Here is a 57671-nt window from a genome sequence, read left to right as displayed (position 1 = left end):
CCGTCACGCGACCGATATCGCGACGATCGCCAGCGCCTGGGTTCTGCGCCAGCCCCATGTAGCCGCCGTCATCGTCGGTGCGCGCAATCGCGCCCATGCCGAAGCCAATGCCAGAATCATGGAGATCGCGCTGTCTAAGGCCGACATGGCCGAGATCGAGGCGGTGATCGCGCAATCCGCCGGGCTCGAGGGCGATGTCTACACGCTGGAGCGCGACCGCAGCGGCCGGCACGGCAATATCATGCATTACAATCTGAATGACGGGCGCGTCTGACGCGCCTCGCCCGCGACACCGGCGGCCGGCACCTGGACGCCGCCGGGAGACTGAAATCAGGCCTGCAATCGAAAAGTCCATTCCAAAAAGGGGAACGTCAATGAACAGGACACTTGCATTGCTCACCACCGCGCTCGGCCTCGTCATGGCCGCCGGCGCCGCCAACGCCGCCGACTGCAAGATTACCGTCGGCATGGTCATGGAACTGACCGGCCCGGCCGGCGAATACGGCCAGGCCGGTGCGAAATCGGTCGAGATGGCCTTCCATGACATCAACGAGGCCGGCGGCGTACGCGGCTGCGACCTCGTCACCGATACCCGTGACAGCCAGAGCCAGGGCAATGTCGCCGTGGATGCCGCGACCCAGCTCGTGCAGGTTAAGAAGGTGCCTGTGATCATCGGCGGCATCATCTCCTCCGTCACCATCCCGATCCTGACCTCGGTCACGGCGCCCGCAAAAGTCGTCCAGGTGTCGCCTGCCTCCTCCTCGCCGACGCTGACGGCGCTTGGCCGCGACGGCAAGACCAACGGCATCTTCTTCCGCACCATCACGTCTGATGCGCTGCAGGGTGTCGCTGCGGCCAAATACGCCATCGACCAGGGTTTCAAGAAGCTGTCGATCATCCATGTCAACAACGACTTCGGCGTCAACATGGTCCAGGAATTTTCCCGCGCCTACAAGGCGCTCGGCGGCGAGATCGTCTCCGACACGCCCTATAACGAGAAGCAGTCGAGCTACCAGTCAGAAGTCACGGCCGCCATGGGCGGTGAGCCGGACGGCCTCTATCTCGTCAGCTATCCGGTCGATGGCGCCACCATCGCGCGCGCCTGGATCTCGCAGGGCGGCCCGCAGAAATTCCTGCTGAACGACGGGATGAACAGCCCGGATTTCATCGAGTCGGTCGGCGCCGACTATCTGAACGACGCCTACGGCACCTCGTCCGGCACCAGCCCGACCAAGTCGACCGAATATTTCAACGCCAACTACAAGACCTTCTCCGGCGGCATCGAGCCGTCCAACCCGGCGGCCGACCGCTCCTATGACGCCGGCGCCATTGTCGGTCTTGCGATTGCGGCCGCAGGCTCCGACAAGCCCGAGGACATCCGTGACGCCATCTTCAAGGTCACCGACCCCAAGGGCGAGCCGATCTATGCCGGCAAGGAGGAATTTGAAAAGGCGCTCGGCCTGATCAAGGACGGCAAGCCGATCCGCTACGAAGGCGTCATCGGCCCGGTCACCTTCGACAAGCTCGGCGACATCACCGGCCCCTTCCGCCTGTGGAAGATCGCCGACGGCAAGGTCGAGACCACCGGCGAAATGACCACCGACGACGTCACCGCCCTGCAGGACAAGATCCAGTAAGGGTCCGTAGATTGCATTTGCGAATTGGGAGAAGGCGTCGGGAAACCGGCGCCTTCTCGTTATCCGGACGTGTCAGCAGCTCCCCACCCGGTGCTACGGCCATTTGATCACCTCATTGCGAGCGCCTAAGCTGATGCACCAATGTAGGGAGGATCAGCATGGAAGAGCGACATGTGGGCGGTTGCCTTTGTGGCAGCGTGCGTTTTGAGGCGAGCGGCAAGCCCTATCGCGTCGGGCTCTGCCATTGCCTCGATTGCCGCAAGCATCATGGCGCGCCGTTTCATGCCTCCGCGATCTTTCCCGAGACCGCCGTATCCGTCGAGGGCGAGACACAAGCCTACAAGGGGCGCCACTTCTGTCCGCGCTGCGGCTCGTCGGTGTTCAGCCGGACCGGTGACGAGGTAGAAGTCAATCTCGGCGCGCTCGATACTTCGGGCCAGTTCACACCGACCTATGAACTCTGGACCGTCCGCCGAGAGAGCTGGCTCCCGCCAGTTCCCGGCGTCCATGGCTACGAGCGCGACCGGGACGAGACAAAGCGGACGGAATAGGCCCGCCGCTTTTCAGCCGCCCGGAGACCGTCGCGATCTCTGCACACGCGGCTAAACTGACCAATCCTCGACACGCAAACCGGGCACACGATCAAACTCGCGCCGGTTATTTGTCACCAAGACCAGCCCGCGGGAGCGCGCATGCCCTGCGATCAGCTGATCATAGGGTCCGATGGGCGTACCGCTCCGGGCAAGCTCTGCCCGCAGCTGACCTGTATGGCTTGCGGCAAAGTCGTCATAGGGCAAGACCTCAAGGCGTGCCGCAAAGCCTTCTACGACAGCCAAATTGCGTTCTGGACTGGCCGATTTTTCTGCCCCGTATATCAACTCCATCAGGCTGACGGAGCTGATGCAAAGCTGATCCTGGTGGCGATTGAAGGCCTCGCGCACCTTTTGCGGCCGGTTCTTGATCGTGAAAATGCAGATATTGGTGTCCAGCATGTATTTCAGCATCAGAACGCTTCGCGCTCCTGCAAGGCAGGCTGATCCCGTTCATCCATGAAATCGGGTGTCGCCTCCGCCCCCTCGAACCAACTGTCCCAGATTTCACCGGCGGGTGCTATCACCCGGGTACGCCCGACCGCGACGATATCCACACGCGTGACATCATCGGGCATGGCAACCGCTTTTGGCAGCCGGATGGCCTGGCTGCGATTGCTTCGAAAAACTGCACCACGCTCCATGAAAGCCCCCTTCCGCGATCCCTTAAGGCACATCCAAAAAATGGGCTTGGGATCGGGATATGTCAATGGGATATACCTGCGTTCCTTTCAGGACACGCAGAGTGACCGCTGGTGAGCGCAATTTCGGACACACCAAGCACCAGAAATTGCCGCGCGAGATAGTTGAACTCTCAAATATCTTGTGATCAAATCATCAAAACTTGACGAAATCACATGCCCCGCATGGCTACGGTCAGCGGCAAAGACCTACAGGATCCGACATGAACCTCCAGACGTCGCCGCAGCACCAGACCCTTCGCAACAGCTTTCCCGTCGATGAAATCCGCGCCCTGTTTCCGGCCATTGAAAAGGCCGGCGATTTCATCTTCCTGGAGAATGCCGGCGGGGCGCAGGTGCCCCAGACGGTGGTCGATGCCGTGACCAACCACCTGATCGACGCCAATGTGCAGCGCATGGCCCGCTACGAGCACAGCCAGAAGGTGGATGCGAATCTGGACGCCGCGCGCGAGAGCGTGGCCACCCTCGTCAATGCCTATCGCCCCGACGAAATCTCCTTCGGCCTCAACGCCACCTCCTTCATCCGGCTCGTCAGCCTCGGCATTTCGAAAATGCTGTCGACCCGTAACGAGATCGTCGTCACCGACATGGACCATGACGCGAATATCGCCACCTGGACCGCGCTGGAGGCGGACGGCGCAAAGATTGTCTGGTGGCACATGCGCGAGGATGGCACGCTCGACCCGGAAGACCTCAAACCCCTGGTCAATGAAAAGACGCGGCTGGTCGCCTGCACGGTCACCGCCCACTCGATCGGCACCATGGTCGATGTCGCAGCGGTCGGCCGCATCGCCCATGCAGCGGGCGCCGAGGTCTTCCTCGACAGCGTGCATTACGGTCCGCACGGCCTGATCGACGTCCAGGCCTGGGACTGCGATTATCTGGTCTGCTCCGGCTACAAGAACTTCTCGCCGCATATGGGCTTCCTCTGGGGCCGCTACGACGCGCTCTGCCGCCTGCCGACCTTCAAGGAAGATTTCATTCCCGACGTTCCCCCCTACAAGATCGAGGTCGGCACCTTCCCTTACGAGAATGTCGCCGGCATGGATGCCGCCGTCCGCTACCTGGAAAGTGTCGGCGAACGCTTCCTGCCGGCCGGAGAGCATAGCCGTCGCGAGGCGCTGACGGCCGCCATGGCCGCCATCCGCGCATACGAGCTGACGCTTGCCGCAGAAATGATCGCGGTGCTGAAGCGCCACGATGCGACGATCTACGGCATCTCGGACGAGGCGAGGTTGTCCCAGCGCGTGCCGACCATCTGTTTCAACATCCCCGGCGTGAGCCCGCAGCTTCTTTCCGCCGAGCTCGGCAAGCGCCGCATCGGCGTGCGCGACGGCCACATGTTCGCACCCCGCCTGATGAAGCGGCTTGGTCTTTCCATGGAAAGCGGCGCTGTGCGTGTCTCGCTCGTCCATTATAACAAGGTCGAGGAGATCGCCCGCTTCGAGGCGGCGCTGGCCGAGATCATCGCCGCGCGCAAGGGCTGAGCGGATCGCTATTGCGCCCGGACCATCACGCTTGAGATGGTCTCCCGGGCGTCACGGAAATGACGGCGGCAAGATCGCCGGCAGACTCCATGTCGAACCCGGCATGGGGGACCAACCAGAGGGAGACCAACAATAATGCTGACCCGCCGCAATACCCTGATCATGGCAACCATGCTTGGCCTTGCCGCCGGCGCCTTTTCCGCAAAGGCCGCCGATAGCCTGCAGATCGGTGCCTATCCCAGCAATCCGCCGTTTGAGTTCAAGAACGAGAGCGGCACCTTCGAAGGTTTCGAGGTCGACATCGCGACCGAGGCCGCCAAGCGCGCCGGCCTGACGCCGGAGATCGCCGATTACGGCTTCCAGGCGCTGTTTGCCGCCACCAGTTCCAAGCGCATCGATGTCGCGATCTCCTCGATCACCATCACCAAGGAACGGCTGCAGTCGCAGTCCTTCACCCAGCCCTATTACGATTCCGACATGGGCGTCGCCACCAAGGACGGCAGCGATATTGCAAGCGTCGACGCGCTCAAGGGCAAGGTCGTCGGCGTCCTCTCCGGCTCGACCGGCGAGAAATGGGTCAAGGACAACCAGGCCGACAAGGGCATTTCCGACGTGAAGGGCTATAACGCCCAGCAGGACATGTTCCTCGACCTGGGAGCCGGCCGCGTCGACGCTGTCGTATCCGACATTCCCGGCATGGAATACCTGTTCACCAAGATGAAGGGATTCAGCGTTGCCGCCCGGATCAAGACCGGCGAGCAGTATGGCCTGATGATGGCCAAGGATCACCCGCTGCTGGGCAAGCTGAACGACGCGATCACCGCGATGAAGAAGGACGGCACGATGGTCAAGATCCACGAGAAGTGGTTCGGCTCCGCGCCGGCTGAGGGCTCGTCGACGGTCACCGAACAGCCGATCCCCAAGGCGTGAACCCGGCGCCGATCCGGTAAGGATTGCCCGCCCGTTATGGAGCGCATCCCATGATGCGCTCCACCCCCTCCTGTCGCTCGAAAGTCGGCGCCCATGACCCTGACGGAAACCTTCTTCAACACCGATGTGCTCTGGGCAAGCCTGCCTATCCTGATGCGCGGTCTGGTCAACACGCTGGTGCTCGGCCTGCTCGCCATCCTGTTCGGGGTCTCCTGCGGCCTCCTCATCAGCGTCGTCAGGCTCTACGCGCCAAAGCCGCTGCGGCTGCTGACCGTCGCCTATATCGACGTCTTCCGCGCCATGCCGGTCCTGGTGGTGCTGATCCTCGTCTACTATGCGCTCCCCTTTGTCGGGATCCGGTTTTCCGCCTGGACCTCGGCGGTGCTCTCGTTTTCGCTGGTGATGGCGGCCTATTCGGCGGAAGTCTTCCGTTCCGGCATCGAAAGCGTCCCGGCCGGCCAGTTCGAGGCGGCGGCAGCGCTTGGCGTGCCCTTTCCGGTGGCGCTGTGGAAGGTCGTGCTGCCGCAGGCGATCCGCATCGTCATACCGCCGACCACCAGCAATTGCGTCTCGATGTTCAAGGACACGGCCCTTGCCTCCACCGTCGCCCTGCCCGAACTCCTGAAGGAAGCGCAGGACGCCCAGGCACTGCACGCCAATCCGACACCCCTGATCGGGGCGGCGATCATCTATCTGGTGTTTCTCCTGCCGCTGGTCCGTCTCGTCGGCATTCTGGAGGTCAGGTTCCGCAAGGAGAAGACCCGTTGATCCCCTGCACTCGGCTTGACTCGCCCCTTTGAAGACCACAAGACAAGGTGAGCTCCCCTATACTTTGGCACGCAAAGCTTATTGCAGCGAAACCTGAAACGAGATGGGAAAGATGCACAACACAGGACTGTCGAAAGTCTCTTCCAGGGTCACGGTTCAGGACGGCGTCTACGAACAGCTGCGCCATGCGCTGATGTGGGGCCAGTTCGAACCGGACCAGGTGACGACGATCGCATCGCTGGCCGCGGAATTCGGCACCAGCCACATGCCGGTGCGCGAGGCGCTGCGGCGGCTGGCGGCCGAAAAGGGCCTGGAGATCGGCCGCAGCGGTTCGGCCCGGGTGCCCGCCGTCTCCCGCGAGCGTCTCGACGATCTCTGCCGCGCGCGAAAGGCGCTGGAAGGGCTGGCGACCGAACTGGCGGCAGAGAGGCTTTCTGACGAAGAGATCGAGCACTGCCTGAAACTGGCCCGCGAACACCAGGCGCTGGGCATCGACGGTCAGGTCTACGAGATGCTGCGCAAGAACCAGGAATTCCACTTCGCCATCTATGAGAAATCCGGCTCGGAAGTCTTGCCGCAGATGATCGAGACACTCTGGCTGCGCTTCGGCCCTTATATGCGCATGCTCTCCGATCTGGTGAAGCAGCAGATCGACGCCGGAACCATCCATCCCTATTCCACCTATCACTACGAGATGATCGACAGCTTCCGCAAGGGCGACGGCAAGACGGCGGCCGCCCTGATGGTCAAGGACATCGAGGCCACCCAGGCGCTTCTGCAGGACATGTGCCCGGCGTGACGCCACCCTCGGCCCGCCTTTCTCTTTTTCATAACGCTTTCCGGACCTTACGCGCATGGCCTACTTCCTCTATCACTCGATCGGCACCTTTCCCGGCAAGGCGGAGACGATGGGCGCGGCACTCGCCCGGTTTTCCACGATCTGGTCGGCCGAAGACGACGGGCAGTGGCCCGAGGCGCTCACCTTGCGCGCGCGCTTCATTCGGGGATGGGAGACGCTGATCGGCGCGCCCGCCGGATCGATGACCACGGTCGAGAACGTGACGCTCGCGCTCTACAGCCTGATCGGCGCTCTGCCGGAGGAACGGCTGAAGGGCAAGCGTGTGCTTGCGGCGGCCGACTGTTTTCCAAGCCTGCATTTCCTGCTTGCCGGTCTGCAGGACCGCTTCGGTTTCACGCTCGACACCGTGCCGATGCGCCAGGGCGAGAGCTATGTCCGTGACGAGGATTTCCTGCAGCACTGGGGCGAGGATGTCGGACTGGCCCTGGTCACCTGGGTGTCCTCGACCACCTCTAAGCGGGCCGATCTTGAAACGCTTTCCGCACACGGCAGCCGCATGGGCTCGATTGTCGTTGCCGATATCACCCAGGGCGTCGGCATTCGCCCCTTCGAGGTCGCCGATCTCGATGTGGTCGTCGGATCCTCGCTCAAATGGCTCTGCGGCGCGTCGGGCGCCGGCGCGCTCTATGTGCGGCCCGATCTTCTGGCGCGGTGCAGGCCGGAACTGCGCGGCTGGTTCAGCCAGCCCAATCCGTTTTCCTGGGATCTCGATGCTTTTTCCTATGCCGATGACGGCAGGCGCTTCGATCATGGCACGCCGGCCGTGCTGGCGGCCATCGCCTCACTGCCGGGCCTCGATTTTGTCCATCAGACAGGTGTCGAAGCCCTTGCGGCCCATAATCTTATGCTGACCGAAATGATTGTCGAGGCCGCGCGTGCAAGCGGACTGGCGCTTTCGTCTCCGACCGATCCCGAAAGCCGGGGCGGCAGCGTGATGATCCGCGTTACGGATGCCGCGCAGGCGACGGGCATGCAGGCAGGATTGCGTAAAAACGGCATCTATTGCGATTGCCGAGGCGCCACATTGCGGTTTTCGCCCGGCAATGTGACGACGCGTGACCAGACGACAGAGCTCTGCGATCAGCTGGCGCGTTTATCTGGCCACCGCTGATGCTCAGCCGTGCCACCAGTCCGAAAGTCTGGCCTGGGCAAGGCCTGCAGAGGCCGCAAGCGGCGTCAGCCGGTGGAAGGGCAGGTTTCGCGGGCTCAGAAGTGGCACCGGAAGGCTGGCGGCACGCTCTCCGAGGGCGGCGCGCGCCAGAACCCGGCCGAGTTGCCCCGTCATCGCGATCCCCCGGCCATTGCAGCCGATCCCGCCGATAAATCCCGGACCATATTCGTGGATGCGCGGCAGGAAATCGGGGGTCATCGCCGCAACGCCGCTCCAGACGATCTCGATCTCGGGACGGGCCTCCAGCCTCAGCTCGTGCACCAGCCGATCGATGACCGCCTTGCCGACGCGTTCCGGGGCGCCGCGCGGATTGATCGCCATGCCGCCGCTGATCAGCCTATTGTCGCGGTCCAGCCGGTAGGTGAAGAGATTGAGCCGTGTGTCTCCGACCGGCCGACGCCTCGGCGCAATCCGCTCGACGACCGTATCGGAAAGCGGCCGGGTTGCGACCTGGTAGACCCGCAGGGGCACCACGGTCCGCCCGAGGCTCGCTGCAATGCCGTCGGTAAAGGCATTGGTCGCCAGAAGCACGACATCGGCTGCGATTTCGCCACCGGCGTAACCGACCTGCCACCCCTTGCCGGTCTTTTGCACCGCCTGCACCGCGGCCTGTTCGCGGATCAGGCCGCCGCACCGGGTTACCGCCTTTGCCAGCCCGAAGAGGTAGTTCAGCGGATGGATCGTGCCGCCGCTCTCGTCCAGCAGACCGCCCTGATAGATCGCCATGCCGGTTTCAGCTTCGATTTCGTCCGCCGAGAGAAAGCGCACCGGGCGTCCAAGCCTCTGCCAGGTTTCGGCCCGGCGCCGCAGCATGTCGGCCGCCTTTGTTCCGTAAGCCGGCTGCAACCAGCCGACCTGCCGACCGTCGCAGGCGATCTGTTCCTGGCGTATCGTCGCAAAGACCGCGTCGCCGCCTTCGGCTACCAGTTGCAACAGTGCTTCGGCCTTAGCTCCGGGCAATTTGCGGCGCACGGCATCCGGATCGGCCTTGGCAAAATTCGGCACGACGAAGCCGGCATTCATGCCGCTTGCGCCTTCACCGATCAGCGACTGCTCCAGCACGACGACGCGTTTTCCGGCTCTTGCCAGTTCCAAAGCCGCCGTCATTCCGGTAAAACCGCCGCCAATGACGACAATGTCGGCCGTCTCGGGCAGTCCCGTCGTGGAATAGTCCGAGGCAGCATTCGCCGTCATCGTCCAGAGCGTTTCCTGCCGCCACTCTCGCATGCTCATTTCCGGTTCGTCCGCATTGCCATCGACCCCTTGACATAGCCCGCGCTGATCACGTGATCAAACGCCAAGCGCCACGCCTATGCGCTTGTTCACAGGCAAGCATCGGTGTCATTCGGTTCGGCGTTCCAGCGCCTGCAGCATCGGAAAGATGGAGAACTGCCCGGCTTGCGCCTTGCGGGTCAGATCCCGCAGATAACCGCCCGGCGAACGGATGATATCGGCCCGTTCGAGCAGCGCCGCCATGACCACGGCTGCCGCCTGCTCGCCCATCGCCGCGCGCGCCTTGCCCCAGGCATCCGGCGAGACACCGAGCATCGAACGCACGAGATCGGCGGTTTTCACCAGATCGGCCCAGTTGCGGATCCCGCCCTGTGCATAATCGGCAATCTGCGGGCAACTTGCCATCACCCGCTTGAGGCTTACCGCCAGACGCTCCGGCTTCGGCGGTTCATCGGGAATGACGCCTTCGCCACCTTTTGACTCATAGCCTTTTGTTTCAAGATGTAGGTCTGCATTTGAATTCTGATAATGGCGCTCAGTTTGATCGTCATTGGCGCTCAATTCCTGTTCACTGAGGGAATTCAGGTAGGCAGTCTCCACCTCGCCACGCAGCGTCACCAGGGTGTCGCGGGTGCCGTTCAGCGTCTCGAGCGACGCGTGGCGAACGCCCGCCAGGTGCGCAGCCCCCAGCCGTTCGAGATAGGCGACCCAATCGCCCTTGCGACCCTCTTCCAGGGCGATCTCGATGATCTTTGCCATGTCGCGGCGATGGAGCGTGATTTCAGCCTTCACGGTGCGGATCGCACGGGCCAGCAACCGTGCCTCCTCGGCGTGCCGGTAAATCTCGCCGGCCTTCAGGGCCAGCGGCGCCAGATCGAAGCCGAAGGCATCCTCAACCAGCCCCTTGTCGTCGCGCCGGCAGAAGCGCTTGCCATTGGCGCTGTCACGGCGAAAGATCAGCCCGGCGTCGACCAGAGCCGCCAGGTGCCGGCGGATGGTGGCAGGCGCCATGCCGCGGGCCCGCAGCGCCAGCTCACGGTTCGACGGAAAGACGATGATCGGTGCACGGCCATCCAGCAACCGTTCGGTGGTGAAGGAGACCAGCGCTTCGAGCAGCATGATGGTCCGGTCGCCCAGACCGTAGACCTGGCGCGCCTCGGTCAGCGCGCGCAGCAGCTGCCATTTGTCGGCCTCCCCGCTGTCATTGCCGCCCTGCCCTTCGGCCAACGCTTTCTGGCGGTCTTCAACCGCCTTTTGTCTGCTGAAATGGCGCGCAGTCATGCGCCCGCCGCCAAACGGCGTCGTTGCAAGTCTCTCGATCATCGTCAGGTCCCCTTCATCGAGGAGACAAGGCGGACCTTCAGCGCAGACACCACCGACAACCGGAACCATGCGGACCGGAGGCAAAGACTCGGACACGTTGAAATTGACGCAATAAATCAGGCCCGGCGCGGCGCAAACCGACGTCGACTCTTGACTTTGCCCGTTGGAAGTGATTCTCTCAAATTGCTACATCGAAGAGGGGACTTCCGAAATGGTGACGTTTTGGGGTCCTTTTTTCTTGTCTGCTCGCCCTTCCTCTCTCAGGTGATACGGATAAAGCGGCGCAGGGTTTTCCTGCACCGCCAGCGAAATCCTATTGGCCCTTCGCCTTGGCGAAGCGCGCATGTTCCTCGACAATCAGTTTCGAGATTGCCTCAATAAATTCGGGATCGGTATCGGCGACGAATTCGATCTTCGCTGCCTTGCCCTTGCGGTTGATCCGCGCCAGCAGCATGCCGTCCGCGCCGAGGATGGTTTCATCCGCCGGCTTAGGCCTAACCCATCGACGGTTCAGGCGATCAAACAGCATCTTGAAGCGCTGGTCGGTATCGGCCTTCAGGAACGGGGCGGAGTCCGTCTCCTGGTAAGCCTTGGCCAGAGCACCCTCGCCGCCTTTGGTAAAGACCTCGCCGAGCGCCATCCAGCGCTCGCGGCCGGTCTTCGGCGCCGGGCCGATCGCCCGGGCAAAGTGATGCGGCACACTGTCGGCCACCTGCAACAGACGCGACAACTCGCTCTTCTGCACGGCAAGCGCCTCACCGATCAGCTTGCGGTCGAAGCCGCGCTCGACAAGGGCCGCCGCAAACAGCGCCCGCTCGATGAAGGACAGATTGCGGCGCTCGGCATTCTCCTTGCCCTGCGCCAGCACCAGATCGTCATCGCTGAGCGCCCGCACGATCGCCTTGACCGGCTGGCCGAGCCGCACTGACGCCTGCAGCCGTCGATGGCCATAGGCGACCTGGAAGCGGCCGGTCTTTTCGGGATGCGGGCGCACGAGGATCGGCACCTGCTGGCCGCTCTCGCGGATGCTTTCGACCAGCGTCTCGAAATCCGGGTCGTCGGTAGCCCCCTTGCTCAGGCGATCGGACACGAAGGAGCCGTCGATCCGGTCTGTTTCGAGCGAGACGATGCGCTCACCCTCTTCCAGAGCCTGGCGCAGCGCACGCGCCTCCTCGGCCTCGCGGGTAATCGAGCCGAGCGACAGGCCCATGGCCTTGACTGCGCCCGAGGCCGCGCGAGGCGCCGCCGGCGGAGCGGGCCTCGCAGCGGCTTCGGGTGCCGGGACGGGAGGAGGAGACGAGGCAGCGTCTCCATCCCCCTCCCCGGACTTCGAAACGATAGGGTCCGGTACGGACTTGATTTCCGGCGCCGGCGGCATCGGTTCGCCGAACAGCGCTTTCAACGAGTTCTTGCGATCGCGACCTGCCATGATCAGCGCCCCCATGCAGAATGTATCAAAGCCTCGATCTCGCCGTTGACGGCATCGAGCGCCTCTATCGCCCGGTCATAGGTGCCGCGCGAGAAATTTTCCCGACCAACCTCGTAAAGGGTCTGCTTGGTCAGGCCCGCATCCGAGATCGCGGTGGATTTCAACATCGGCGATGTCAGCACGCGTTCACCGAACAGCGAGCGCAGGAAGCCGACGATCTGCGTCTGCGGCCCGTCATGCGGCTCGAAACGGGTGACGAGATAGCGCAGGAAATCGAAATTGAGCGTGCCGCCAGCCTCGCGCACGACATTCAGCAGATCCGCCGTCATGAACAGGAACTGGCTCATCGAGGCGACGTCGAGCATTTGCGGATGCACGGTGACGACCACCGAGGTCGAAGCGCAGAGCGCCGACAGGGTCAGATAGCCGAGCTGCGGCGGGCAGTCGAGCACGACCACGTCGTAGTCGTCGGCGACGCTTTCGAGCGCCGATTGCAGACGGGTGAAGAACAGGCCGCTCTGGTCGCCGGGCTTGCGCGTCGACAGCGCGCGCGGCGTGGCATGCTCGAATTCCTGGAGCTCCAGGTTGCCGGGCACCAGATCGATATTGTGGAAATACGTCTTGCGGATGATGTCCTTCAGCGGACGGACATCGTCGTCATAGCGGATCGCGCCATAGACCGTGTCGTTGCCGACGAGGTCGAGTTCGGGCTGATAGCCGAACAGTGCCGAAAGCGAGGCCTGCGGGTCGAGATCGACGGCAAGCACCCGGTGACCGGCCATGGCCAGATATTGCGCCAGATGCACCGAGGACGTGGTCTTGCCCGAGCCGCCCTTGAAATTGGTGACCGAGATGACCTGCAGATGTTCGCCCCGGGCGGGATCGCGCCATTTTACATAGCCGCGCGCCTTGACCGCGTTGCCCTTGGAAAGCGCCTGATCGGCAAGGAAGCGACGGAGTGCGTCAATGTCCTCAAGCGAATAGGAGCGCCGTCCACCCGCGCCGACATCCGGCTGCGGGCCGTCGCCGGCAAGCGACAGCTGCCGCAGATAGCCGTCGGAGACGCCGACCAGCCTTGCGGCCTCGCCGGACGTGAAGCGGCGCAAGGTCTTTTGCGACGCGGGCGCATAGAGCCGCTCGCGCATCGCCTGCAACTGCGCCGACAGCGCCTCGGCGTCGGCCGCAATGGTTTCATCGGCCGGCCGCGCCGTCCCTGCCTGTTGATCTGTCATGCCGGACGGATCGACCATCCAATATCTCCATTCTCGCCTCTTGCCGTCGCCGGCCAGTCACCCCCATGATGACCGCGCGCCGGAGCCACGAGGAAAATTTTTATCAGCAATACCGGCCAGCCACGCCACATACAGAGTGGGCAAGAACTAACAGGCGACCGCCTCAGTTACGGCCAGTGAATTCATATTCACCATTCTCCGTTAGCGACGGTGGTATAAACCCCGAGTCGCGTCAAGAGCTTTTTGGTTAACAAGAGGTTAATGGAATTTTGATGAAAACGCCGCGGAATCCAGCATCTGCGGCGGTAATTTTGCGCGCTCCTGGCCTGATGCGGGCGCCAAGCTCGCGCAGACGACACGGTGGATGACCTCCAAACCGTGTCTCCGGCGCATCACTTTCAGAGCCAGGCGTGGACGTGAGGCTCGACGTCCGCGTCCGATTCGCAAGATTTACCGGCCCGAATTTTCCCTCAAGCCGCGACTCAGGAGGCCACGCTGCGCTCCCGGCCGTCAGTCCGTGCCCAGTGCGGCAACCAGTCGTGATGGGCGGCCAGCAGATCGTCGGTCAGCGACCAGATCTGCTCGAGATCGAGTTCGGCGGCCGTATGCGGGTCCATCATCGCCGCGTGATAGATATGCTCGCGGTTTTCGGTCATCAGCGCCTGCACGGTGAGCTCCTGGACATTGATATTGGTCCGGATCAGCGCCGTCAGCTGTGGCGGGAGCGCGCCGATAAAGGTCGGCTGTATCCCGTTGTCGTCGACCAGGCACGGCACTTCGGCGGCACAATTGTCCGGCAGCGAGGTGATGCAGCCATTGTTGCGGACATTGCCGTAGATCACCGAGGGTTCGCCGGTCCAGACCGAGTTGACGATCGACGAGGCATATTCATGGCTCGGCTTCACGTCGATGGTCTCGGCATCCTTGAAGACCTGGGCCTGCGACTTCCAGCGTTCGATCTGCTCGACGCAGCGCTTGGGATATTCGTCCAGCGGTATGCCGTATTTCTCGATCAGGTCGTCACGGCCATCCTTGATGAAATAAGGGGTGTATTCGGCAAAATGTTCGGAGCTCTCGGTGACGAAATAGCCTAGCCGCGTCAGCATCTCGTAGCGCACCTTGTTCGGGCAACGCGGGTTCCAGTGGCTGGGTTTGGGAAAGCGGCCCTCCCGGTAGCCACGCAGCAGGGCCGGATAGAGATCCGCATAGCTGCCGTCGGCCTGGCGGTGCTCGAATTTCAGATAGAAGGCCATGTGGTTGATGCCGGCCGCACGGTAGCGGATCTCGTCGACGGGAATATCCAGATCGCGGGCCAGTTCGAAGGCCGTGCCCTGCACCGAATGGCAAAGGCCGACCTGCTTGATGGCAGGGTATTTTTCCGCGATCGCCCAGGTGTTGATCGCCATCGGATTTACATATTGCAGCATGATCGCGTCGGGGCAGACATCCAGCATGTCTTCGCAGATGCTCCAGAGATGCGGCACGGTGCGCAACCCCCGCATGATACCGCCGACGCCCAGCGTGTCGGCGATCGTCTGGCGCAGACCATAGACCTTGGGCACCTCGAAATCGGTGACCGTGCAGGGCTCGAAGCCGCCGATCTGGAAGGCGACGACGACGAAATCGGCTCCCTCCAGCGCCCGGCGCTGGTCTGTATAGGTCTCGACCTTTGCGCGTGTCTGCAACGATCGGGCAATCTTGCCCGCCACGATCTCGCTCTCGGCAAGCCGCTCGGTATTGATGTCCATCAGCGCGATGGTCGCCGCCTGCAGCGCCGGGCGATGCAGCAGATCGCCGACGATGTTCTTCATGAACACCGTCGAGCCGGCGCCGATAAAGGTGATCTTGGGTTGTCTTGCCATGGAGTTCTCCTGCCGAGGTCAGGCCTATTTGCAACGCCTCGCTTGCCTGCGGTTGAATATGCAAGGATTCGTTGAGAATAAAAGTGCCGCCTTCGGCCAACGAGGGTGGAGGGGACATGCCGGCGGGGCCCTTTTCTCCGGGGCCTTGCGCGCGCCCGCGACATCGGTCCTTCGTCAATTCGCATCGACGACAAATACCCGTAGCAGCCAAATACCGCCGTCCTATTCCGCCAGATGGCCGGCAAAGGTCCGGCCTGCATAGACCTTGCGGAACAGCCCGGCATCGGCAAGTTTCGGCAGCAACCGCTCCAGCACCAGCCGCATGGAGGACACCGATCCGCCGGGCACGGCGACGAAGCCGTCGACCGCCCCGGCCGCCGTCCAGTCGCGCACCGCCTCGAAGGCGTCCTCGACCGTGCCGATCACCTGCCAGTGGGCGGACCCCATGACTTCGGGCCGCCACAGCAGCTCGCCGACCGTCAGGGCTTCGCGCGCGATCAACCTTTGCAACAATTGCGCATGGGTGCGGCTGCGCGGCGTTTCGGGCGGCAGCGGAAGATCGCCGACCGTCACCTTGCGGTCCTGCGGCCAGTCGGAGAGATCCAGTCCGGTCATCTCCCGGATGGTTGCCAGGCTGCGTGCGCGGTCGGCCCGCGCATGGGTCTCCTTAAAAAGTTCCATCGCCTCGGCCTTGCTGCCGGCGAGATAGAGGCTGAGGCCCGGCATCAGATTGATTGCATCCGGCGAACGGCCATGGGCGGCAGCACGCATGCGCAGGTCTGCCCGAAGATCGACTGCGGCCTGCCGGTCCGGCGTCGAGGCGAACACCGCGTCGGCCACGGAGGCTGCAAAATTGCGTCCCGCCGTCGAGGCCCCCGCCTGGATCAACGGCATTCTGGTCGGGCCCTGCGCCGGCAGGTTGAGCGGCCCCCTGACGCTGAAATGCGGCCCTTGGTGCTCTATCGGCCGGACGCGGGCGGCATCGGCGAAGCGTCCGCTCCCGCGGTCCATCTTCAGCGCATCCTGGGGATAGCTCGCCCAGAGCTTCATCACGACATCGGTAAATTCGGCAGCGCGCTGATAGCGCTCCTCGGCAGAGGGCATCTCCCCCAGGCCGAAATTCTCGTGGCCGTCCAGCGCCGTGACGATGTTCCAGCCGGCCCGTCCGCCGCTCAGCCAGTGCAGCGACTGCAATTGTCGCGCCGCCATATAAGGCGGCAGGAAGGTGGTCGATACGGTCGACAGCAGGCCCACATGGCTGGTTTCCCGCGCGATCGTCGCCAGAAGCACGGTCGGGTCGAGGCTGGAAAAGCCCGGCCCGTTTTCCAGCGCCGCTGTCGGCAGGAAGAGCGTATCCGGACGGAAGACGAAATCGACATGGGCGGCTTCGGCGCGCCGGGCGATATCGACGTAATAATCGGCCGAGAAGATACCCTCCACATCGCTGTCGGGCCGCCGCCAACCCTCGCCGCTCAGCCAGGTCGGGGCCAGCGACATGCCGATGTGAAGCTTGCCGCCAACGCTCATGTCCTGATCCTCATTCGCCACCCTCCACGCAGAAATCCACGGCCTTACAAAGCCAATTTCGAATTGTGGAGTCTTTTACTATAGTTTAGTGTCGCGACAAGAGTGATTACAGGAGTTGCAATTCCGGTGCTGGAAGCCGTCGATCTCGCCGCCGCCTATGGCAAAACCCCGGTTCTGCATGGACTGAACGCCCGCTTCGCCGGTGGCCGGCTCACCGCGCTCGTCGGCCCGAACGGCTGTGGCAAGTCGACGCTGCTGAAGGCGATCATGGGCTTCCTGCCCGCCTCGTCCGGCGAGATCCGCTTCGACGGGCAGCCGATCGCCGGCATCGGCCGGCGCGCGCTTGCCCGGCGCGTCGCCTATCTGCCGCAGGAATGCCAGTGCCCCGACTATATGACGCTTGGGGAATTGATAGAGCTTGCGGGTTATGCGCGCTATTCGCTGTCAGGCGGCCCGAGCGACAAGGATCGCCGGCTGTTTGCCGAGGCGCTGGAGATTGTCGGTCTGGCCGACAAGGCCCGTTGCCAGGTCAACGCCCTGTCCGGCGGACAGCGCCAGCGCGCCTGGATTGCCATGGTGCTGGCGCAGGATACCGACGTGATCCTGATGGACGAGCCGGTCAATCACCTCGACATGAAATATCAATACGCCGTGCTCGGCCTCGTGCGCGATCTCTGCGAACGGCATGGCAAGACGGTGATCATCGTCCTGCATGACCTTAACCTGACGCTCGCCTTTGCCGACGATATCGTGATGTTGCGGGACGGGCGGGTCGCAGCCGCCGGCCCGGTCGCCACCACCGTCACGCCGGTCAGCGTCGAGCGTGTCTTCGGCCTCGACACCGAGATATTCACCCGTCAGGGACGCCTTGTCTGCGTGCCGCGGATCGAGCCTCGATACGCTTCAGGCGTCCGGCCCGGGGTCGTCGCGGTATCGGCATGACTATCCGACCTTTCGTCATTCCAGGCGCAGCGTTGCTGCTTGCGGTCACGGCCTGTGTCCACCTGACCTACGGCATCGGCGCCCTCAGCTATCGCGAGATGGCGGGAACCTTGATGCATGGCAATGTCGAGACCTATGAGCAATCGGTTCTGCTTTACCAGCGGCTGCCGCGCGCGCTGATCGCGCTCTATGTCGGGGCGACCACAGCTGTTTCCGGGATGGTGTTTCAAGGACTGGTGCGCAACCCGCTCGCCTCACCATCGACACTCGGCGTCAATTCCGGCGCCACCCTGTTCGTTATCGCGGGCGCCTTCGTCTTCGATCTCGGCACCGCCGCGCAAGGCATGGCCGCCCTTGCCGGTGCCGTTTTCGGTTTTGCCACCTGCCTTGGCATTGCCCGTATGGCCGGGCGCACGCGCGATCCGCGCGGACTGTCGCTGATCCTCTCCGGCGCGCTCACCTCGATGCTGCTGGTCGGCATGACCAATGCGCTGCTGCTGTCGGATCCAACCCGTCGCGCCGAGTTTCTGGGCTGGGTCGCGGGCAACATCAATCACGTCTATATCGACCGGCTTGCCGATTTCTGGTGGATCGGTGCCGGCGCCATCGCCCTGCTTTTTGCCCTTGCCCGGCCGATGACCCTGATTTTGCTTGGCGAGGAGAAGGCGGCATCGGCCGGCGTCGATGTGGCCAGGGTCTCGTGGGCCGGCCTCATTGCCGCCATGCTGGCAGCCGGTTCGGCGGTCGCCATCTGCGGCCCGATCGGCTTCATCGGCCTGGTGGTCCCCCATATCGTGCGTCCGCTGGTCGGCGCGAATTTTTCCAGCGCGCTGCCGACGGCCGCCTTTGCCGGGGCCACCCTCTGCCTGGTCGCCGACCTGCTGGCCCAGACGCTGTTTACCCCTTACGTGCCGCATACCGGTCTCCTTATGGACCTCCTTGGCGGGCTGGTTTTCATCGTCATCGTCAAGCGCTTCTATCTGTCGCCGGCAGGTGCCACGTGATGAAGCTCGACCGCGCGACGGATGGGAAGGCGATCGTCCGGCTGACCGGCGGCCTGCAGCTCGGCCTCGGCAATCTGTTGGCCGCTCTCGCACTGATCGGCGTCATCGTTTATCTGGCCGCGCTGTCGACCGGCCTTGGCAATACCGACACCGGTCTGCTCGATCTGGTCCAGTGGCTCTTCGGCGAACCCCTCGGCGACGAGCAGCTCTACGCGCTCTGGACCGTCCGGCTTCCCCGCATCGTGCTGGGTTTCCTGGCCGGGTGGAGCGTGGCACTGGCCGGTGCCATGCTGCAGTCGCTGGCCCGCAATCCGCTTGCCGATCCCGGGCTTTTCGGCCTCAGCCAGGGCTCGATGACGACCATCATGCTGCTTTTGGTACTGGTGCCCGGCGCGCCGAAGGTGCTGATCGCGCTGGCCGCGGTGGGTGGCGGGCTCGGTGTCGGCCTGGCCCTCATCCTGCTGGTCGGCGGGGAGCGCTCCAGCGGTCTGGCGATCCTGCTGATGGGCATCGCCATCGAGACGGTGCTTTCGTCGATCGCCGCCATGCTGCTGCTTTATACCCCGACACAGACCTCGGTTGCGCTTGCCGACTGGATGGCCGGCTCGCTGTTTCAGGCGAGCTGGCCGACGATCGCCAATTTTCTGCCGCTGTTTCTGGCAAGCCTTGCCGGCATCTTTCTCGTCGGGCGGGCCCTCGGCGTCTACGATCTCGGCCACCAGATGGCGATGTCGCTCGGCGTGTCGGTCGGATGGTCGCGACCGCTGATCCTGATCTTTGCCGTGGTGCTGAGTTCGGCCTCGGTCACGGCCGTCGGTCCTTTGACCTTTCTGGGTGTGCTCGCCCCTCAGATCGCAGCCTTCGTGTCGCCCGCCACCGGTCGCGCCCGGCTTTATCTCTCCGGCCTGACGGGCGGCATCCTCGTGATCGCGGCCGATGCTCTTGCCCGTGGACCCTTGCGCGACATGCCGATGCCGATCGGGCTGGCGCTGACCCTGATCGGGGTACCGCTTTTCATCATCGCGCTTCGCCTTCAGGCGCTTCGCAGACTTCAGCTCCATTAGTCCATTGCACGAAAAAGGTTCGCCATCATGCGTTTGACAATCATGCTCGCGGCAATTCTGGCCGCTGGAACGGTCTCGGCCACCGACCGCGCCGTGACCGACAGCACCGGACGCGCGGTCACCATTCCAGACAATCCCCATCGGATCGTCGTCATGCATGAGCCCTTGATCGGCATTCCCCTGATGGATCTCGGCACCGATGTCGTCGGCGCCTATGGCCGCGACGACAACGGCAAATTCGTCACCGCGGTCGATTTCATCGACACCGTATTCGGGCCCGGTCACGACAAGCCGAAAGGCTTCGGCGCGGTCGGACAGATCGATCTGGAGAAACTGCGCGCGCTCGACCCCGACCTGATCATCGGCACCGATCTGGATGCCGCAAAGGCCGACCAGCTGTCGACGGTGGCGCCGGTCTACCTGCAGAAGGCCGGCGCCGGCAAGGCCTACGGCTTCAGCGTCGAGGCCGATCTGGCAGAGCTTGTCGGCAAGTCGGACGTCTTTGCCAGGCGCCGGCAAACCTATGAAACGCATCTGGCCGCGGTGCGCCAGCAATTGCCAGCCGATCCCAAAGGCAAGACCTATCTGGCAATCTTCCTCACAGACCAGATCAATGCCGTCGGTGACATGTCGGGCGCCGTGCAGGCCATGGAGGATCTCGGCTACACCCGACTGAGGCTCGATGACGGCAGCGGCAAAGGCGGGCTCGGCTCGACCCTGATGGTGCCGCTGAGCGCAGAGGTGTTCGGCCGGCTCGACCCGGACCTGCTGCTGGTGATGAACACCTATACCGGCCCTGCCCGCGACGAGGCTGCCACCCGCGCCAAGCTCGACCGGATCATTCCCGGCTGGGACCACTTCGTCAAGCCGGCGAAGGAAGACCGCATGATCTTCCTCGATTCCGTCGCGGTGACCACACCCTCCGTCGCCAGCGCCATCCACACGCTGGATGCCGTTAAAGCCTGGGCGAAGCACTGACGCCATCTGCGAGAACCAGAAAGGGCTGCGAACCAGAGGGATCGCAGCCCTTTTTCATGTTTGTCGGTTGAAATCAGAACGTGCCGCGGATGCCGATGCCGAAGGTGCGCGGTGCGGTGATGCTGCCGTCGGTCTGGCCCGGCACGGAACGGCTGGCCTTCAGATAGGTCGCGGAGCGCTCGTCGAAGATGTTCTTCACATAGCCATAGACCTGCATGCTGTCGTTGAAGGCATAGCTGGTGCTGACATTGGCGATCGTATAGGCGTCGGTCGCATAGACGGCGCTGTTGCTATCGTCGGAATAGTAGCCGTCGAGATGCCGGATATCGGCCGCAAGGTTCCACTTTTCGGTGATGTCCCAGCTGGCGCCGAACGAGAGCATATAGCCCGGAGATTGCTGGAACTCGTTGCCTTCATAGGCCGGCAGTTCCGACATTTCGTCGATCTCGGTGCGCAGGACGCCGGCGGACCCGGTCAATGTCAGATTGTCGAGGACCTCGAAGCTGCCGCCGAGCTCCAGGCCATAGGCATGGGCCTTTTCGGCATTGAGCGCATAGGCTTCGAACGTCGCTGGAGCCGTCTGCACCGAGTACCAGCGCTGGGCATTCTTGATATCCATGTAGAACACGTTGGCCGTCAGCTGCAGGCGGTCGTCAAGCAGGCTGGCGCGGGTGAAAAGCTCGTAATTCCAGAGCGTTTCCTTGTCGTAGTCGAGCCATTCACCAGTGAACGTGTTGATCGACACACCGCCCGGATTGTAGCCGCGATTGACCAGAGCGCCGACGGTGAAGTCCGGCGTCACCGCATAGGCGAGCGACAGCTTCGGCAAAACCTCCTGAAACGTTTCGTCATAGTCGAGATCCGTGGAAGCGAAGACCGAATTGCCCGAGCGCTGAACCTGATCCCGCTGGTAGCGCAGCCCGCCGGTCAGGGTCCACTGGTCGGTCAGCCTGTAGCTGAGCTCGCTATAGAGCCCGAAATTGTCCTTGGTGTCGTCGAAGGACGACAGACCGTTGAAGGACACGAGCGCCTCGTCCGCCGTAGTGTGCGCATAATAGGCGCCGACGACGCCGCTCAGCACGTCCTCCTCGCTGCCGAACGTCACCCGGTTTTCGTTGGAGAAATTCTTCTGGTAGATATCGGCAGCGCTATATCTCGCGCTGTCATCCCGCCTATGGACATCGGACAGCGAATATTGCGTCTGATTATAGAGCGTCACACCGTTTTCGAAGGCGTAGCTCAGGTCGAAGATCCCGGTATCGGTCTTCTGGTCCCAGGTCGGCAGCGAGCTTGCGGTGTTCTCCAGTTCGTCATAGGGCGCGAAGGCCGCTTCCTGGGTCGGACGATTGGTGTCGTTGTGGGAATAGGTGAACTTGGCGCTCAGCCCGGGAATTTCCGGCGGCTCCCACAGCAGTTTCGCCCGCGCATTGAAAGAGCTGAAATCGGTGTCGGTCGTGTCCTCGACAAAGGCGGAGTTGATATAGTCGATAAAGGTGCCGCGGCCCCAGTAGTCAATGGCAAGACGCCCGGCAAGCTGATCTTCGTAAAGCGGACCGGAAAGCGCCACCGATGCGCGCTTCTGGCCATAACTGCCGATTTCCGCCTGATAGGCCGCCTCGGGGGCAAAGGTCGGGTCCTTGGTGTTGACGACAATCGCGCCGGCAATCGCATTGGCGCCCTGCGAGGTCGTCTGCGGCCCGCGGAACACCTCGATGCTGTCGACATCCCAGATCGAGGTGCCGGCAAAGACATATTCGAAATAGTTCTGGTAGTGGCCATCGACATTGATGGTCGCACGCGGCACCGTTCCGGAGAGGAAGGCGATCGAGCCGGTATTCGGTCCCTGCGTGTCCTGGCCGCGGATGACCGGCGCCCCGACATTGTCGGTGAGGACGACGTTCGGCACGTCGCTGACCGCCTCGGCAACGCTGGACGCGCCTTGCTTGCTCTTCCGGGCCAGATCCTTGTCTGTCACCACCGAGACCGAGGAAGCCGTGTTCTGGATACTGCGTGCGACCTTCTCGCCCTTGATGACGATCATGTCGAGTTCGGTCGTTTCCCCGCCAGTGGCAGCCGCACCCTGCGCCACGGCGCTCGTCTGCGACAGTCCCGTCAGCGCGGCCGCACTGACGCCGAGCATCAAATATCTGTTCAATCGAAATGTCATGAAGTCCCCCTTGCTGAAACAGATGACCGCGACACGGGATGACGCGAGTCAAACTTGAGTGAGGGAATCAACATTTATTTGGCGCTGTCAACCACAGGGCACGACTATCGCCTTGGTTGCACGCGAAGCGTAGCTTTTCTGCCACAGAATAATCACGAAGGCCATGTGTCAGCCCGTTCAGGTGCGCCATTAAAAGCGTCTTCCATCTCGCAGAGGTGAGCCATTAGATATACTTAACAGATAGATAGCTTGCCCCGACGTCCCGCGACATCAAGAGGCGCAGGGCAAAACGGCCTCGGCCGGGCGTCCGCAAAGCACAATACCGGCCACACAACCCGAAATAGCATCACGCACATCGCGCAGCCGCATACCGCATCCGACACCATCGAACTTTGGCATGATCTTTTTCGCGCGTCAACAAACTTGATTATTTCAGACAAGTTATATTGCGACGTCGGAAAACGCTTGCTATGGTTTGCGCGATTGCACGCCGAGGCAAATGCAACCGGGCGCGGTTGCGCCGTTCCAGCCGTTGCCCCAAAAGACCTGGCGCCGCGACGGCTCCATGAGACCAAGGACCAGACGAGTTTCCTGATGACAATCCAGCAGACCATCGCAACCACCCTGCCCCCTGAGCGCATGCCCACACGCCACCGCCATCCCGTGCGCCTGCGGCAACTGACCGTCGCACGCGTCGAGACGCTCAGCCGATCCATGCTGCGCATCGTGCTGACCGGCGAAGAGCTGGAGGGTTTTGCAAGCCTCGGCTTCGACGACCACGTCAAGATGTTCTTCCCCGCCGAGGGCGAGGGGGAAATACATCTTCCGATCGTCGGCCCCAATGGCCTGGAATTTCCAGAGGACGGACCACGCCCGACCGCCAGAGACTTCACCCCGCGCAACCACGACCCGGAGGCCGGCGAACTGGCAATCGATTTCGCCATCACGCACCAGGGCCCGGCCAGCAACTGGGCCCGCGCGGCAAGGCCCGGCGACAGCGCCTGGATCGCCGGACCGCGCGGCTCCTTCGTCGTGCCCCTCGCCTTCGACTGGCATCTGCTGATCGCCGACGAAACCGGTCTTCCGGCCCTGGCGCGGCGGCTGGAGGAACTGCCCGAGGGGACCAGGGCCGTCGCCTTGATCGAGATCGATGGACAGGACGACCGGATCGCCATCGAGACCAGGGCCGATGCTGCCATTCACTGGGTCGAGCGCGCGCCGGCCAGTGCCGCCGGCGGTCAGAGGCTGGCTGCCTATCTTGCCGCACTCGAACTGCCTGCCGGCGATTTCTTCACCTGGATCGGCTGCGAATCCCAGGCCGCCAAGGACTTGCGCAGCCTGCTGATTGCCGAGAGGCAGGCCAATCCGAAATGGATGCGCGCCTCCGGCTACTGGCGGGAAGGCGCAAAGGGCGTGCATGACCATTTCGAGGACTGAGATGGACAGCAGCGGCATTGCGCAAAGCGCCGACGACCTGACGGACAGCCTCCGGCGGGAACTCGCCCGCGTGCTCGACGAAAACAGCGCCGCAGAAGATCTCTCAGAGCATGCCAACCTCATGGAGGCGGGGCTTCATTCGCTGGCGATCCTGCGCCTGATCGAGCCGCTGTCGAAGCTTGCCGGCATCCGGCTCGACTATGCCGATCTGGCCCGCCGCCCCTCGCTTGCCGCCTGGCGGACGGTGCTCGATCAGGCGCGAGCCCGGCCCGACTGACCCGCGGGCGCATCAAGCGCCACTGGCTCAGACAAGATGAATTTGCAAGGAGTGCAACATGCCCCTGAACGCCACGCGCAGTGCTGCGCAGGACGACCGATTGCCTGGTGCCGAGCCGGGTAGCGGCCAGCGCCCGAGCGAATATGAGGAGCACATCTGGCTTTCCCAGCTGCAGCAGCCCGAGACGATCTTCAGGCGCCTGCTGTCCTATCAACTGAGCGGGCTCTGCGACATCGCCCGGCTGTCGGCGGCCATCACCCGCCTCACAGACAGCTGGCCGGCCCTCACTGTCCGTTTCCGCTTCAGCGAGGACGGCGACCTGATCCGACAGCCGGCAGAGCCCGATACGCCCGTCGTCGAGATCCTGCGGGCGCAGTCCCGGGCGGACGCCACCGCCCTTCTCCTCGATCGCCAGTCCCGTCCCTTCGATGCGGAGCAGGATCCGCCCTTCGAGGCCTTGCTGATCCTCAGCGAGGGCGAGACCGTGATGGCGCTGCTGATCCACCGCCTGCTCGACGAAAGCTGCCCGGTCGAAGCCATACTTGCCGGGATCGCCGATGCCTATGCCGCCCGGCCAATCGCCCCGCCGGACCGCAGGATCCTGTCGATCCCTGCCGCATCCGCCCCGCCGTCTTCGCTTGCCTGGTTGCAGCGTCCGACAGCCGTCGGCCCCGTCCTGCCGCTCGACGAGGGCATCGATCCGACAAGACCACCGGCCCATCCCCAGGCCCATCGCTTCAGCGCAACCCTGCCTGCACGGCTGCTGACCGCGACGGACCAGCCACCCGCTCCGGGCGATCTTCTGGCCAGGCTCGCCGCCCGCTTCGGGCTGTTTCTCGCAGGTCTTGGCGACGGCCAGCCGGTGACGATCGCCCTCCCGCGCCACCCCACCCGCCATCTCGGCGAGCCGGGCGTCATGTCAGCTGCCGACGAGACCGTGCATGTCACTCTGTCTTCGGATCTGGCCATCGACGCTGCAGAGGCCGAGATCATCGCGCGCCGGGATGGCAAGCTCACCGCACCAGCGGCCCCGCCCGTCGCCACCGTTACCTTTCTTTCCGACCCCACGGACTTTTTCCAGCTGCCGGACATGCATCTGAGAAGGCTTGCGCTGCCGATACGTGATCCCTTGGCCGGCCTCACCCTCGGTGCCGGCATGACGCCGCAGGGAGATATCGCGCTGGAGCTGACCCTGGAGCATGTCTTGTCGCGGCATGCGGGCGGCATGCTTCTGGAACGCTTTCTCGCCTTCCTCGCCGGCGTGACGGATATCCCGACGATTGCCCGGCGCGCGGGCCTGCGCCCCGTCGAGGTCTCGCCCACCACCCCGGCGGCGGCTGCACCGGTCCGTGATGGAAGCACCGACGACGCAACCACGATCGCCGCGCTCATCCTGGCCGAATTCCGCGAAGCGCTTGCCTCGCCCGACATGACCGCAACGGACGACTTCTTCGATCACGGTGGCCACTCGCTAATCGCCACCCGGATCATCGGCCGGCTGCTTGGTCATCACGGCATCGAGATCCATTTCAACGACCTGTTCAGCTATCCGACTGCAGGTGAACTGGCCCGGCATGCCACGCGTGTCACGCCGGAAACGGACAATGCCTTCAAGACGTCAGCCGCTTCCGATGACAGCCCTTCGACGGCGCCGCTGTCGCTGGCGCAGATGTCGCTCTGGAAGGCCTATCGCGCCTTCGGCTTCAACGAGATCTTCAACATTCCCTTCGCCCTCGAATTCCTCGATCCGGTGGACGAGCACGCCTTCGAATGCGCCTTCCTCGATCTCATCGAGCGGCATCCGGGCCTGCGCACCTGTTTTGCAGCGCATGGGGATAGCGTGATGCAGAGCGTCGTGCCGATGCACGACCTGTCCCGCTACACATGGTTCTGGGGCAGCGCGGACAGTATTGGCGTCACCCGTCAGTCGGAAGCCGGTTACCGGTTCGATCTGGCAACGGAACTGCCGATCCGCCTGCGCTTCCTGAAAGACGCGGAAACCGGCCGGCAGACCCTGTCCTTCCTGTTCCACCACATCGTGCTCGACGAATGGTCGGTGAACCTGATGATGGACGAGCTTGCCGAAGCCTATCGTGCCCGCATTCGTGGCCAGGCCCCGCAATGGAGCAGCAGCCCGGCACCCTTCCACGAATTTGCCCGTACCCAGGCCGCAGCCGGCGTCGATCCGGCGCATCTCTCCTATTGGACCGCGATGCTGGTCGATGCGCCACGCACGCTCGGCATTGCCGCACCCGAAATCTCGCCAGCGCCGGCCGAAACCGACACGTCGCCCGCCGGCGGCTGGGTCGAGTTCAAGCTGGAACCATCGGTGTCCGATGGCCTTTACAGGCTGGCTCGGCAAAACAGCGCCTCGCTGTTCAACATCGTCTATGCCGCGATCGCCGCCTCGCTGCGGTCGGTCGGCGATATTGACGATCTCGTGGTCGGCACCTCTGCCTCCGGCCGCACCGACCCCGCCTATTTCGACACGATCGGCTATTTCACCACCGTTGTCGCCCATCGCCTGCGGATGAACGGGACGATGACCGTCGGCGCGCTGGTCACCTCGGTGAAGGACACCATCAACGGCTCGATGCCGCATAGCGACATCCCGATCGATCTGGTCGAGGAAGCGCTCGGCTTGACGCCCGGCCGCGATCATCTGTTCGAACTGTTCATCCAGATCCATGCGAAGAACAAGCTGAACGGCGCCCTGCCCGGCCCCGACGGCCAACCGATCGAATTCCGCCAGGTCGACCCGGACAAGCACGAATCCCTGCTCGGCCTGCAATTCGAGGTGATGGAGGAAATGATCGCCGGCGAGCGCGCGATCCGCGTGCTGATGAGCTATCGCACCGAACATTACGGGCCGGACCAGGTGGAGCGCATCCGGGCGGTCACCAGCGCAACCTTCGCCCGCTTCGCCGAACCGGATGCTTCTAACCGGCCATTGCGCGAACTCGTCTGACATGTTCGGCCGCGAACGGACAGACAGGAAGCCCGGCATAGCGACAATGCGGGGCTTCCTCCTGCAGATGGCCGACCGGACGCAGAAGATCGTCAGCCGCCGACGATCTTCTCCACCACTCCTGCGACCGGCAATTCCTGCGCCGACGGCGCCAGCACGGCCTGGATGAACTCCGGCAGTGCCTGCCTGTGCCGCTCGAAATCCCCCGCCGCCATCAGCGCCGTATCACCGTCCAGATGCAAAGTGAGGTTGCGACCGTCATCTTCGCCGCGGAAGGTCAGGTTGAAGCCGTCGCCCGGGCCGTTGGCCAGGATGTGACGCCGCGCCGTCAGACCGGCGAATTCCGGCGCGCTGAACGGCAGGACATTGATCAGCGGCGCAAAGAAGAAGCGACTGCCCACCGGCACCTTGCGATCGGCGGCGATCTGTTCGATCCGGTAGCGGCCATGCAATCGCTGCCGGCGTAGCGCCGCCGCCGAACGCTTCAGGAAACCACCGACCGTCTCGCCGGCCTCGACGCCCAGATGGAAGGGCAGGATATTGACCAGCATCGCCGGCATATGGGCGCCGACACTGCCCCAGCGGCTCATGAACGGCAGCCAGAGGCTGACGACCTCGCGGCCATTCCCGGTCGTCTGGCGCGGCATATGGTGGAAGAGATAAAGACCGCTGACCAGCACCAGCAAATCCGGCCAGCCGATGCCGAGCCTCTTCGATGTGGCCTGCAGCCCCTCGGCAAGTGTTGCGGGCAGCGTCGCATCGCCATGCAATCCGCCACCGCCATAGTCCTCGCAATCCTTGGCAAGCACCGGCAGATCCGCGGTCATATCGAGATAATCCCGCCAGAAAGCCTGATCGGCGTCGAAACGGGCGCTGTGGCGGTAGGCCTCTTCCTCGGCAAGGAAGCGGGCGAACGGGTGGAAGGCATGCCCCGCCTCACCCTTGCCGCGATAATGGCTGTAGAGCTGGCCGCAGCGCTGTTCGATCAGCGCCAGCCCATAACCATCAACGATGATGTGATGGGCGCGGATATACCAGAGATAGCGGCCATCGGAGAGCCGATAGAGCGCCTGCGCCGACAGGCGGTCCTGCCTGAGGTCGAGGGGCCGTGCCACATCGGCCTCCATCCGCCGCTGCGCCTCGGCCATCGGGTCAGGCTCGGCCCGCAGATCGAAAACCTCCGCGGTGGGCGCATGGTCGGGGTCGCAGATCTGCAACGGGGCCTCACCGGCCCCGCCCGCGCGAAAGCGGACCGACAGCACTTCCGCCTCGCGAATGGTCCGCGCAACTGCTGCGACGAGGGCTTCCTCGTCGATCTCGCCGTGCAGATCGATGAAATGGGCGACCGTCGAGACGGGCTCCTCGGGATGGAAGGTGAACTCCTCCCAGAAATCGAGCTGCGGCAGGGTGAGCGGCATCCAGCCGGCGATCGGATCCATGTGCGCCATGGCGTGTCTCCTCGGTCTTCGTTCTTGTCTGTCGGGGCCGCCTTCGGCAGGGCCGGTTGCTGTCGTCAGCCGAGGCGTGGTCAGCCGGGCGCGGCCGGCAGCAGCGCTTGCACCTCTGCAACATTGCGGCACCGCAGCAGCTGTTGCGGCGAAAGCGCCAGTCCGAGCTCCTCATGCAGCCGGGTCGATATACGTTTCAGGTGCGACGGCAAAAGCCCGAGCGACAGGAAATCCGCGCCGTCGTCGCAACCGGCGTCCTGCTTGCCGAGCACACCAAGATAGATATCGAGCACCTGCCGCGCGCCCGTCTGCTCCGGCCTGACGGCGTGCGTCACCGGCCTTGCGGCCGCTTCGTCGCGCGCCTGCGTCAACAAGGACCGGGCGCGCTTGCGGTCCGGCTTGCCATTGGCCGACAGCGGCAGGTCGTCGACGGCCAGAAAGCGACCGGGCACATGGGATTCCGGCAGGTGCCGCCGGGCAAAGCCGCGCAGATCCGCAGTGGAAAGGCCGACATCCGATCGTGCCACGTAAAGCACCCCGATCGCGGCCTCGCCATGCTGTTCGACGCCGTAATCGACCACCAGCACCCGGCTGATCGCAGGATGTTTCGCGAATTCGTTTTCGATATCCGGCAGCGATACCCGCACGCCCCGCACCTTGACATAGCCGTTGACGCGGCTTGCAAAGACGATCTTCCCGTCCGCGCGATAGAAGCCGCGATCGCCGGTGCGAAAGGCGCGCACATCCTGGCCGTCAGGATCGCGGACCATGACGAAATCGGTCTGCGTCACCGCACCGTCTTCCAGATAGCCGATCGCGACATTGACGCCCTCGGTGTGAATGCGCCCCGTCACGCCGGTCGGGCAATGGCAGCCTTTCTCGTCGAGAATGAAATAGCGGTTTGCCGGCAAGGGGTGGCCATAGGGGATTGCCGCGCCATCGGCGTCGCCGATCTCGTGCCAGATGCTCCAGATCGTCGTTTCCGTCGGTCCGCCAAGCGATATCAGCCGCAGACCGGAATCGCTCTGCCGCAGTGTCTCGATCACGCCCGGCTTGATGTAATCGCCCCCTTGCGCAACGAGGCGCAGCGTTTTCAACGTATCGCCCTGCCGGCAGGCAAGCAGCATCTCCAGGATGGCCGGCACCGAGCACCAGATCGTCACCCCGTGCTCCGCCACAAGCCGGTTCCAGCGGATCGCATCCTTTTCCTCGCCCGCCTCCGGCAGGACCAGCGTCGCCCCGGCCGTCAGGCAACCGAAGACGTCGAACACCGACATGTCGTGATGCAGCGGCGTCACAGAGATGAACACGTCATCGGGCGTCACCGCCCATTCGCCAAGCGTGCTCTGGATGACATTGGCCGTCGCCCTATTGGAAACGACCACGCATTTCGGCTTGCCGGTGGTGCCGGAGGTATAGAGATAATAGGCGGGTTTATCGCTCGCCGACAGATCGTCAAGGCTTGCCGTAAGCGCCCGTGGATCGGCGGGTGCGTCGGTTGCCAGCAATCGTGCGGGCTCGACCGTCTCGAAGCCGGTGACCCCACCTGCCGCAACGATCAGGTCCGGCTGGCAATTTCGCAGGAGATAATCGAGCCGGTCGGGCGGTGAACCGGCATCGATCGGCACCCAGATGCCACCGATCAGCGCGGTCGCCAGCGTCACAGCCGTATGTTCCGGCCCGCGCGGCAGGCAGACTGCCACCACCTTGCCGGTACCGATCCCCAAAGCCGTCAACCCGGCCATGGCCCGGCCGACCGATTGCCCGAGTTCGGCGTAGGACATCCGCCGCGCACCCGTGATCAGCGCCGTGCCTTGCCGGGTTCCGTCGAAAAGATTACCGGCAATCCTTGCCAGAAACGGATCGCACGTGAAATCGGTGGGCGCGCCGTTCAGCCGGTAATGGTCGAGATCGACCACCTCTAGCGGGCTGACTTCAAGCCTGTCGGTCTCGACAATGAGCGCGATGCTGCGGTCGATGGTCGCCAGCAGGTCGCCGACGATATCGGCCCCGATCGCGGCGCGCGCATAATCGACGTCGAACACCAGATTGCCATGCGGATCGTGGCCGAAGCGAATGTCGATTGCCACTTGCGGCGTCTGGGTCTGACCGCGGACAGGCTGCATGGCGGCATCGGCGGCCGCCACTGGCCAGTTCAGGCCGTTGGTGATCACCACCGGCAGCGCCAGAGCGCCGGGATGGGCGCTCAACAACAGACGCGCAATGTCGACGCCGGAAAAATCGAGATGGCCGAGACCGTCAAGCACGTCACTCTGCAGCCGCGCGGCGCGCATGGCAAAGTCGCCGACCTGCCGGTCCCAGGCAACGGCGATGAAACTGGAACGATTGGCAAGCGCCCCATTGGCCGGCGGTGCCACCGGCAGGCCGACGCACAGCCCGCCTTCATTCAGCCAGAGCGACAACACTTCAAGGGTGACAGCTGTCAACACGGAGTTCTTGAACAGGCCCTGCCTTGCGCCGATGCGGGCCAGGCTGGTAAACCGCGCCTTCTCGATCGTCAGGCTCTGCCGGGCATAGCGGGATGTGCCGATGGTCGAAAGCGGCTTCGAAAAGGGCAGTTGCGGTGGACCATCGACGTCCTGCAGCTTCTTTGCCCAATAGGCGGCATCCTCGGCGCGCTTGGCCGCCGGCGCATCGCTGACTGCCGCGACGGCCGATGCGGCAGGCTCTGGCGGCGGCTCCCCGCCAAACAGTTCGACCGCCAGCGCCGCGATCGCCCGCCCGTCGAGGATCAGGGCGTCGAAGCGCAGGAAGACAACCGCATTGTCTTCGTCATTGTCAGCGCTGCTGCTCCCATGTCCGTGCGGCAGTCGGAAGGCCGTGACCTGCCAGGGAGAGCGCTCGAGATCGGAGAGTTCATGGGCAAAATCGTGCGCCAGGTTATCGACATGGTGGTGCGCGGCGTCCTCCGTCCGGTCGGAGAGATCGATCACCTGGTAATTGATAGCGGGCTCAGGAGAAATCCACTGGACCAGCCTCACCGCGTCGACATGGGTACGCAGGCTCTCATGGCGCACGACCATATCTGCAAGCCTTGCTTCCAGCCGACCAAGGTCGATTGTGCCGCGATAGGCGCGAAACTCCTGCATGGCGACACCGCCGAGCGGCAGATGTCCGGCCCGGCCGAGCAGATAGGCCTTCTGCAGGGGTGTCAGCGGCGTTTCCCGAACCGGCAAAGCCGCGGCGCTGGCAGGCGCGAAAGCCCCGAGCGACAGGCGCCCGCAATCCGGCGTCCCGGCGACCTGCTTCACGAGATGCAGATAATCGTCGAACATCGCGCCGATCCAGTCTTCCGGCAAGACATCCAGCCGGATGTCCCAGTTGATCAGGAGCCCGCTGTCGAGGCGCACGAGCTGCGCGTCCAGCACCACGCCCGGTCCTTGTGAAATCGCATGGACCATCGGCCCGAACACCCGGCCGACCCGCTGCGAAAACAGCGATCCCCCGGCCATGTCAAAGCCGGCGGTGAAGACGAACGGCGACGTCTCCACGCCGCCGCGCGCCCGGGACAAGTCGCGCATGATGCTGACGCCGGGATAGGCCTGGTGCGACTGGAGGTCACTCATCTGGCCGAAGAGGCCCGTGGCAAACTGCGCAAGGCTCTCGGCACGGTCGATCGCCACGCCCAGAACCAGCACATTGGAGAACTCGCCGACGATCGCATCGACCTTGTCGACCAGCGGCCGGCGCCAGAAGGTCGGCACAGCCAGGCGAAACTCCTGCGCCCCGGTGGCGCGATGAACGGCAAGGGCAAAAAGCGCGAGCATCAGTGTCGACGTGGTGACCCGAAGGCCGCGGGCCCTCTCTTCCAGCGCGTCGCATGCCGAGGCCGGAAGGGTGGCGGCAAGCCGGCTACTCCGCACGACTGCAGACTGGTTTTTCCCGGGGGCAGGCAGGGGTGGCGCCGGTGGAATCTCGGCAAGGCGGTTCCGCCACCATTCACGATCCCGCTCCCGCAGACGCCGAACCTCCGCATCACCGTTCAGCCGGTCGAGCCAGTCGAAAAAGGTCGGGCCATCGGCCTCGTCCACGCTCGTCCCCGCCCCGTAGAGACGAGCGAGGTCGTCCATGACGATACGCATGCTGGCCGGGTCGATCGCCAGCATGTCGGTATCGACATGGACACGGCACACCCCGTCCGGCAGCAGGCTGACAGAGAAGGCGGCGGGTCTGCCCGCTGCAAGATCCGGGCGCCTGTGGCCCCATGCCCTTCGCTTTTGCGCAAGTCGCCGCGCCCGCTCGTCTGCGTCGAGGGCCCTCAGATCCTCGACCTCAAGTGGGATCGGGGCTGCGACCGGATCGATCCACTGGCGCCCGTCCATCCCGACCTTGAGCCGGAGCATCGGATGACGATCACCAAGCGCCACCAGTGCTTTGGCCAGAGACTGCGGATCGAGGTCCCGCCCCTCGAATTCGGCGTAAAGGTGCGGAGCAACCCTTCCGAGTGGTTCCTGCGAAGCGCGACCGACCCAATAGGCGGCCTGCATAGCTGTCAAATCTCGCATGCGATCTCTTGGCTGTTGACAAAACATGATTATCATACTCAAGTATAAATCGACGTCAACCACCCGCATAGGAGGTGTCCCATGCAAACGGGAGCACTCAGGGCCACGCACGAACAGCCTGCCCACTCGATTGATTCCAATCGTTCTTTTCTATTCACCTCGGGCGAAAGGGAACTTCGGGCTACCGGTATTCGCGAGGCCATCGCACTGCCCGCGACCGGGGGAGAGAATCAGCATGGGGCTTTTCAGGCGGCGATCGCCGCGGCGTTTGCCAGAGCCCGCCAGGCTGGTGACGCCAATCCCGTGCTGATCGGCGCAATCCCCTTCGACGTCAGCGAGCCGTCCTGCCTTTACGTGCCGGACAACCATGAGTGGCATACCCGCCCCTTGAGGCCGGTGGTCGCGGATGCCGCCATGCCCGCCCTGATAGCGCAGAAAAGCCTGCCCGACGAGACCGGGTTCAAGCGCGCAGTGGAGCATGCCATCGTCAATTTCCGGCATTCCGATGTGCGCAAGGTCGTGCTCTCGGTGATGCGCGAGCTGACCTTTGCCGGCGACATCGATGTCGATCGCCTGCTGGCCAATCTCGGTGAACAGAACCGCAAGGGGTTTCAGTTCCGTATTCCGCTGCCCGATGGCGGCGATCTGATCGGCGTCAGCCCGGAACTGCTGATGCGCAAGGAGGGCGACCGGATCCTCTCCAATCCGCTGGCCGGATCGGCCAGGCGGATGGCTGATCCGCAGGCCGATCAGGCCCATGCCGAGGCACTCGCCGCCTCGACCAAGGACCAGTACGAGCACAGCCTCGTCATCCACGACATTCGCCAACGCCTTGCCCCGCTTTGCGCCGCGCTCGACGTGCCCGATCGGCCGTCGCTGATCAACACGGCGGCCCTCTGGCACCTGTCGACCCGCATCGAGGGCACGGTCGCCGACCCCACCCTGAGTGCCCTGCAGCTTGCCTGCCGGCTTCACCCGACGCCGGCGGTGTGCGGCTTCCCGACCGAGCGGGCGCATCGGCTGATCCGCTTCGTCGAGCCGTTCGAGCGCGGCCTGTTTACCGGCATGGTCGGCTGGTGCGACGCCGAGGGCAATGGCGAATGGGTGGTGACGATCCGTTGCGGCATGGTTCGGCGCAACACGGTCACGCTGTTTGCCGGCGCCGGCATCGTCGAGGCCTCCGAGCCCAAGTCGGAATGGGCGGAGGTGCAGACGAAGCTGAAAACCATGCTGAACGCCTGCGGGCTCGACGCCTGACGACGAAGACAACAAAAATCTAGGGACGGACCATGACAATCGAATTTCAACGCTGGCCGGATGCGCTCGCACGTCGCTACCGCGACCGCGGCCACTGGATCGACCGGCCGCTGACCGGCATCCTGACGGAGCAGGCCGGATGGCGGCCCGACGCCACCGCGATCATCTGCGGTGACCGCAAGATCTCCTATGACAGCTTCGACAGGCTGTCCTTCAACCTCGCAAGCCGGCTGGCGAGCGAGGGCATCCGCCAGGGCGACACCGCCCTGGTCCAGCTTCCCAACGTGGCGGAATTCTACCTCGTCTTCTTCGCCCTGCTGAAGATCGGCGCGGCCCCGATCAATGCACTCTACAGCCATCGGCGTCTTGAGCTGACCTCCTATGCCGAGCAGATCCAGCCAAAACTCTTCATCGGTGCCCGCGCCCATGAACTTTTCGGTGGCGACGACTTCCTGAACGAGTTGCAGACCGTCTCGCCCGACCTGTCGCTTTGCCTTCTGCTCGGCGACGGGGATCCGGCGCGCGACCTCACCCACTGGCTTGAAACCCCGCCATCCTACGCGCCCGCCTTCGGTCCCTCGGCAGCGGACGAGGTCGCCTTCTTCCAGCTGTCGGGCGGTAGCACCGGCACGCCAAAGCTGATCCCGCGCACCCATAACGACTACGACTACAGTGTGCGGGCCAGTGCCGAGATCTGCGGGCTCACACCCGAGACGCGCCTGCTCTGCGCGCTGCCGGCCGCGCATAATTACCCGATGAGTTCGCCGGGCGCGCTCGGCGTATTCCACGCCGGCGGAACGGTGGTGATGGCGCCCAATCCCGAACCGCTCACCTGCTTCGACCTGATCGAGAAGCACGCCGTCGACATCGTGCCGCTGGTGCCGCCGGCCGTGGCCCTGTGGCTGCAGGCAGCGCCCGCCCACCGCGACCGCCTGCGCTCGCTGAGACTGGTGCAGGTCGGCGGCGCAAGCTTTGCCGAAGCGCTGGCGCGCAAGGTGCCCGAGGTGCTCGGTTGCGCGCTGCAGCAGGTGTTCGGCATGGCCGAGGGGCTGGTCAACTATACCCGGCTCGGCGATCCGGATCACCTGGTGTTCACCACCCAGGGACGGCCGATCAGCGAGGACGACGAAATCAGGATCGTCGACGAGGACGGGCATCCGGTGCCCGAAGGCGAACCCGGCATGCTTGCCACCCGTGGCCCCTACACCTTCCGCGGCTACTACCGGGCACCGGAGCACAATGCCCGCGTCTTCGATGCCGAAGGCTTCTACTATTCCGGCGATGTCGTGCAACGCACGCCGCAAGGCTATCTGAAGGTCGTCGGACGGGTGAAGGACCAGATCAACCGCGGCGGCGAGAAGGTGGCATCCGAGGAGATCGAGAACCTGATCGTGCGCCATCCCGACGTCACCCACGCAGCCCTCGTCGCCATGGAGGACGCCCTGCTCGGCGAAAAGAGTTGCGCCTTCGTCGTCAGCAGCGATCCCGCGCTGAAAGCACCGGCCCTTCGCCGGCATCTGCTGATGCTCGGGGTCGCCGAATACAAGCTGCCGGACCGCGTGCGCTTCATCGAGACGATGCCGCTGACGGCCGTCGGCAAGATCGACAAGAAACGGCTGCGCGAGATGCTCGCCCAGTCCGCAGCCGCTGCCTGACCCCATCTTACCCGAGGACACCATGACCATTCCCGCGATCGCCGATTACCCGATGCCCAAAGCCGAGGCGCTGCCGACCAACAAGACCGACTGGAAGCCGGACCCCGGACGGGCCGTGCTGCTGATCCACGACATGCAGCGCTATTTTCTGCGCTTCTACGACGGGGATGGCCCGCTGATGAGCGACCTGATCGACAATCTGGCGCGGCTGAAGGCCTGGGCCCGCGAGCATGGCGTACCCGTCGTCTATACCGCCCAGCCGCACGACCAGCCCGCCGGGGACCGCGCACTGCTGAACGACATGTGGGGCCCCGGCCTGACGGTCGCCGATCCGGCCCTGCAGAAAGTGGTCGACCGTCTTGCACCCGATCCGGCAGACACGGTGCTGACCAAATGGCGCTATAGCGCCTTTGAACGCTCCGACCTGCAGCAGCGGATGACCGACTGGGGCCGCGACCAGCTGGTGATCGGCGGCGTCTACGCCCATATCGGCTGCATGGTCACCGCGATCGAGGCCTTCATGAAGGACATCCAGCCGTTCATGGTCGCCGACGCGGTTGCAGATTTCTCCGAAGCCGAACATCACATGGCGCTGCGCTATGTTGCCACCCGATGCGGCGTGGTGACGACGACGGCGGCCCTTGCCGGCATCGCCCGTCCGGCAGGCGGCGCGACCCGCGACTGGCTGCAGGGCCGCGTGCTGCAACTGGTCGAGGACGAGACCGATCTCGATCCGGACGAGAACCTGATCTTCTACGGCCTCGATTCCCTGCAGGTGATGATGCTCGCCGCAGAACTCAAGGAGCGCGGGGTGGTGGTTGGCTTCGACGAACTGGCGCGGGTGCCGACGCTGAACGCCTGGTGGGACCTGATCGAGCAGAAGCGGCTCGCCGCCTGATCGGAGACCGGACATGACAGTACCAAGATTCGACCGCCGGCGCGTGCTGGTCACCGGCGCGGCGCAAGGCATAGGCCGGCGCATCGCCGAGCGGTTTTCCGCCGAAGGGGCCGAGGTCATCGGCCTCGATCTGCAGCCGGCAAAGGGCGATCCACCGTTTCGTCTGTTGCCGCTCGACCTTGCCGATCCCGCCGCCATCGCCACGACATGCGAGGCGTTGCGGCGGGAATGGGACCGGCTGGACGTGCTGGTCAATGCCGCCGGCATCCTGCGCATCGGCGACAGTCAAAGCCTGACGCCGGCGGACTGGGCGGCCTGCATGGATGTCAACGCGACGGGCCCCTTCCATCTGCTGCGCCAATGGACCGGCCTGTTCATGCAGCAACGCCACGGTGCGGTCGTCAACATCGCGTCCAATGCCGCCAACCTGCCGCGCGCCGGCATGCTCGCCTATTGCGCGTCGAAGGCGGCGATGGTGGCGCTCAGCCATTGCGTCGGCCTGGAACTTGCCCCTTATGGCGTGCGCTGCAATGTCGTCTCGCCGGGCTCGACCGACACGCCGATGCTGGCCGGCATGCTCGCGGACGAGAGCCGGAAGCAGGCGCTGATCACGGGCATTCCGGACCAGTTCAAGCTCGGCATTCCGCTCGGCAAGATCGCCACGCCGGATGACATCGCCGACACGGTGCTGTTCCTGGCGTCCGATCAGGCCGGCCACATCACGATGCAGCAGATCATCGTCGACGGCGGCGCGACGCCCGGCACATGAGCCGAGCGCCTGCCGCGTGAAAGAAACGGGACCGGTCGAACCATGGCGACGCAAGCGGGTGAGGTTGCAGACAGGTCAGAGGAGGGCCTCGCCTTCGGCCGGCTGGAGACCGTCTGGCCCTGGGGCGACCCGGACTGTGGCTGTCATTGCGTCGCGACAAGCTTTGGCAGGACCGGCGATGTGGGCGAGCCGCACGACATTCCCCTGCCGCCGGCACTCCTCGGGGCCGTGCCCAGACGACGTGCCGAATATATTGCCGGCCGGCGCTGCGCCCGCGCCGCGCTGCGGCGCTCCACGGGCATAGACAGCATTCCCGGCATGGGCCGCGACCGGGCACCGCTCTGGCCCCGCGGCATTGTCGGCTCGATCTCCCACAGCGGCGACCGGGCGATCGCCATCACCGGCAGGGCGCAACAGTTTGCAGGCCTCGGCATCGATCTCGAAAAACTCCTCGATATCGAGACGGCCGGCGAAATCGCCGGTCACGTCCTGACTGCGGATGAACGCAAACGGTCAGGCCCGGCGCCGGATCCGTTCGCCGTGACACTTGCGTTTTCGGCCAAGGAAAGCCTGTTCAAGGCGCTCTATCCGCAGATCGGCTGCATGTTCTACTGCGACGCCGCCGAGCTTGTCGCCTGGGACAGCGGCGGCCACGGCCTTCTGGCCCTCACGACGGACCTGTCGCCCGGATGGCGGCAGGGCGCGCGGATCTCTTTCCGCTTCTGCCATTATGGTGGCCAGGTTCTGACCCGGGTTTCGATCCCGAGCCGGGCTGCGGATCAGACCGGCAGGCCGGGTGCCTCGTGGCCGGTGCGCTCGACATATTCGCTGTAGCCGCCGCCATATTGGTGAATGCCGTCGGGCGTCAGTTCCAGCACCCGGTTCGACAGGGCCGAGAGAAAATGGCGGTCATGGCTGACAAACAGCATGGTGCCCTCAAAGGCCGCCAGCGCCTTGATCAGCATTTCCTTGGTATCGAGGTCGAGATGGTTGGTCGGCTCGTCGAGCACGAGGAAGTTCGGCGGGTCGAACAGCATGGCGGCCATCACCAGACGAGCCTTTTCGCCGCCTGACAGCACCCGACACTTCTTCTCGATATCGTCCCCGGAAAAGCCGAAGCAGCCGGACAGGGCCCGCAGCGGCGACTGGCCCGCCTTGGGGAACCGGCTTTCCAGCCACTCGAGAATGGTCTGCTCGCCGTCCAAAAGATCCATCGAATGCTGGGCGAAATAGCCGAGCTTGACGCTGGCGCCCAGATTGACGACGCCCTGGTCCGGCTCGGTCGTGCCCGTTACCAGCTTCAGCAGCGTCGATTTTCCGGCACCGTTGATGCCCATGATGCACCAGCGCTCGCGCCGGCGGATCATGAAATCGAGGCCGTCATAGATGGTGCGGCTGCCATAGGCCTTGTGCACGCCTTTCAGGCTGACGACGTCGTCGCCGGACCGCGGTGCAGGCAGGAAGTCGAAGGCCACCGTCCGGCGGCGGATCGGCGGCTCGACCCGGTCGATCTTTTCCAGCTTCTTCACCCGGCTCTGCACCTGCGAGGCATGCGAGGCGCGGGCCTTGAAACGCTCGATGAACTTGATTTCCTTGGCCAGCATCGCCTGCTGACGGTCGAACTGGGCTTGCTGCTGCAGCTCGTTCTGGGCGCGCTGGGCCTCGTAGAAGCCGTAGTCGCCGGAATAGGAATTCAGCGAGCCGGCATCGATCTCGATGATCTTGGTGACGATCCTGTTCATGAACTCGCGGTCATGCGAGGTCATCAGCAGCGCGCCGTCGTAATTCTTCAGGAAGGCCTCGAGCCAGATCAGGCTTTCGATGTCCAGATGGTTCGACGGCTCGTCGAGCAGCATCACGTCGGGCCGCATCAGAAGAATACGGGCGAGCGCCACACGCATCTTCCAGCCGCCGGACAACTTGCCGACATCACCGTCCATCATCTCCTGGCTGAACGACAGACCGGCCAGAACTTCGCGGGCGCGGCCCTCGAGTGCATAGCCGTCCAGTTCCTCGTAGCGGGCCTGCACCTCGCCATAGCGCTCGATGATCGCGTCCATCTCGTCCATCCGGTCGGGATCCGACATCGCGGCTTCGAGTTCGGCCAGTTCGGCAGCCACTTCGCTGACGGGACCTGCGCCCTCCATCACCTCGGCCACCGCCGAGCGACCGGACATTTCGCCGACATCCTGGTTGAAATAGCCGATGGAGACGTTCTTCTCGACCGAGACCTGGCCCTCGTCGGGCTGATCCTCACCGGTCACCAGGCGAAACAGCGTCGTCTTGCCGGAGCCGTTGGGGCCGACGAGACCGATCTTCTCGCCGCGATTGAGCGCTGCCGACGCCTCGATATAGAGAATACGGTGACTGTTCGACTTGCTGATGTTCTCGATGCGGATCATGGGGAGGAAGCTCGTTCAGGAAAAGGCGCGCTCCCTATGGCATGCGCGAGCGCGGCTGTCACCCGGCAAGGCGCCGCATCGCCGTCCGTCAGCCCGTTTTACCGGCAGGTGGAAGCCTGGAGTCGACGAATTCACCGCTGGAAATCTCCACCTGCTCGACCAGAAACTGGATGACGGTCTGCACCCGGGCCGAATCCCGCGAATCCTGGTGGGCGGTCAGCCAGAAGGTGCGGCGAAGCTCGATCGTCTCGGGTAGCACGGGCTGCAGCAGCGGCATGTGACGCGCCATGAAATCCGGCAGGATGCACAAGCCCGACCCGGCCTCCGTCGCCCGCGCCTGGCCAAGCAGACTGGTGCTCGAAAGACGTGGTGAGAGCGCCTCGCCGATCGTGTAGATATAGTCGAGTTCCGGCGCATAGATCAGTTCGGGGATGTAGCCGATCAACAGATGGCTCGCCAGATCCTCACGCCGCCGGATCGGCTCATGCTCGGCCAGATAGCTGCCGGCAGCATAGACATGCAGGGTGTAGTCGGTCAGCTTGCGGGAAAACAGCCGCCCGCGCTCCGGTCGCGACAGGCTGATGGCGATGTCGGTTTCCCGCTTCGACAGGTTGAACAACCGGGGCATGGCGACGATCTGCAGTTCCAGCTCGGGATTGCGCCTGGACAACTGGCCGATCCGCGGGGCCAGGAAGAAAGCACCGAATCCGTCCGGCGCCCCGATACGCACGGCCCCGCTCAGCGAGAAACGCTCGCCGGCGATCTCGTTCTGGATCTTGCCCGCGGTGCTTTCGATGTCCTCGGCATGCCGCAACAGGCTTTCGCCGACATCGGTGAGCGTGTAGCCGCGCGGCGAGCGGGTGAACAAGGCGGCCCCGAGCTTCTCCTCGAGCGCCCTGACGCGTCGGCTGATCGTCGCATGATCGGTCGCCATGCGGGCCGCCGCCGCCGTCAGACGACCGGTGCGGGCCACGGAAAGAAAATAGCGGAGATCGTCCCAGTCGAAGGCCATGGTATGAGCATATGCGCACAATGGTATGGCGATCAAGGGCCTATCCTTGCGGAACCAAGCGCATAAGATGCACCTCCCATCGATCAAAACCACCGCCGGACAGGCGCGGTTTTCATCGGCAACCGGCGATCGGACCGGGACCGCGAGAGGAGGAAGCTCGCAGTCCCCGATGTCCAGCCGAAGCGCACTCTAGCGGGAGGAGGATCCCATGCTGCACAAGGCGACGTCATGGCCGAAGTAGCGTTTATCGGTCTTGGCAATATGGGCCTGCCGATGGCGTCGAACCTGGCGGCGGCCGGCCATACTGTCCGCGTCTATGACACGGTGGCCGAGGCCATCGTGAAGGCGGTGGCGGCGGGCATGCAGCCGTCGTCGAGCGCGGCCAAGGCTGTCTCCGGCGCCGACTTCATCATTACCATGTTGCCGAACGGGCCGATCGCGCTTGCGGTGCTGGCCGAGATCCTGCCAAGCGCCATGAGGGGCGCGGTGGTCATCGACTGTTCGACCATCGATGTGGCGAGCGCCCGTGAAGCCCACCGTATCGCCGGGGAAGCCGGGCTGCTGCCGCTCGACGCGCCTGTGTCGGGCGGCACGGGCGGGGCTGCCGCCGGCACGCTGACCTTCATGGTCGGCGGCGCGAAGGATGCCTTCGACAAGGCCCTGCCGCTGTTTGAGGTGATGGGCGGCAAGACGGTCCATTGCGGCGACGGCGGCTCCGGTCAGGCGGCCAAGATCTGCAACAACATGCTGCTCGGCATTTCGATGATCGGCGCTTGCGAGGCCTTCTCGCTGGCTGAAAAGCTCGGATTGTCAGCGCAAGCCGCCTTCGACGTGATCTCGACGTCGTCCGGCTCCTGCTGGTCGGTCAACACCTATTGCCCGGTGCCGGGCGTCGGACCGAAAAGCCCCGCAGACAATGATTACAAGCCCGGCTTTGCCGCCGAGCTGATGGCCAAGGATCTGGGCCTGTCGCAGGAAGCAGCCGCCAATGCGGGGCACGCGACCCCGCTCGGCGCCCATGCGCTCGCGCTTTATCGCAGCTTTCTCGAAAAGAACGGTGCAGGCCGGGATTTCTCAGCTATCATAGACTATCTGCGGACCGCGAAGAGGAGCGAGGCTTAAGCGCGGCCAGGAGGAGACGACGCCGCGATCCAAGGCTGGAGGGCCGGAAGCGCGCGGTGACGTGAGGAGACATGTCTGGTCGGGACGGACAGGCGGCGGTGTGCACACGCGGGGCATGCCACCGAAGTTCGCACAAGGATAGACCCGGGAACGGGCCAGGCATCGACGGATACCCGCGTTGAACTCTTAGATGAACTCTTGGGAGGAGTGCATGAAGTCGTTTTTTTATGGAAGTGTGAGTGTTGCCGCCCTGTTTCTCGGAACAGGCATGGCGATGGCCGACGGCATTTCGGATGATGTCGTCAAGATCGGCGTACTCGGCGACATGTCAGGCGTCTATTCGACCGGATTTTCCGGCGACGGCGCCGTTGCCGCCGTCAAGATGGCGGTCGAGGACTTCGGTGGCGAAGTGCTCGGCAAGAAGATCGAGGTGATCTCCGCCGACCACCAGAACAAGGCAGACGTTGCCTCGGCGACCGCGCGGCAGTGGATCGACGAGGATCATGTCGACATGATCACCGATCTTACCAACTCGGCCGTCGCGCTGGCCGTCCAGCAGCTCGCTTCCGACAAGGGCGTGATCACGATGTCGACCGGGGCGGCTTCCGCCGACCTGACCGGGAAGGCCTGCACCAAATACGGCATCCACTACGGTTACGACACCCATGCCCTGCCCGTTGGCACGGCAACCGCGGTGGTCAAGAACGGCGGCGACAGCTGGTATTTCATCACCGCCGACTATGCCTTCGGCCATGCGCTGCAGGACAACACATCGGCCGTGGTCAAGGAACTCGGCGGCTCGGTCGTCGGCTCGTCGGACGTGCCGCTCGCCTCGACCGACTTCTCGTCCTACCTGCTGCAGGCGCAGTCGTCCGGCGCCAAGGTGATCGGCCTTGCCAATGCCGGCCAGGACACCGTCAATGCGATCAAGCAGGCGCATGAATTCGGCATCGTCGAAGGCGGCCAGCAACTGGCCGGCATGCTGGTGCTGATCTCCGACGTCAAGAGCCTCGGCACCGATGTCGCAAAGGGCCTGAACTTTACCGTTGGCTGGTACTGGGATCTCGACGACGAGTCGCGTGCCTGGAAGGAAAAGTACATGAAGTACTCCAACGGCGCGGCGCCGACCTTCGTCCATGCGGCCGACTACTCGCTGACGCTTGCCTATCTCAACGCGATCAAGGCTGCCGGCACGGATGATTCCGACGCCGTGCGCGCCGAACTTAGCAAGCAGAAGATTGATGACTTCTTCGCCAAGGGCGGGATGATCCGCAAGGACGGCCTTTTGGAGCACGACATGTATCTCGTTCAGGTCCAGGAGGGCGCCGAAGACCCGTGGAACGTCGCCAAGGTGGTCCGCACCATCCCCGGCAACGAGGCCTATGCCTCGCTGAAGGACGGCGGCTGCGCGATGGCGCAGGAGTGAGCTGAACCCAGCCGACACAAGGCAGGCGGCCCTTCACGGCCGCCTGCTAAAAACGATCATCCGCACACGATAAAATGCTGCCGAATGGCACGGTACGGGGGGCCTTGAACGGTCATGAGCGACTTCATTCTGGAGGCGAGACAACTCGGCAAGAGCTTTGGCGGCTTTCGGGCGGTCAACAACGTCAATCTCAATGTCGAACGCGGCACGATCCACGCGCTGATCGGCCCGAACGGCGCCGGCAAGACCACCGTCTTCAATCTGCTGACCAAGTTCCTGACGCCGTCGTCCGGCCAGATCCTGTTCAACGGCGAGGATATCACCGACCTCAACCCGGTCGAGATCGCCAATCGCGGCGTGGTCCGATCGTTCCAGATCTCGGCGGTCTTTCCGCATCTGACGGCGCTTGAAAACGTCCGGCTGGCTTTGCAGAAGCGGCTCGGCGTCAGCTATCATTTCTGGCGCTCCAAGAGCCTGCTGTCGGAGCTCGACGATGAGGCGATCGAACGGCTCGACCAGGTGGGCCTGAAGCGGTTCGCCCATCTGCGCGCCGTCGAATTGCCCTATGGCCGCAAGCGGGCGCTGGAGATCGCCACAACGCTTGGCCTCGAACCCGAACTGATGCTGCTGGATGAACCGACGCAGGGCATGGGCACGGAGGATGTCGGCCAGGTGGCCGAACTGATCCGCAATGTCTCGGTCGGCCGCACCATCGTCATGGTCGAGCACAATCTCGGCGTGGTGGCGGACCTTGCCGATACCATTACCGTGCTTAACCGCGGCGAGATCCTGGCCGAGGGTCCATACGACGTCGTGTCGAAGGATCCGGCGGTGATGGAGGCCTATATGGGCATCAAGGCAGACGAGGTGGAGGCATGAGCATGGCCGTCATCGACAAGCCGCTGCTGAAGATTGCCGATCTGCACGCCTGGTACGGCGAATCCCATGTGCTGCACGGTATCGATCTGGAACTTGGCGAGGGCCAGCTGATCACCCTGCTCGGCCGCAACGGTGCCGGGCGAACCACGACGCTGCGCGCGATCATGGGCATGGTCGACCGGCGCACCGGCTCGATTGCGCTGCGCGGCGAGGAATTCATCGGCAAGCCGGCTCACCGCATCGCGCCATCGGGCCGCATCGGCTATTGTCCCGAAGAGCGGGGCATTTTTTCCAGCCTCACGGTCGAGGAGAACCTGCTTCTTCCCCCCGTGGTCGGCGAAGGCGGCATGAGCCTCGACGACATCTACACGATGTTTCCCAACCTGCGCGAGGTCCGCAAGCGCATGGGTACGCGCCTGTCTGGCGGCGAACAGCAGATGCTGGCGATTGCCAGGATCCTCAGAACCGGCGCGCGGCTGCTGCTGCTCGACGAGATCACCGAGGGACTGGCGCCGGTCATCGTCAAGGCGCTCGGCGAGGCGATCCGCCGGCTGAAAGCGCAAGGCTATACGATCATTCTGGTGGAGCAGAATTTCCGCTTCGCCGCCGGCGTCGCCGACCGCCACTATGTCATCGAGCATGGGCGGGTGATCGACCGCATCGACGATGCCGATGTCGGCACCAGCATGGACAAGCTCAACCACTATCTGAGCGTTTAAGGAGGGGGCCCGCCATCATGTTGCTGAAACTGATTCTCGCCCAGGGCATGCTGGGTCTCAACAACGGCGTGTTCTACGCCATGCTCAGCCTCGGGCTGGCGATCATCTTCGGCCTGCTCAACGTCGTCAATTTCGCCCACGGCGCGCTCTACATGGCCGGCGCCTTCGTCGCCCTGATCCTCTATTCCTATGTGGGGGCGTGGATCGGGCTCGAGCAGCTGCACATCAATTTCTGGGTGGCGCTGGTGCTGGCGCCCGTGATCGTCGGCTGTTTCGGCATGCTGATCGAACGGCTGCTGCTGCGCCATCTCTACAAGTTCGATCCGATCTACAGCCTGCTTTTGACCTTCGGCGTGACGCTGGTGCTGCAGGGCCTGTTCATCAATACCTTCGGCGCATCGGGCACGCCCTATCCGGGCCAGCCGGAGCAGCTGCGCGGTGTCGTCAATCTCGGCTTCATGATGTTTCCGAAATACCGGCTTTTCGCCATCGTCTTCTCGGTCCTGGTCTGCCTTGCCGTCTGGTTCGTCATCGAGCGCACGCGGATCGGCGCCATGCTGCGGGCCGGCACGGAAAACCCCGAACTGGTCAAGGCTTTCGGCATCAACGTGCCGCTGATGGTGACGCTGACCTTCGGCTTCGGCACCGGGCTTGCCGGGCTTGCCGGCGTTCTGGCGGCCCCGATCTATTCGGTCAGCCCGCTGATGGGCGCCGACCTGATCATCATCATCTTTGCCGTCGTGGTGATCGGCGGCATGGGCTCGATCATGGGCGCCGTCGTGGCCGGATTCGGGCTCGGCCTGATCGAGGGCATCACCAAGGTATTTTATGCGCCGGCGGCCAATACGGTGATCTTCTTCCTGATGGTCGTGGTGCTGCTGGTAAGACCGGCCGGCCTGTTCGGGCGCCAGTCATGAGCGGGGCAAGCGGGAGACACGACGCCATGAGCGAACAGACGGCCGGCATCGGCAATGCCAGCGAATTCGAGGACAGCGGACCGGCCGAAAGCGCCCCCGGCAATCGCATCGTGCAAGGCGTGCTCTGGGGGCTGCTGATCCTTTCGATCCTCGTGGCGCCGGCCTTTCTCTACCCCGTCTTCGTCATGCAGCTGCTGTGCTTTGCGCTGTTTGCCTGCGCCTTCAACCTGTTGATCGGCTTTACCGGCCTGCTCTCCTTCGGCCATGCCGCCTTTTTCGGCGGCGCAGCCTATTTTGCCGGCCATGCGATCAAGGTCTGGGGCCTGCCGCCGCTGTTCGGCATCATCACCGGCGCGCTTGGGGCCGCCGTTCTCGGCTATCTGGTCGGTGCGCTCGCCATTCGCCGCCAGGGCATCTATTTTGCCATGATCACCCTGGCGCTGGCACAGATCGTCTATTTCTTCGCCCTGCAACTGCCGTTTACCGGCGGCGAAAACGGGCTGCAGGGCATTCCCCGCGGCACGCTGTTCGGCCTGGTCAGCCTCAACGATCCGATCGTGATGTATTATTTCGTTGCGGCGATCTTCATGATCGGCTTCCTGATCATCTATCGCACGATCCACTCGCCCTTCGGCCAGGTGCTGCAGGCGATCCGCGAGAACGAGGCCCGCGCGCTGTCGCTCGGCTACAACGTCGACCGGTTCAAGCTCATCGCCTTCGTGCTGTCCGCCTCGCTGGCAGGTCTTGCCGGCGCGACCAAGGCCGTCGTCTTCCAGTTTGCCTCGCTTACCGACGCCCATTGGCAGACCTCGGGCGAAGTCATCCTGATGACCCTGCTCGGCGGCATGGGCACGATCTTCGGGCCGATCATCGGCGCCGTCACCATCGTTACCCTGCAGCACGAACTTGCGAGCATAGGCTCCTGGGTGCAGGTGGTGATCGGCGGGATCTTCATCGTCAGCGTTCTGCTCTTCCGCCGCGGCATCATCGGCGAACTGGCGCGCGTGCTGAAGGTATCCGGCGTCTGACACCACGGAGGGAGAAGCCGTTGAACCCGTTCACCTTCAACACCGCGAAGTCCATCACATTCGGCGCCGGGGCGATCGGCAGGCTCGGCGAGATCGTGCAGGCGACGATCGGCGCAAGGGTTCTCCTGATCACCGATCCCGGCCTGATGACAACCGGCATCGTTGCGCGCGCGAAAGCCTCGCTTGAAGGCGCGGGTGTCTCCGTCGCGCTGTTTTCCAAGGTCCAGGCGGACCCGCCCGAGGCCACGATACTGGAAGCAGTCGCGCAGGCGAGAGGCGCCGGCGTCGATGGTATCGTCGGCCTCGGGGGCGGTTCGTCGCTGGATGTTGCCAAGCTCGTTGCGCTTCTGGCGCGCGGCGAGGAGACGCTGAAGGAGATTTATGGCGTCGGCAAGATACGCGGACACCGCCTGCCGCTGGTGCTGGTGCCGACCACGGCCGGCACCGGTTCAGAGGTAACCCCGATCTCCATCGTCACCACCGGCACCAGCGAGAAGATGGGCGTGGTCTCGCCGGTCCTGCTGCCGGATGTGGCACTGCTCGATCCCGAGCTGACCCATGGCCTGCCGCCGCATATCACGGCCGCCACCGGCATCGACGCCATGGTGCATGCGATCGAGGCCTATGCCTCGGCGAGCCCGAACAACAATCCGGTGTCGCGCAACCTTGCCACCCAGGCGCTGACGCTGATGGGCCGCGCGCTGCTCGTCGCCGTGCGCGACGGATCGGACGCGAAAGCGCGTGCCGAGATGTTGCTCGGCTCGATGCTGGCCGGTCAGGCCTTTGCCAATTCGCCGGTCGCCGCCGTGCATGCGCTCGCCTATCCGCTCGGCGGGCATTTCCACATTCCCCATGGTCTGTCGAACGCACTTGTGCTGCCGCATGTGCTGCGTTTCAACATGGTGACGGCGCCGGCCGCCTATAGCGAACTGGCGCCCTTTGCCTTTCCGGACCTGGCAAACCTCGAAGGCCAGGCTCGCGCCGCCGCCTTCTGCGACCGGCTGGAGGCACTGTCGGCCGATTGCGGCCTGCCGCAATGTCTACGCGAGATGAACGTCCCGCAGGACTTTCTGCCGACACTTGCCGCGGACGCGATGAACCAGACACGCCTGCTGGTCAACAATCCGCGAGCGGTGACGGAGGCAGACGCTCTTGCCATCTATCAGGCGGCCTGGTGAGCGCTCGCGCCGGCCTTTCAACAAGCCAGCAGGCCTGACCACAGTCAGACCGACCGGGGGTTCACCGGAGACCTTCGATCGAGCCTTTGCCCCTCCCGGCCAATAGCGCACCGCGTCCGGCCGCTAAAGCTCCTCGACAACGCCCGCGACCTTTGACATAAAGTCAAAACCGTTCTTGACGAATTCCTGCGTTCTGTTGAACCAGGTGCTCCGCTTCGGGATATTCCTCAACGATTGTTTCTGGACCAGCTTCAGCGCCCCTTCCAGTTCTATGCGGTAGCCATCCACCCCCTGGTCCAACATGAGCTGGATCTGGTCCATCTTTTCCTCGATCGCCTTGATGCGCTTGCCGGCGTCCTCCCCATCCCGGTCTGATCCTCCCGTCTCGAGTTCCGCCTTGCAGGTGGTGAGTTCCTTTTTCAGTCTGCTGTGCTGCGCCTTCAGGGCGAAGCCGTGACGGTCCAGATTTTCGAGGGCTTCCAGGGAGGTCTGGATCGCCTTCTCCGCCTCCGTAAGCTTCGACTGGAAAACCGTGAGGCTGTCCGAATATCTATTCCACAGGGCCAGAAAAGACTCCTTGGCCTTCTTATAGGCATCATACTGCTTGGCCGTCAGGTAGACACCGGTAAGCACGACACCCGCAATGGCCGCGGCGCCGACGGGGGGAGCTGCGATGCATAGCGCCGCGATGGCGAGACCAACCACGCCGTAGATCAAGAGCGCGTGCACTATCTTTTCCGCGACCTCCACCTTGTTCTTGAACTTGGGGATCGTCAGCCCGACCGCCTCTTCTGCGACCTTCGTCATAAGCCGCCGCAACTTGTCCTCATAGGCTTTGCGGATTTGCTTCGCGCCCACCTCCCTATTGGAATTGACGAAGTCCTCCAATTGCTGGACCTGATCGGCTTCCCAATTTGACTTCTTGGTCCTGATACTCTCCAAATAGGACTTCGTCGCGTCTTCGAGCTTCTGGCAATCATCCTCAAGCTTGCCCATGAATTTCTTCATCCGCTCTTCGAAAAGCTTCTGGAAATGCTTTTTGGCCGCCCCGATGACCTTGCTGCCGTCGTTTTCCAGCATGTCGTCGGGCACTCTGTATCGAACCTGGATGTCGATTTTCAAAGCCTCGTCTGCATGCAGGCTGCTTTGCAGTTCATGCTTTACCTTTACCAGGAATCCTTCGTCGGAGGTCGTGATCTCCGCCCATTTCGACGGTTGCTGAAATCGCACCGGCTTGGCCTTGAGGAAGTCTTCCGCGTTCCAAAATTTTGACATGAGTAATCCTTCGCCTGATGTTTGTCTGCCCCACCCCGATTGCCGGCGCGCCGAACGCGGAGACGTACAGGTGAACCCTGTTCGCATCCTTGAGTGCTACCCGTTCGGGCCACGGTTCTGTGTCACCAAAAATTCATGAAGTCTCTGATCTATAACAGTTTTATGACATCGTGCGCTGCGACGGAACGGCATGGTTTTGTAGTCTTGCACAGAGACTGTGCGACCGTGGCTCAACGACATTTGCAACACCGGCGCGATTGAGGCAGAAAGGCCATGAGCGATGTCCGGTTGCTGCAAAGCGACATGCCGTCGCCAGGAGGCCGGGCGTCAACGGGAGGGACCATGAGCATTCAACTTTTCGACCTGACAGGAAAACGGGCGCTGATTACCGGATCGTCGCAAGGGATCGGCCATGCCCTGGCAGGTGGGTTGAAGGCGGCCGGCGCCGAGATCGTGCTGAACGGTCGCGACGCAGCAAGACTGGAAACGGCGAGGGTGGAACTTGACGCCCGCCACGCACTCGCCTTCGACGTCACCGATCACGCAGCCGCGCGCGCGGCGATCGACGGTTTCGAGGCCGCGCATGGCGCAATCGACATTCTCGTCAACAATGCCGGCATGCAGCATCGAAGCCCGCTGGAGGAATTTCCGGCCGACGCCTTCGAGCGCCTGCTGCGCACCAACATCTCCTCGGTCTTCAATGTCGGCCAGGCCGTCGCCCGCCACATGATCGGCCGCGGCGCCGGCAAGATCATCAATATTGCCAGCGTCCAGTCGGCGCTGGCGCGGCCGGGGATCGCGCCCTATACGGCCACCAAGGGCGCCGTCGCCAACCTCACCAAGGGCATGGCGACAGACTGGGCGAAGCACGGCCTGCAGTGCAATGCGATCGCGCCAGGCTATTTCGAAACGCCACTGAATGCCGCCCTGGTCGCCGATCCGGAATTCAACAGCTGGCTTGAGAAACGCACGCCTGCCGGGCGATGGGGCCAGGTCGACGAACTCGTCGGCGCCTGCATCTTCCTGGCCTCCGCCGCCTCGACCTTCGTCAACGGCCACGTGCTCTATGTCGATGGCGGTATCACCGTCTCGCTATAGGGATAAAGGAGGACCGGAATGCCTTCGAGGCGAGAACGGGCGACTTCGACGTCGCGCCTGAAAATGGGCGGAAAGCCCTGACGGGCGGAGGCTTCGAACGGGCTGACTATTCGTTGGACGAGCCGTTCATGTCGCGGACGACCCAGCGAAAGAAGAGATAGATCGCGAGGGCTGAAACGAGCAGGGGGAATAGGCTTTCGAGCGATTGCATGTCGATGCGACTCAATTTTTGGTTAACCCTATATTTTTAGGGGTAACACGATGCGCATATCCCGTCCAGAGTATTTTAGTTAATGTTACATTAAAGTCGCCGTATTGATGGGTGCAGATGCCTCTATTGCGGCTGCTTCAGCCGTTCGCGGATCTCCACAACGGCGCGCATCGCGTCGCGGTTGCCTGTCTCGGCCACGGCCTCGAACAGCCGCTTGGCATCTCCCAGCATGCCCAGATTCATCAGCGCATAGCCGCGCAGCACCATCAGGTCGGCCGGTTCGGCTGCCAGCATCGCCCGCTGGTCGAGATAGACGATCGCCTGGCGGTAATGCTTGGTATCGAAGGCCGACACCGCGCGATTGGCCAGAATCGCCGTCTGCAGTTCCGATGTCCGGTTCGACCCCTGCGGTGCCTTGGCGGCCGCGACCGCCGCCTTGTTGGTGAGGCCAAGCCGCAGATAGGCAAGGCTCTGGCCATAGGCTGCATCCTCGCGCGTGCGGGTATCGTTGCCGGCAAGTGCTGCCTCGAATGCCTTCGCCGCCTCCAGCGGCCGGTTGAGGTTCATCATGCACCAGCCGGTGGCCAGCGCCTGGGCGGGCGTCAGGCCGGCGACACTCGACGAGCCGTTGCAGGAAAACCGCCGGCCAGACGGGCGGGCAGGTGCTGCACGCGCGGTGCTGACAACCGTGCGCGGCTGCGGCCGAGTTTGCGGCTGGTTCGCGGCTTGGGTCTGCGTCTGGCCGCCGCTTGCCGACGGACGCTGGACAGCGTCGCGCCGATTGTCCGGCAGGCTCGCGAGACCGAGATTGGCGATCCGGGCCGAGCGGCCGGCCCAGGCCGTCTGGATCGCGGACACGCCGGCCTTGTCGTCCAGCTGCTGCAGGGTGATCGCCAGGCCATAGGCCGAAGGCTCGTCGTCCGGCTTCCATTGCAGCGCCGTGCGGAACCACTGGGCCGCGGTCTGCGGCTGGTTGAAGGCGCGGGCATACCAGCCGAGCTGCTGGGCCGTGGGGACATAACGCTTCTCGACGACGAAGCTTGCGACCCGCTGCAACACCGTCTCCGCCATGGCGGGCGGCGGATCGCCGGCAATCATGTTGGCGGTGGCGGCAAGATAGGTGGCCGTCGCATCTTCCGTCTCGGCGCGCCAGCGCAGCATGACCTCTTCGGCTTCCGCCGAGGCGTTGCGCGCGATCAGCGTCAGTGCCAGCCCCTGTGAGGCCGAGGCGCTGTCTTCGCTGGCCCGGGAGGCGCGGAACCAGCTCTCTGCCTCGGTCATGTCCTTGCGGCGCAGGTAATACCATCCGAGCAGCAGACTGTCGGAGGCAAGGTTCTGGGACTGGGCCGTGCTGCGCAGCCTTTGCAGATAGGCCGGCGCGATGGTGAGATCCGGACTTGCGGTCGCATCGGCGACGAAACGACGGGCCAGGTCGTCGCGCACGCCGTCGAACTCGTGCGCACCGCCCTCTGCCGGCTTTTCTAGTGCCAGCAATGTCTGCATGTCCTGATAGGTGAGGTCCGCCGCCGCCTTCTGGATGGTCGCGACCCGCTGCTGCGGATCGGTGCAGTTCTTCAGCACATACCCGTAGGCATCGACCGCACGGGGCATGCGGTCGGACTTGGCGAAGGCCGCGGCGACACGCCATAGCACGTCGACATCGGCGCAATTGAGCAGGCTCGGCGTCACGGCGGCAAGGCGGATGACAGTATCATATTGTTCCAGGTCCGACGCGTTGACGAGGCGCCGCCGGGTCTCGGCCACAGCCAGCCGCTCCAGCAGATCCGCGGGCGGCTTCCAGCCGGCCTCGGCCGCCTGCCGATCGGCGATCGCCCGACGCAATTCGGCAAGCTTGCCTTCCGAATAGAGTTTCCACATCGCATCGAGCTGCTGGTCATTGCCAGGTTCGATGGCAAGCGGATCCTTCGGCGGCGTCCAGTCGGGATAAAGAGACCGCAGGCGGGCGATTTCGGCATTCAGGCGCACGGTATCGCCGCGCTGGGCGAAATAGCGCAGCGCGCTGAGATCCGGCTCGGGCTTCTTGTCCTGCGTCGCCGCGTCCGGCGCGCCGCCGCTTGCAGGCGGTGTCTGGTTCTGGGCAACCGTCCCGTCCGGGCGTGGCGCGGGTAGCGGTTGACCGGCGTCAGCCGGCTCGGGACGAGCCTTGCGGATCTGTTCCGCGACCGCGTTCAGATCCAGCGGATCGGCGCGATCGGGCGTCGAGGCGGTCGTGGCGGCGCGCTCCTGCGCCACCGCGCCCGCGCCGAGGCTCAGCGCGCTCAGCGTCGCGACAGCGACCACCAGGGAGAGATTCACAGACATTCGGGGTGGTTCTCCCTGACAAAAGACAGTCCCAGCAATTGCAGGGTCGCAGGATAATAGTGCGCGGGGCTGAACTCGGTGACCTCGCGCGGCAGCGGCGTTCCGCCGAAGACGCAGGCAAGGATCGGATTGATGATCTGGTAGCCCGCCTCCGGCAACGGCTCCACCGGCCGGCCGCTTGTGATGTCGATGACCGACACCTTGCCGTCGGGCCCGGTCATGCCCTTGGAAAGCCGTTCCAGCAAAGGCTTGTCGACAATGCCGCCGCGCAGCAGATAGAGCGGAATGCGCACGGCATTATAGGAGAACTGCCGGTCGAAGCCCTCTGCCGGATGCGGTTCCTCCCTCAGGCTGATCCATTCGGACGGCAGACGTGCCGGACCGAACTGTGCCGCACGCAGCAGCGACAGGCCATCCTTGGCAAGCGCGTCCCAGATCTCGGATGGTGCAAGCAGTTTCAGGATCGGCAGCGCCTCGAACACCCAGTAGGAAGGATTGACCACCGGCCCGTCCTCGCGATCCTTGGCCCGGAACCCCCGGGCACCGGGCAGCAAGACGACATGGCCGCCGACATCGGCCACCGCGCGGCCGAGAACGCCCTTGGCGATCTTTGCCGCATCGCGCAGATAGTCCTCGCGCTGCCAGGCCGCCCCGCCAAGCGCCAGCGCATAGGCGATCAGGATGTCGCCATCGGTGGCGTTGTTGCGGTCGGTGATGTGCGGATGGGCGCTCGGGTCCCATTTCCACATGGCAAGGCCGTCGTCCCGCAGCAACAGTTCGGAACGGGTGAAATCCCAGATTCCGCTGAAATCGTCCGGCCGCGCCGCCAGATAGGCCAAGAGCATGCCGTAGCCCTGCCCTTCGCTATGGCTGATATTGCCATTGGCATTGTCGATCACCCGGCCGGACGGATCGACGAAGCGTTGCTTGTAGGTCTCCCATTCCGCGGCCGTCACCGAGGGTCCGGCCGCCGAAGATGCCGAAGCGGTGAGGGTCAGCGCCAGGCCCGTGATTGCGCTGCGCCATGCGGCCCTCATTGCCGCCTCCCCAGCCGGGACAGCATCGAGAAGGTGACGACGCCGAGCAGGAAGGACAGACCGATGAAGATCAGCGCGTAGGCGAGGATATTGTTCGACAACCAGTTGGCGGCGATCAGGCGGTAATTGCCGAGCGACGGCCCGGCCGTCTGCCGGAAGCTCGGACTGTTGGACTCGACGGAGGTCATCTGGCCCGTCTTGGTCGAAAACGTCGTGAGCCTGCCGGCGATCTTCTGCCAGTTTTCCTGCCCCGTCAAAGCGGCTGTGCCATCTCGCAGGTCGAGCGATGTCGGGGCAATGGCCGCCGTCCACACCGCCGTGCCGCCGGGGCTGTCGCCCTGGGCCAGCAACAGGCTCTGGTCCCGCCGCGGCTTGAACTCCGGATCGGCCTGCGGCAGCAGATGCAGGCTGTCCAACGAGATGTCGAAATTGCGCGATACCCAGTCCTGGGCAAGGCCCAGCTGATCCCGAAAGGCACTGCCCCGAACCTGGGAGCGCCATTCCTCGACGGTTCCCGGCGTATCCGCCGCCTCGCGGTCGAGCGGTGCGTCGGGCCGCCAGTCGGAGGCGCTGGCCGGCGAGACCTTCAGCTGACCCAGCATGTTCGGCGGCATTTGCGACAGGGCGCCGACGAACAGCGCATTGCGCTCGCCGATCGCGGTCGGCGATGTCGCCGTGTCGACCTCGATGATCTGGCCGGCAACCAGCGCCAGTCGCGCCAGAAGGGTGGCCGCCGCACCGATCGTGTCGCCGTCATAGCGGTCGAGCGACAGGATCAGCGCCTCGGAGCGTCGGCTATAGGGATAGCCGGTACCGGCAAGCGCGCTCAGGTCCGGCACATGGCCGATCCGCGCGAACACCGGCATTTTCAGCTCTGACGTATCGAACAGCGCAAAGCGCCGCTTTCCGGTTCCGTTCGAGCCGGGCGTGCAGACCCTGTCGGCCTGCGTTTGCAGCACCACCTGCAGCGAGATCGTGTTCACCCCCGGCCGGATATGGCGCAGCGGGATCTTCACCGGCAGATGACGGAAGATGCTGCCATAGGCCGAGGTGATCGGCTGGGTGGTGGCGATGTTGTCGTTGACATAGACGTCGATATGGCTGCCCGGTTCGACCTCTGCGGTAAAGGCGGCATCCAGCAGCAGCACCGCCTCGCCGTAGGAATTGGCGTAGAAGTCGGAGGGCACGGCAATCTTGAAGCCGGTGCGCAGACGCCGGCCATTGAATTCGAGCGTCCGGACGCCGAGGCGCGCCAGCGGGATCTGTTCGCCGCCGAACAGCAGCGGGGCATCCGGCGCGCTCCAGCGCTGGGTGCTGATGGAATCGCGCCGCACATCGTTGGGCCTGTCGGTGGACGCCACCATCGTGTCGATCACGGTCATGATCGAGGGCCAGGTCGGCCCGGTAACCACGAGTTCGGTGCCCGTCCCCTGCGCCGCCGGCTGCAGGAGGGCGACCGGCGTCACGTCGGCCGTCTGCGGCAGGTTCGGGAACATGGGGCGCAGTTCTGCCGCCGTCCCGATCACGACGCCAAGCCGGCCGGGACCGAGCTTGGGCATTTCGGTGGCCGAAAAAACGTAATTCTGGTTGGGCATGCCGGACAACAGCGACAGTCCCTGGGCGAGACGCATGATCGCCGGGGCCGCCCCCGATTGCCCGAGCGCCGGCATCAGGAAGTCGAATGTCGTCTTGCCGGTGTCGTCGACCCCGATCGCACTCACCGCATCGCCGATCGCGGTCGGCTTCACCGGGTCGCCGGCAAATTCCAGAAAGGTGCGTTTCGGGTCTATGCGCGTCCACAGCTCATAGGTGGAATCGACATCGCAGTCGGTGCGATGGCGTTGCGAGACGCCGAACTCGAGGACATTGGCGCCCGCCTGCAGCAGGCCCGCCGGGATCTTCAGCGACATGTCGCGCTGGCCATCGGACGAGGCGATCGGTTCTTCGCTGAGCACGCGGCCATTGACCACGACGTTCAGATGCGAAGCCTCGGGCGCCACGACGACGGCGTTCTGATAGCTGAACGACAGCGTGGCCGGCACCTGCGCCTCGCCTTCGGTCAGGTAGACGCTCCAGCTCCGGCGGTCATATTCACCCGAAAGCACGAGGTCCTTGTCGGGGATGACGAAGCGTCTGTAGGCCTTTGCCGCCACCGGCGGGCGCGGCACCTGCTGCGCATCGCCGGGCGTGCCCGGCGGCAGCACGAGGTCTGGCATGTCGGCTGCGTCCGCCGGCTTTTCCGGCGACATGTCGAAGGGTGCCGGCTGGGCGAACGCCTGCTGGGCCAGCAGCGTGAAGATCGCCAGAGCCATCGCGATTGGAAGGCGCAGAGGTTTCATGCCGCCGCCTTTCTGCGAAAGCTGCGGAAGAAGTAGACGAGGCCGCGACTGGTCTGGAACAGCGCCAGGCCGAGGAACCAGGCCGTGCCGCGCAGCAGCCCCGGATTGCGTCGGCGCCCGCGCTGGAAGCTTTGCCACTGGTCGGAATTGGCGAAGATCAGGTCGGCAATGCCGCGATGGTCGAGCGGGGTCGCCGGCTTGTACTGGATGCCGACTTCGGTGATCTCGCCCTGGCGCTCGGCCCGCCGCACCATGGTGGGCAGCACCACCGTCTCGTCGCTGTTGTGCAGACGGAAGCGGATGGAACCGGGGACGCCGATCTGGAAATTCGGCAGATCGCGGCCGAACACGTGGATCTGCGAGCCTCCGACGGAAACGTCCTGGATCGCCGCCGGATACCAGGTCTCGCCGTTCGCGATCTCGCAGCGGCGCTGCGTCTTGAACCGCCGTGAGGACGCCTTCTCGCCGCGCTCGGAGACGACGCCCAGTGCGCAGCCCGCCATGATCAGGTTCAGCAGGTTCCAGCCGCCGACGACCAGCGTCACATCCGCCTTGTAGGGCTCGGCA

46 protein-coding genes (2 of these 46 only partly in view) are annotated in these 57671 nt (G+C 64.0%); 28 read left to right on the top strand and 18 right to left on the bottom strand.

The features are described from left to right. From J2Z17_RS05025 to J2Z17_RS05015, 3 genes are all read left to right on the top strand, one after another. A protein-coding gene (locus J2Z17_RS05025; RefSeq protein WP_209942779.1) for an aldo/keto reductase crosses the window boundary here: on the top strand, nucleotides 1-274 show its final stretch. It extends 782 nt beyond the left edge of the window; only the last 274 of its 1056 coding nucleotides appear in the window; its start codon lies off the left edge, out of view; its stop codon occupies nucleotides 272-274. A 100-nt stretch (nucleotides 275-374) separates the two neighbouring features. Beyond that, the gene (locus tag J2Z17_RS05020; RefSeq protein ID WP_209942777.1) at nucleotides 375-1637 is read left to right on the top strand and encodes an ABC transporter substrate-binding protein; all 1263 of its coding nucleotides are present in this window, start codon (nucleotides 375-377) and stop codon (nucleotides 1635-1637) included. Nucleotides 1638-1795: 158 nt separating this feature from the next. Then, nucleotides 1796-2188: a GFA family protein gene (locus J2Z17_RS05015; protein ID WP_209942775.1), complete on the top strand. Its 393-nt coding sequence runs from the start codon at nucleotides 1796-1798 to the stop codon at nucleotides 2186-2188. A 51-nt stretch (nucleotides 2189-2239) separates the two neighbouring features. Here the strand turns inward: J2Z17_RS05015 and vapC are convergent, their stop codons facing one another. Further along, complete coding sequence (gene vapC, locus J2Z17_RS05010; RefSeq protein ID WP_209942773.1) at nucleotides 2240-2641, bottom strand: type II toxin-antitoxin system tRNA(fMet)-specific endonuclease VapC; 402 nt, start codon at nucleotides 2639-2641, stop codon at nucleotides 2240-2242. After that, a complete protein-coding gene (gene vapB, locus J2Z17_RS05005) occupies nucleotides 2641-2871 on the bottom strand; it encodes a type II toxin-antitoxin system VapB family antitoxin (protein ID WP_209942771.1) in 231 nt (76 codons plus the stop codon). The genes vapC and vapB overlap by 1 nt, the downstream gene beginning before the upstream one ends. A 260-nt stretch (nucleotides 2872-3131) precedes the next feature. Between vapB and J2Z17_RS05000 the strand changes: the two genes are divergently transcribed. The 5 genes from J2Z17_RS05000 (at nucleotide 3132) to J2Z17_RS04980 (ending at nucleotide 8083) form a co-directional block, all read left to right on the top strand. Continuing rightward, nucleotides 3132-4415, top strand: a complete 1284-nt coding sequence (locus J2Z17_RS05000) for a cysteine desulfurase-like protein (protein ID WP_209942769.1) — start codon at nucleotides 3132-3134, stop codon at nucleotides 4413-4415. A 132-nt stretch (nucleotides 4416-4547) separates the two neighbouring features. Further along, on the top strand, nucleotides 4548-5345 hold the full coding sequence (locus J2Z17_RS04995; protein ID WP_209942984.1) for an ABC transporter substrate-binding protein: 798 nt from the start codon (nucleotides 4548-4550) through the stop codon (nucleotides 5343-5345). 93 nt (nucleotides 5346-5438) lie between these two features. Further along, complete coding sequence (locus J2Z17_RS04990) at nucleotides 5439-6113, top strand: amino acid ABC transporter permease (RefSeq protein WP_209942765.1); 675 nt, start codon at nucleotides 5439-5441, stop codon at nucleotides 6111-6113. Nucleotides 6114-6225: 112 nt separating this feature from the next. Beyond that, nucleotides 6226-6912: a GntR family transcriptional regulator gene (locus J2Z17_RS04985; RefSeq protein WP_209942763.1), complete on the top strand. Its 687-nt coding sequence runs from the start codon at nucleotides 6226-6228 to the stop codon at nucleotides 6910-6912. A 55-nt stretch (nucleotides 6913-6967) separates the two neighbouring features. Then, on the top strand, nucleotides 6968-8083 hold the full coding sequence (locus tag J2Z17_RS04980; protein WP_209942761.1) for an aminotransferase class V-fold PLP-dependent enzyme: 1116 nt from the start codon (nucleotides 6968-6970) through the stop codon (nucleotides 8081-8083). Nucleotides 8084-8086: 3 nt separating this feature from the next. Here the strand turns inward: J2Z17_RS04980 and J2Z17_RS04975 are convergent, their stop codons facing one another. The 6 genes from J2Z17_RS04975 to J2Z17_RS04950 all read right to left on the bottom strand — a co-directional run bounded on the left by J2Z17_RS04975 (nucleotide 8087) and on the right by J2Z17_RS04950 (nucleotide 16749). Then, entirely contained in the window at nucleotides 8087-9376 is a 1290-nt protein-coding gene (locus J2Z17_RS04975; RefSeq protein ID WP_209942759.1) for an NAD(P)/FAD-dependent oxidoreductase, read from the bottom strand. A 108-nt stretch (nucleotides 9377-9484) separates the two neighbouring features. Beyond that, on the bottom strand, nucleotides 9485-10699 hold the full coding sequence (gene repC, locus J2Z17_RS04970) for a plasmid replication protein RepC (protein ID WP_209942757.1): 1215 nt from the start codon (nucleotides 10697-10699) through the stop codon (nucleotides 9485-9487). Between the two features lie 313 nt (nucleotides 10700-11012). Beyond that, nucleotides 11013-12128 (bottom strand): plasmid partitioning protein RepB, encoded by a 1116-nt coding sequence (gene repB, locus J2Z17_RS04965; protein WP_209942755.1) that lies wholly within the window; start codon nucleotides 12126-12128, stop codon nucleotides 11013-11015. A 2-nt stretch (nucleotides 12129-12130) separates the two neighbouring features. Further along, nucleotides 12131-13378, bottom strand: a complete 1248-nt coding sequence (repA, locus tag J2Z17_RS04960; RefSeq protein WP_209942752.1) for a plasmid partitioning protein RepA — start codon at nucleotides 13376-13378, stop codon at nucleotides 12131-12133. 464 nt (nucleotides 13379-13842) lie between these two features. Beyond that, complete coding sequence (gene melA, locus J2Z17_RS04955) at nucleotides 13843-15222, bottom strand: alpha-glucosidase/alpha-galactosidase (RefSeq protein WP_209942750.1); 1380 nt, start codon at nucleotides 15220-15222, stop codon at nucleotides 13843-13845. Between the two features lie 222 nt (nucleotides 15223-15444). Then, on the bottom strand, nucleotides 15445-16749 hold the full coding sequence (locus J2Z17_RS04950; RefSeq protein ID WP_209942748.1) for an NtaA/DmoA family FMN-dependent monooxygenase: 1305 nt from the start codon (nucleotides 16747-16749) through the stop codon (nucleotides 15445-15447). Nucleotides 16750-16875: 126 nt separating this feature from the next. Here J2Z17_RS04950 and J2Z17_RS04945 point away from each other — a divergent pair, with 126 nt between their 5' ends. Genes J2Z17_RS04945 through J2Z17_RS04930 form a run of 4 tightly spaced genes read left to right on the top strand, consistent with a single transcriptional unit; the run spans nucleotide 16876 to nucleotide 20737 of the window. Then, nucleotides 16876-17691: an ABC transporter ATP-binding protein gene (locus J2Z17_RS04945; RefSeq protein WP_209942747.1), complete on the top strand. Its 816-nt coding sequence runs from the start codon at nucleotides 16876-16878 to the stop codon at nucleotides 17689-17691. Next, nucleotides 17688-18695, top strand: coding sequence for a FecCD family ABC transporter permease (locus J2Z17_RS04940; RefSeq protein WP_209942746.1), 1008 nt, complete (start codon nucleotides 17688-17690; stop codon nucleotides 18693-18695). The genes J2Z17_RS04945 and J2Z17_RS04940 overlap by 4 nt, the downstream gene beginning before the upstream one ends. Further along, the gene (locus tag J2Z17_RS04935) at nucleotides 18695-19759 is read left to right on the top strand and encodes a FecCD family ABC transporter permease (RefSeq protein WP_209942745.1); all 1065 of its coding nucleotides are present in this window, start codon (nucleotides 18695-18697) and stop codon (nucleotides 19757-19759) included. The genes J2Z17_RS04940 and J2Z17_RS04935 overlap by 1 nt, the downstream gene beginning before the upstream one ends. Before the next feature lie 27 nt (nucleotides 19760-19786). Beyond that, the gene (locus J2Z17_RS04930; RefSeq protein WP_209942744.1) at nucleotides 19787-20737 is read left to right on the top strand and encodes an ABC transporter substrate-binding protein; all 951 of its coding nucleotides are present in this window, start codon (nucleotides 19787-19789) and stop codon (nucleotides 20735-20737) included. Nucleotides 20738-20810: 73 nt separating this feature from the next. Here the strand turns inward: J2Z17_RS04930 and J2Z17_RS04925 are convergent, their stop codons facing one another. After that, nucleotides 20811-22904 (bottom strand): TonB-dependent receptor, encoded by a 2094-nt coding sequence (locus J2Z17_RS04925; RefSeq protein ID WP_209942743.1) that lies wholly within the window; start codon nucleotides 22902-22904, stop codon nucleotides 20811-20813. Nucleotides 22905-23498: 594 nt separating this feature from the next. Here J2Z17_RS04925 and J2Z17_RS04920 point away from each other — a divergent pair. The 3 genes from J2Z17_RS04920 to J2Z17_RS04910 are packed head-to-tail and all read left to right on the top strand — an operon-like array spanning nucleotide 23499 to nucleotide 27586. Next, entirely contained in the window at nucleotides 23499-24341 is an 843-nt protein-coding gene (locus J2Z17_RS04920; protein WP_209942742.1) for a siderophore-interacting protein, read from the top strand. Beyond that, the gene (locus J2Z17_RS04915; RefSeq protein ID WP_245223870.1) at nucleotides 24322-24618 is read left to right on the top strand and encodes a phosphopantetheine-binding protein; all 297 of its coding nucleotides are present in this window, start codon (nucleotides 24322-24324) and stop codon (nucleotides 24616-24618) included. The genes J2Z17_RS04920 and J2Z17_RS04915 overlap by 20 nt, the downstream gene beginning before the upstream one ends. A 58-nt stretch (nucleotides 24619-24676) precedes the next feature. Beyond that, nucleotides 24677-27586 carry a condensation domain-containing protein gene (locus tag J2Z17_RS04910; protein ID WP_209942740.1) on the top strand — a complete coding sequence of 970 codons (2910 nt, stop codon included), beginning with the start codon at nucleotides 24677-24679 and terminating at the stop codon, nucleotides 27584-27586. Nucleotides 27587-27678: 92 nt separating this feature from the next. Here the strand turns inward: J2Z17_RS04910 and J2Z17_RS04905 are convergent, their stop codons facing one another. After that, nucleotides 27679-29034, bottom strand: coding sequence for a condensation domain-containing protein (locus J2Z17_RS04905; RefSeq protein WP_209942738.1), 1356 nt, complete (start codon nucleotides 29032-29034; stop codon nucleotides 27679-27681). A gap of 80 nt (nucleotides 29035-29114) precedes the next feature. Beyond that, complete coding sequence (locus J2Z17_RS04900) at nucleotides 29115-33560, bottom strand: amino acid adenylation domain-containing protein (protein ID WP_245223869.1); 4446 nt, start codon at nucleotides 33558-33560, stop codon at nucleotides 29115-29117. Nucleotides 33561-33641: 81 nt separating this feature from the next. Between J2Z17_RS04900 and J2Z17_RS04895 the strand changes: the two genes are divergently transcribed. Genes J2Z17_RS04895 through J2Z17_RS04875 form a run of 5 tightly spaced genes read left to right on the top strand, consistent with a single transcriptional unit; the run spans nucleotide 33642 to nucleotide 38973 of the window. After that, on the top strand, nucleotides 33642-34817 hold the full coding sequence (locus J2Z17_RS04895) for an isochorismate synthase (protein ID WP_209942736.1): 1176 nt from the start codon (nucleotides 33642-33644) through the stop codon (nucleotides 34815-34817). A gap of 32 nt (nucleotides 34818-34849) precedes the next feature. Continuing rightward, the gene (locus J2Z17_RS04890) at nucleotides 34850-36472 is read left to right on the top strand and encodes a (2,3-dihydroxybenzoyl)adenylate synthase (protein WP_209942735.1); all 1623 of its coding nucleotides are present in this window, start codon (nucleotides 34850-34852) and stop codon (nucleotides 36470-36472) included. A 22-nt stretch (nucleotides 36473-36494) separates the two neighbouring features. After that, nucleotides 36495-37370: an isochorismatase gene (locus J2Z17_RS04885; RefSeq protein ID WP_209942733.1), complete on the top strand. Its 876-nt coding sequence runs from the start codon at nucleotides 36495-36497 to the stop codon at nucleotides 37368-37370. 13 nt (nucleotides 37371-37383) lie between these two features. Further along, on the top strand, nucleotides 37384-38139 hold the full coding sequence (dhbA, locus tag J2Z17_RS04880) for a 2,3-dihydro-2,3-dihydroxybenzoate dehydrogenase (protein ID WP_209942731.1): 756 nt from the start codon (nucleotides 37384-37386) through the stop codon (nucleotides 38137-38139). 42 nt (nucleotides 38140-38181) lie between these two features. Further along, nucleotides 38182-38973, top strand: a complete 792-nt coding sequence (locus J2Z17_RS04875; protein WP_209942729.1) for a 4'-phosphopantetheinyl transferase family protein — start codon at nucleotides 38182-38184, stop codon at nucleotides 38971-38973. Here J2Z17_RS04875 and abc-f read toward each other — a convergent pair. Together abc-f and J2Z17_RS04865 are read right to left on the bottom strand one after the other, a co-directional pair. After that, entirely contained in the window at nucleotides 38919-40541 is a 1623-nt protein-coding gene (gene abc-f, locus J2Z17_RS04870; RefSeq protein WP_209942727.1) for a ribosomal protection-like ABC-F family protein, read from the bottom strand. The two genes, J2Z17_RS04875 and abc-f, sit on opposite strands and share 55 nt — an antisense overlap. Nucleotides 40542-40629: 88 nt before the next feature. Continuing rightward, entirely contained in the window at nucleotides 40630-41553 is a 924-nt protein-coding gene (locus tag J2Z17_RS04865) for a LysR family transcriptional regulator (RefSeq protein ID WP_209942724.1), read from the bottom strand. Between the two features lie 228 nt (nucleotides 41554-41781). On the opposite strand from J2Z17_RS04865, the gene mmsB reads away from it, so the two are divergent. The 7 genes from mmsB (at nucleotide 41782) to J2Z17_RS04830 (ending at nucleotide 48822) form a co-directional block, all read left to right on the top strand. Continuing rightward, nucleotides 41782-42675, top strand: a complete 894-nt coding sequence (gene mmsB / locus J2Z17_RS04860; protein WP_209942722.1) for a 3-hydroxyisobutyrate dehydrogenase — start codon at nucleotides 41782-41784, stop codon at nucleotides 42673-42675. A gap of 211 nt (nucleotides 42676-42886) precedes the next feature. Next, nucleotides 42887-44101 carry an ABC transporter substrate-binding protein gene (locus J2Z17_RS04855; protein ID WP_209942719.1) on the top strand — a complete coding sequence of 405 codons (1215 nt, stop codon included), beginning with the start codon at nucleotides 42887-42889 and terminating at the stop codon, nucleotides 44099-44101. A gap of 114 nt (nucleotides 44102-44215) precedes the next feature. Further along, entirely contained in the window at nucleotides 44216-44980 is a 765-nt protein-coding gene (locus J2Z17_RS04850; protein WP_209942717.1) for an ABC transporter ATP-binding protein, read from the top strand. Further along, a complete protein-coding gene (locus J2Z17_RS04845; protein WP_245223868.1) occupies nucleotides 44977-45699 on the top strand; it encodes an ABC transporter ATP-binding protein in 723 nt (240 codons plus the stop codon). Before J2Z17_RS04850 ends, J2Z17_RS04845 begins: the two co-directional genes overlap by 4 nt. Before the next feature lie 23 nt (nucleotides 45700-45722). Beyond that, a complete protein-coding gene (locus J2Z17_RS04840) occupies nucleotides 45723-46616 on the top strand; it encodes a branched-chain amino acid ABC transporter permease (RefSeq protein WP_209942975.1) in 894 nt (297 codons plus the stop codon). Nucleotides 46617-46642: 26 nt separating this feature from the next. After that, the gene (locus tag J2Z17_RS04835) at nucleotides 46643-47644 is read left to right on the top strand and encodes a branched-chain amino acid ABC transporter permease (protein WP_209942715.1); all 1002 of its coding nucleotides are present in this window, start codon (nucleotides 46643-46645) and stop codon (nucleotides 47642-47644) included. Between the two features lie 20 nt (nucleotides 47645-47664). Beyond that, complete coding sequence (locus tag J2Z17_RS04830) at nucleotides 47665-48822, top strand: iron-containing alcohol dehydrogenase (protein WP_209942713.1); 1158 nt, start codon at nucleotides 47665-47667, stop codon at nucleotides 48820-48822. Between the two features lie 123 nt (nucleotides 48823-48945). Here J2Z17_RS04830 and J2Z17_RS04825 read toward each other — a convergent pair whose 3' ends face one another. After that, entirely contained in the window at nucleotides 48946-50097 is a 1152-nt protein-coding gene (locus J2Z17_RS04825; protein WP_209942711.1) for a hypothetical protein, read from the bottom strand. A gap of 342 nt (nucleotides 50098-50439) precedes the next feature. Between J2Z17_RS04825 and J2Z17_RS04820 the strand changes: the two genes are divergently transcribed. Beyond that, the gene (locus tag J2Z17_RS04820; RefSeq protein WP_209942709.1) at nucleotides 50440-51195 is read left to right on the top strand and encodes an SDR family oxidoreductase; all 756 of its coding nucleotides are present in this window, start codon (nucleotides 50440-50442) and stop codon (nucleotides 51193-51195) included. Between the two features lie 334 nt (nucleotides 51196-51529). Here the strand turns inward: J2Z17_RS04820 and J2Z17_RS04815 are convergent, their stop codons facing one another. The 4 genes in view from J2Z17_RS04815 to bcsA are tightly spaced (each overlapping or abutting the next) and all read right to left on the bottom strand, a layout consistent with a single transcriptional unit that may run on beyond the window. Continuing rightward, the gene (locus J2Z17_RS04815) at nucleotides 51530-53728 is read right to left on the bottom strand and encodes a cellulose synthase (protein ID WP_209942707.1); all 2199 of its coding nucleotides are present in this window, start codon (nucleotides 53726-53728) and stop codon (nucleotides 51530-51532) included. Continuing rightward, nucleotides 53719-54765: a family 8 glycosyl hydrolase gene (locus J2Z17_RS04810; protein ID WP_209942704.1), complete on the bottom strand. Its 1047-nt coding sequence runs from the start codon at nucleotides 54763-54765 to the stop codon at nucleotides 53719-53721. Before J2Z17_RS04810 ends, J2Z17_RS04815 begins: the two co-directional genes overlap by 10 nt. Then, complete coding sequence (locus J2Z17_RS04805; RefSeq protein WP_342454370.1) at nucleotides 54762-57104, bottom strand: cellulose biosynthesis cyclic di-GMP-binding regulatory protein BcsB; 2343 nt, start codon at nucleotides 57102-57104, stop codon at nucleotides 54762-54764. The genes J2Z17_RS04810 and J2Z17_RS04805 overlap by 4 nt, the downstream gene beginning before the upstream one ends. Next, on the bottom strand, nucleotides 57101-57671 hold the 3' portion of the coding sequence (gene bcsA / locus J2Z17_RS04800; RefSeq protein WP_209942702.1) for a UDP-forming cellulose synthase catalytic subunit. 1592 nt of this gene lie beyond the right edge of the window; 571 of the gene's 2163 nt are visible here — the last part of the coding sequence; the start codon falls outside the window, past its right edge — the gene reads right to left on this strand; the stop codon is at nucleotides 57101-57103. The genes J2Z17_RS04805 and bcsA overlap by 4 nt, the downstream gene beginning before the upstream one ends.

Source organism: Heterorhizobium halophytocola, from assembly GCF_017873095.1.
Lineage (GTDB): Bacteria > Pseudomonadota > Alphaproteobacteria > Rhizobiales > Rhizobiaceae > Allorhizobium > Allorhizobium halophytocola.
The sequence above is the reverse complement of the archived record's forward strand: the minus strand, read 5'-3'. Positions and strand labels throughout refer to the sequence as shown.

Coding starts and splice junctions, on each gene's coding strand:
- J2Z17_RS05020 (WP_209942777.1), top strand. CDS start 375: ATGAACAGGACACTTGCATTGCTCACCACCGCGCTCGGCCTCGTCATG.
- J2Z17_RS05015 (WP_209942775.1), top strand. CDS start 1,796: ATGGAAGAGCGACATGTGGGCGGTTGCCTTTGTGGCAGCGTGCGTTTT.
- vapC (WP_209942773.1), bottom strand. CDS start 2,641: ATGCTGAAATACATGCTGGACACCAATATCTGCATTTTCACGATCAAG.
- vapB (WP_209942771.1), bottom strand. CDS start 2,871: ATGGAGCGTGGTGCAGTTTTTCGAAGCAATCGCAGCCAGGCCATCCGG.
- J2Z17_RS05000 (WP_209942769.1), top strand. CDS start 3,132: ATGAACCTCCAGACGTCGCCGCAGCACCAGACCCTTCGCAACAGCTTT.
- J2Z17_RS04990 (WP_209942765.1), top strand. CDS start 5,439: ATGACCCTGACGGAAACCTTCTTCAACACCGATGTGCTCTGGGCAAGC.
- J2Z17_RS04985 (WP_209942763.1), top strand. CDS start 6,226: ATGCACAACACAGGACTGTCGAAAGTCTCTTCCAGGGTCACGGTTCAG.
- J2Z17_RS04980 (WP_209942761.1), top strand. CDS start 6,968: ATGGCCTACTTCCTCTATCACTCGATCGGCACCTTTCCCGGCAAGGCG.
- J2Z17_RS04975 (WP_209942759.1), bottom strand. CDS start 9,376: ATGAGCATGCGAGAGTGGCGGCAGGAAACGCTCTGGACGATGACGGCG.
- repC (WP_209942757.1), bottom strand. CDS start 10,699: ATGATCGAGAGACTTGCAACGACGCCGTTTGGCGGCGGGCGCATGACT.
- repB (WP_209942755.1), bottom strand. CDS start 12,128: ATGGCAGGTCGCGATCGCAAGAACTCGTTGAAAGCGCTGTTCGGCGAA.
- repA (WP_209942752.1), bottom strand. CDS start 13,378: ATGGTCGATCCGTCCGGCATGACAGATCAACAGGCAGGGACGGCGCGG.
- melA (WP_209942750.1), bottom strand. CDS start 15,222: ATGGCAAGACAACCCAAGATCACCTTTATCGGCGCCGGCTCGACGGTG.
- J2Z17_RS04950 (WP_209942748.1), bottom strand. CDS start 16,749: ATGAGCGTTGGCGGCAAGCTTCACATCGGCATGTCGCTGGCCCCGACC.
- J2Z17_RS04940 (WP_209942746.1), top strand. CDS start 17,688: ATGACTATCCGACCTTTCGTCATTCCAGGCGCAGCGTTGCTGCTTGCG.
- J2Z17_RS04935 (WP_209942745.1), top strand. CDS start 18,695: ATGAAGCTCGACCGCGCGACGGATGGGAAGGCGATCGTCCGGCTGACC.
- J2Z17_RS04930 (WP_209942744.1), top strand. CDS start 19,787: ATGCGTTTGACAATCATGCTCGCGGCAATTCTGGCCGCTGGAACGGTC.
- J2Z17_RS04925 (WP_209942743.1), bottom strand. CDS start 22,904: ATGACATTTCGATTGAACAGATATTTGATGCTCGGCGTCAGTGCGGCC.
- J2Z17_RS04920 (WP_209942742.1), top strand. CDS start 23,499: ATGACAATCCAGCAGACCATCGCAACCACCCTGCCCCCTGAGCGCATG.
- J2Z17_RS04915 (WP_245223870.1), top strand. CDS start 24,322: ATGACCATTTCGAGGACTGAGATGGACAGCAGCGGCATTGCGCAAAGC.
- J2Z17_RS04910 (WP_209942740.1), top strand. CDS start 24,677: ATGCCCCTGAACGCCACGCGCAGTGCTGCGCAGGACGACCGATTGCCT.
- J2Z17_RS04905 (WP_209942738.1), bottom strand. CDS start 29,034: ATGGCGCACATGGATCCGATCGCCGGCTGGATGCCGCTCACCCTGCCG.
- J2Z17_RS04900 (WP_245223869.1), bottom strand. CDS start 33,560: ATGCGAGATTTGACAGCTATGCAGGCCGCCTATTGGGTCGGTCGCGCT.
- J2Z17_RS04895 (WP_209942736.1), top strand. CDS start 33,642: ATGCAAACGGGAGCACTCAGGGCCACGCACGAACAGCCTGCCCACTCG.
- J2Z17_RS04890 (WP_209942735.1), top strand. CDS start 34,850: ATGACAATCGAATTTCAACGCTGGCCGGATGCGCTCGCACGTCGCTAC.
- J2Z17_RS04885 (WP_209942733.1), top strand. CDS start 36,495: ATGACCATTCCCGCGATCGCCGATTACCCGATGCCCAAAGCCGAGGCG.
- dhbA (WP_209942731.1), top strand. CDS start 37,384: ATGACAGTACCAAGATTCGACCGCCGGCGCGTGCTGGTCACCGGCGCG.
- J2Z17_RS04875 (WP_209942729.1), top strand. CDS start 38,182: ATGGCGACGCAAGCGGGTGAGGTTGCAGACAGGTCAGAGGAGGGCCTC.
- abc-f (WP_209942727.1), bottom strand. CDS start 40,541: ATGATCCGCATCGAGAACATCAGCAAGTCGAACAGTCACCGTATTCTC.
- J2Z17_RS04865 (WP_209942724.1), bottom strand. CDS start 41,553: ATGGCCTTCGACTGGGACGATCTCCGCTATTTTCTTTCCGTGGCCCGC.
- mmsB (WP_209942722.1), top strand. CDS start 41,782: ATGGCCGAAGTAGCGTTTATCGGTCTTGGCAATATGGGCCTGCCGATG.
- J2Z17_RS04855 (WP_209942719.1), top strand. CDS start 42,887: ATGAAGTCGTTTTTTTATGGAAGTGTGAGTGTTGCCGCCCTGTTTCTC.
- J2Z17_RS04850 (WP_209942717.1), top strand. CDS start 44,216: ATGAGCGACTTCATTCTGGAGGCGAGACAACTCGGCAAGAGCTTTGGC.
- J2Z17_RS04845 (WP_245223868.1), top strand. CDS start 44,977: ATGAGCATGGCCGTCATCGACAAGCCGCTGCTGAAGATTGCCGATCTG.
- J2Z17_RS04835 (WP_209942715.1), top strand. CDS start 46,643: ATGAGCGAACAGACGGCCGGCATCGGCAATGCCAGCGAATTCGAGGAC.
- J2Z17_RS04825 (WP_209942711.1), bottom strand. CDS start 50,097: ATGTCAAAATTTTGGAACGCGGAAGACTTCCTCAAGGCCAAGCCGGTG.
- J2Z17_RS04820 (WP_209942709.1), top strand. CDS start 50,440: ATGAGCATTCAACTTTTCGACCTGACAGGAAAACGGGCGCTGATTACC.
- J2Z17_RS04815 (WP_209942707.1), bottom strand. CDS start 53,728: ATGTCTGTGAATCTCTCCCTGGTGGTCGCTGTCGCGACGCTGAGCGCG.
- J2Z17_RS04810 (WP_209942704.1), bottom strand. CDS start 54,765: ATGAGGGCCGCATGGCGCAGCGCAATCACGGGCCTGGCGCTGACCCTC.
- J2Z17_RS04805 (WP_342454370.1), bottom strand. CDS start 57,104: ATGAAACCTCTGCGCCTTCCAATCGCGATGGCTCTGGCGATCTTCACG.